This window comes from Hydrogenophaga taeniospiralis (genome assembly GCF_020510445.1).
Classification (GTDB): Bacteria; Pseudomonadota; Gammaproteobacteria; order Burkholderiales; family Burkholderiaceae_C; genus Hydrogenophaga.
On the sequence record NZ_JAHBAG010000001.1, the window covers coordinates 57,672 to 113,370 of the forward strand.

Below are 55,699 nucleotides of genomic sequence, written 5' to 3' on the forward strand. Positions count from 1 at the left end.
CTTCAGCGTCGTCTACGAAAGCCTCGAGGCCGACGGCGAAAGCCTGCGCGCGGGCCGGATTCTCAGCGCGGTGTTCGTCAACAAGGATCGCGCGCACGAAGCGGTGTGGTTTGAAGCCCCTGGTCAGAAGGGGGCCTACTACGGCTTCGATGGCCAGAGCTCACGCAAGGCCTTCCTGGGCTCGCCACTGGAGTTCACCCGGGTCAGCAGCGGCTACGGCATGCGCTTTCACCCCCTCTCCGGCAAACAGAAAGCCCACCTTGGTGTGGACTACGCCGCGCCCACCGGCACACCGGTTCGCACCGTCAGCGACGGCGTGGTCAGTTTCGCGGGATGGCAGCGCGGCTATGGCAACGTGATCGAAATCAACCACCGGGACAACAAGTCCACCCTGTACGCGCACCTGAGCCGCATCGACGTCCGGCGCGGCCAGCCCGTCGAACAGGGCGAGCGCGTGGGCGCTGTGGGCACCACCGGCGCCTCTACCGGGCCGCACCTGCATTTTGAATTCCGCGACCGCGGCGTGCACCAGGACCCGCTGGAGATCGCGCGCCGCAGCGAGAACATCCCACTGAACCCCGCATTGCGTTCGCGCTTCGATGCGGTGGCGCAGGTTCAGCGCATGCATCTGGATGCGGCCACCACCATTGAGCAGGCCAGCGCCGAATAGGGTTCGGTTCGATCAGAACAACAAAAAGGGGAGCCGATGGCTCCCCTTTTTTCATGACGTGAAGCCCCGCGTCAGACGCTGAAGCTCGATCCACACCCGCAGGTGCTGTTGGCGTTGGGGTTCTTGATCACGAACTGGGCACCCTCCAAGTCTTCCTTGTAGTCGATCTCGGCGCCGACCAGGTACTGGTAGCTCATCGCGTCGATCAGCAGCGACACGCCATTCTTCGTCATGGTGGTGTCGTCATCGTTGACCACTTCGTCAAACGTGAAGCCGTACTGGAAGCCCGAGCACCCGCCGCCTTGCACGAACACGCGCAGCTTCAGGTCGGGATTGCCTTCTTCGGCAACCAACTCGGCCACCTTGGCCGCGGCGCTGTCCGTGAAGACCAGCGGTGCGGGCATTTCGGTCTGGATGTTGTCGGCCACTGCGCTCATGGTTCACCTCGTATCGTGGTTGTGGCGGGGTGGGCCCGCACGCGGAAAATGCTGGTGTGAATGTCGCCCATTCACCGGAAACTGAATGCTATAGCAAATCGCTCGGGAATGTGCTCAGCCGTTGTTTGCCGCCAGCTTCAGTGGGGGTTTCTCTTCGAGCCCGCCGGCCATGGGTTTGAGCTGGCCGGAGATGGTGGCGCCTTGGTGCATCTCCAGCGACTTGTACGACACGTCCCCTTCGATGCGCGCCTTGGGCTGGAGCTCCAGCAGATCGTAGGCAAACACGGGGCCCTTGACGGCACCGTTGATGATGACGTGGTCCGCATGGATCTGCCCGGTGGCACTGGCCGTTTCGCTGACCACCAGGATGCTGGGCTGCGCGTCGCTGGCTCGGATGTCCCCCACCACCTCACCATCGACCCGCAGGCCATCGTGGAACAGGACGTTGCCTTCGATGCGGGTGCCATGCGCGATCAGGCTTTTGATGGGTGGCTGCTTCTTTTTGCCAAACATGGGGAAATGCTCCAGACGACTAATGGTTATTCAAAGTTCAAAGCTTGAGGGTTTGCACCGACTTGACCGCGCCACCCTGCAGGATTTTGGCGGTCACGGTTTTTACCACGGCCTGAACGGGTACATCCACCAGTCCCTCCTGCCGCAGATAGCTCTGGATCAGCACCGGCTGGGGCTCCGGCGCCTGGGTCGTGGCCCAGGGCTTGCCATCGAGCGTGCCGGCGAAGGTGATTTCCAGCGTGCCCCGGAAGTCCGGGGCGTTTTTCATGGCCTGGATCATGAGCGCCTGCCATTTGAGTTGTCCTTGGGTCACGCGCTCCACCTGCAGGCCACGGATGCTCAGGGCATTCGTGCCCGAACCCGGAATGAGGCGCTCAAAAAACCCCAGGTCGCTGCGCAACACCTGGTTGTCGGTTTCGAGCTGGCGTATCTGTAACATGAGCTGCGCCTGGGCGGCCTTTTCGGCCGTGAGCAGGCTCTCGGACGTGTTGGACACGGACTGCGCCTTGCCCAGTTCGGCGCGAAGCACCTGCACTTCGGCGCGCAGCTGCTGCAACTCCTGCTTGGCGTTGCGGTCCAGGCCGGCAATGTCCTTGCCGAACTCGAAGGCCCACAGCGCCAACGCACCGGAAAAGCCCAGAACCACGGCCCCCAGGAGCCAGCGAAACGGCCACGGCAGGGCACTGCGCACCGAAACCCGGGGTGCGCTCACCGTCAACCTTCGGCGCAACAGGCGAAACCGCATTCACTCACCCTCCAACGATTCAGACGCCCACATGGGACCCTCAGAAGCAAAAAACCGCCCCAAGACGAACTTGCGGGCGGCTTTCGCGGCAGGAGCCAGGCGCGTTAGCGCTTGCTGAACTGCTTGGCGCGGCGTGCGGAACGCAGACCGACCTTCTTGCGCTCGACTTCACGGGCATCGCGCGTGACGAAACCGGCTTGGGACAGTTCCGGCTTGAGCGTTGCGTCGTAATCGATCAGGGCGCGGGTGATGCCGTGACGCACCGCACCGGCCTGGCCGGATTCACCACCACCGTGCACGTTGACCATCACGTCGAAGGTTTCGGCGTGGTTGGTCAGCAGCAGCGGCTGCTTGGCGATCATGATGGAGGTCTCGCGGCCGAAGTAGGACTGGATGTCCTTGCCGTTGACCACGATCTGGCCGGAGCCTTTTTTCAGAAACACACGGGCGACGCTGGATTTGCGACGGCCGGTGCCATTGTTCCATTCACCAATCATCTCAAGGCTCCTTTAGAGTTCCAGCACTTGCGGCTGTTGGGCGGTGTGCGGGTGCTCAGCACCGCCGTACACCTTGAGCTTCTTGATCATGGCGTAGCCGAGCGGGCCCTTGGGCAGCATGCCCTTGACGGCCTTCTCGAGCGCGCGGCCGGGGTGCTTGGCCTGCATGTCGCGGAAGTTGGTGGCGTAGATACCGCCCGGGTAACCGGAGTGGCGGTAGTAAATCTTGTCGAGGGACTTGGTGCCCGTGACGCGGATCTTGGACGCGTTGATGATGACGATGAAGTCACCGGTATCGACGTGAGGCGTGTAAATGGCCTTGTGTTTGCCGCGCAAACGGAGAGCCACTTCACTGGCAACTCGTCCGAGGACCTTGTCGGTCGCGTCAATCACAAACCACTCGTGCGTCACGTCAGCGGGTTTGGCGCTGAACGTTTTGGTCATGAGTTTCTCTTCAAAGAAGTGGTTTGGCGGCTCTTTTCCACGGTCGGTTGTTCTCTGTCGGAACACTCTTAGGTGGGGTTTTGCGCCCCGGTTGCCCGGTGCGCGGTCTTCGTCGCGGAGCCATGCATTTCGCTGCGAAGCCCTCGATTGTACGAAACAACGGCTGTCGCTGGCAAGCGGGGCGGCAAGTTTTGTCTCTCACCAGGGTCGGGGGCGCTACCATCGGTGCATGTTCAGTTACCGACACGCCTTCCACGCCGGCAACCACGCCGACGTGCTCAAGCACACCACCCTGATCGCCACGCTGCGCCATCTGATGCAGAAAGAGGCCGGCATCACGCTGATCGACACCCACGCGGGCGCCGGGCTGTACCGGCTGGACGGCGACTACACCGAAACCGGGGGCGAGGCCAAGGACGGCGTGGTCAAGCTGATGGCGGCGCTGCGCCCGGCCGGCGCCGAGCCTGTGGCCGCCGCACCGGCGCTGGACGACTACCTGGACCTGATCGCCAGCTTCAACCCTTCGGGCCTGTTGCGTGTCTACCCGGGTTCGCCCTTCGTCATGCATTCCCTGCTGCGCACCGAGTCGCGCGACCGGCTCAAGTTGTTCGAGCTGCACCCCACCGATAGCCGGACCCTGTCGGCCAACATCGGCCAGCTCGAAGCCGGCCGCCAGATCGCGGTGGCCTTGCAGGACGGATTCGAGGGCGTCAAACCGCTGCTGCCACCGCCCCCGTCGGCCACCGGCTCCAAGCGGGCCCTGGTGCTGATCGACCCCAGCTACGAGATCAAGAGCGACTACGGCAAAGTGAGCGCCTGCATACAGGAGCTCATCCGCCGCTTCCCGACCGGCACCTACCTGGTTTGGTACCCGATCATTCCGCGCCCGGAGGCGCACGACCTGCCACGCCGCCTCAAGACCCTGGCCAACCAGGCGCAACGGCCCTGGCTGCACGCCACGCTGGCGATCGGGCAGGACCCGACGCACGGCCCGGACGACCGCCCCGGCCTGACCGCCAGCGGCATGTTCGTCATCAACCCACCGCACACGCTCAAGGCCGCGCTGCAGGCGGCCCTGCCGCAACTGCTGGCCATTCTGGGGCGCGGTCGGGGCAAGTCCCAGTCGCTGGACACCGGCGGCTGAGCCGTGCCGGCGCTTCAAGGACGCGCCAGCACCATCGTCCAGTAGCGGCCATAGGTGCTGCCGCTGCGCTGCACGCAGGCCACGCCCACGTGCACGTACCCCGTACGCATGAGGTTGCTGCAATGGCCGGGGCTGTCCAGCCAGCCCGACATCACGGCCGAAACGGATGACGGACCAGCGGCGATGTTCTCCCCCACCGAGGTCCAGGCGTATCCCTCGGCCAGCACGCGCTGGTCGACGTTGCGGCCATCACGCCCGGTGTGCGAGAAATAGTTGTGCCCCGCCATATCGGTCGAGTGGCGGGCCGCCGCTGAGAACAGGCGCGCGTCCCAGGCCAGCGGCGACACCGCCGGCATGGCCGTCGGGCCACAGCTGCGCGCACGGGCCCTGGCCGCGTTGATCTGCTGGAGCAGGGTCGCCTGGAAGTCGGGCAGGCCGCAGCTGGTGCTGGCGTCCAGGGGCACCCAACCGCTGGCGGCCTGATCGGGCGCAGGGGCGTCGGACCCATCGCCGCCGCCACAGGCGATCAACAGCGCCACCCCCAAGGCCCCCGCACCCAGCCAGGCCGGCACACGCCACGCCACCGGGCCGGGAAACACAAGGGAAGAGGTCATGAGGCGCGACTCTAGGGGCAAATGCCGCCCGTCGGGTAAGTGAATGTGTCGCCTCGCGGCACCCTCGGTAAAACCCTGATGCCGCTCCCCATAATTAACCAACCGATCGGTCGGTTAATTATCTATACTGCCGTCCTACCCGTGTCGCACCCACCGACCGGAGCAGGAGAAGCCCATGTACACCCAGTCTTTTTCGGTCGCGGACAGCGAGGCCAAGCCGGGCCCGAAGTCGGTGGCGCCACCGCCAGGCGCCGAAGAGGCGGCGCTGCAAACCCACTTCGATGCCGTGATCGACGCCGACGGCAAGATCGAGCCGCGCGACTGGATGCCCGAGGCCTACCGCAAGACCCTGGTGCGCCAGATCAGCCAGCACGCGCACAGCGAAATCGTGGGCATGCTGCCCGAGGGCAACTGGATCAGCCGCGCGCCCAGCCTCAAGCGCAAAGCCATCCTGATCGCCAAGGTGCAGGACGAGGGTGGCCACGGCCTGTACCTGTACAGCGCCGCCGAGACGCTCGGCACCAGCCGCGACCAGATGCTGGACGCGCTGCACGCTGGCCGGGCCAAGTACAGCTCGATCTTCAACTACCCCACGCTGAACTGGGCCGACGTGGGCGTGATCGGCTGGCTGGTGGACGGCGCGGCGATCATGAACCAGATCCCGCTGTGCCGCTGCAGCTACGGCCCCTACGCCCGCGCCATGATCCGCGTCTGCAAGGAAGAGAGCTTCCACCAGCGCCAGGGCTACGAGGCCCTGCTGGTGATGATGCAGGGCACGGCCGAGCAGAAGGCCATGGTGCAGGACGCGGTGAACCGCTATTGGTGGAAATGCCTGGCCATGTTCGGCCCGCCCGACGCCGACAGCCCCAACAGCGTGCAGGGCATGCGCTGGGGCATCAAGCGCATCAGCAACGACGACCTGCGTCAGAAGTTCATCGACGCGACCGTGCCGCAGGCCGAGGTGCTGGGCGTGACCCTGCCCGACCCCGACCTGAAATGGAACGAAGCGCGTGGCCATTGGGACCACGGCCCCATCGACTGGGACGAATTCTGGGCGGTGGTCAACGGCCACGGCCCCTGCAACAAGGAACGCCTGGCAACCCGCGTGAAGGCCCACGAACAAGGCCAGTGGGTGCGCGACGCCGCGATGGCGCACGCCGCCAGACAACAAGCCCGCAACCTGAAGGAGGCCGCATGAACAAAAGCCCTCACCCCAACCCTCTCCCCAAGGGAGAGGGAGCGCCCACATCGACACCCGCGCTCAAGGAATGGCCGCTCTGGGAAGTGTTCGTCCGCAGCAAGCAGGGCCTGGAGCACAAGCACTGCGGCAGCCTGCACGCCAGCGACGCACAACACGCGCTGCAGATGGCGCGCGATGTGTACACGCGTCGGCAGGAAGGCGTGAGCATCTGGGTGCTGCCGTCCAACGCCATCACCGCCAGCGAGCCCGACAGCAAGGACAGCTTCTTCGACCCGGCGGCCGACAAGATCTACCGCCATCCGACCTTTTACGAGATCCCTGAAAAAGTGGGGCACATGTGATGGCCGCGACCGACCCGAGCGCCGCGCAGGACCGCTCCAAGCCAGCGAGCGCCCCCTTGGGGGGCAGCGCACCACACAAAGTGGGAAGCGTGGGGGCTCCCATTGAGTATTTGCTGCACCTGGCCGACAACGCCCTGGTGCTTGGCCAGCGCAACGCCGAGTGGTGCGGCCACGGCCCCGTCCTCGAAGAAGACCTGGCGCTGGCCAACAACAGCCTGGACCTGATCGGCCAGGCGCGGCTGCTCTACCAGCACGCGGCCAGCCTCATCAACGCCGACCCGGCCGAGGCCCAGCGTTTCGCGCACCTTCAGGGCGCGCGCCAGAACGGCCAGATCACTGAAGACACGCTGGCCTACTTCCGCGACACCGCCGAGTTCCGTTGCCACACGCTGATGGAGCTGCCGCACCACGGCCCGCTGGTGGGCTATGCGGTGAGCGAACGCGACTACGCCGTGACCATCGCACGCAACTTCCTCGTCAGCGCGCTCATGGTGCTGGTGTGGGACCGCCTGCAGGCGTCGAAGGACGCGCAACTGGCTGCCATCGCCGCCAAGTCCTTGAAGGAAGTGCGTTACCACCTGCGCCATGCGTCGGACTGGCTGGTGCGCTTCGGCGACGGCACCGAAGAGTCCCACCGCCGCGCGCAGGCGGCCATCGACCACCTGCTGCCCTACTGCGAGACCTTCTGGCAGCCGTCGCCCGCCGAGCAGGCGGCTTCGGCCGATGGCAGCGGCGTGGACACCGCCGCCCTGCGCGATCACTGGAACGCCCTCGTCAACGACACCCTGACCGAGGCCACCCTCACGCGCCATGACCAGCCACACGCGGGCTACGTGGCCCAGGGCCATGTGGGCGTGCACTCGGAGCACCTGGGCTTCCTGCTGGCCGAGATGCAGAGCCTGGCGCGTGCGCACCCGACCGCCATCTGGTGAACCCCATGAATGTGGCCACCCACGCTTCGCTGCAGGCCATCACCGAGGCACTGGCGCACCTGGCCGATCCGGAGATTCCGGTCATCAGCCTGCGCGAGCTGGGCATCCTGCGCGACGTGCGCGAGGGCGCCGACGGCGTGCCGGAAGTGGTCATCACGCCCACCTACAGCGGCTGCCCGGCCATGGGCCAGATCGAGGACGACATCCGCGCGGCCCTGAACGCCGCCGGACTGCCCGGTCGTGTCATCACGCAACTCTCGCCCGCCTGGACCACCGACTGGATGAGCGGGGCCGCGCGCGAGAAGCTGCGCGCCTATGGCATCGCGCCGCCGCAATGTGGCAGCCAGTCCGACACGCCCGCCGGGGTGTTGAAGTTCAGCCGCTACGCGGTCCGGCACACCGCGGTGCCCTGCCCGCAATGCGGCTCGCCCAACACCACACAAACCTCACCTTTCGGCTCCACCGCGTGCAAAGCCTTGTACCGCTGCCTCGACTGCCTGGAACCCTTCGATTACTTCAAGCCGTACTGACACCATGAGCCACGCCGCCCCCCGCTTCCACGAGCTCACCGTCTCGCGCATCCACCCCGAGGCCGCCGGATCGGTGGCGGTGTCGTTGCGCATTCCGCCCGAGCTGCGCGAGACCTTCGCCTTCGAGCCGGGCCAGTTCCTCACACTGCGCACCACCATCGCCGGGCAGGACGTGCGGCGCAGCTACTCCATCAGCAGCCCGCGCAGCCTGCTCACGCAGCAGGGTGAGCTCACGCTGGGCATCCGCCCGGTCGAAGGGGGCGTGTTTTCCAACTGGGCGGCGGCCGACCTCCAGGCCGGGGACACCCTCCGCGTGATGCCGCCCGACGGCCGCTTCACCGTGCACAAGCCGCGCGCCATCCACCGCGTGGGCTTCGCGGCCGGCTCGGGCATCACGCCCATCCTGTCCATCATGGCCAGCACGCTCGAAGAGTCGCCCGAAGCGAAATTCACGCTCGTCTACGGCAACCGCCGCATGGCCAGTGTGATGTTCAACGAAGCGCTGCAGGACCTGAAGGACCGCTACCCCGGCCGCCTCACGCTGATCCACGTGCTCTCGCGCCAGGCGCAGGAGGTGCCGCTGCTCGAAGGCCGCATCGACGGCGACAAGGTGCGCGCCATCATCGCCGCGCTGCTGCCGGTGGGCAGCATGGACGAGGTGTTCATCTGCGGGCCGGAGGCCATGATCGAGGCCACGCAACAGGCGCTGCTGGAAGCCGGCGTGCGGCCCGACCGTGTGCACACCGAGCGCTTCACCTCGCCCACGCTCGAAGCCCTGCCCGCCGATCAGCGCCGGGCCGCGGTGCTGGGCCATCCGGCCGTGCCGACCAAAGGTGAAGTGGCGCTGACCGTGGTGCTCGACGGCAAACCCCACCAGCTGCGCATGGGCAAGGACGAACACGTGCTGGACGTGGCGCTCAACGCCGGCCTGGACCTGCCCTGGTCGTGCCGCGGTGGCGTGTGCTGCACCTGCCGCGCCAAAGTGGTGGAAGGCGCCGTCACCATGGACAAGAATTTCACGCTCGAACCCTGGGAGACCGACAAAGGCTTCGTGCTGAGCTGCCAGGCGCGACCGACCACGGACAAACTGGTGGTCAGCTACGACGAGCGCTGAACAAGACGGTCAGCGCTGCCGGCGCCCACCGGTCGAGCCGGAGCGCGTGCCCCACCCCCACACACACCGAATATCCGGCTTCGCCGGTCCAAGGGTGTGGTCCCCCTGGGGGGAAGCCGCAACGCAGCGCAGGGGGGTCACACCGTGCCCAACGCCTGCTCCAGATCGGCGATCAGGTCGTCGATGTGCTCGATGCCAATGGACAGGCGAACCATGTCCGTGCTCACACCGGCCTTCTTCATCTCGTCCGGGTTGAGCTGGCGGTGCGTGGTCGTCGCCGGATGGCAGGCCAGCGACTTGGCGTCACCGATGTTCACGAGCCGGGTGAAGAGCTGCAGCGCGTCCTGGAAACGCGCGCCGGCGGCAATCGCGTCTTCTGACTTGAGTCCGAAACTGATGATGCCGGACGCGCGGCCACCCATGTATTGCTGCACCAGACGGTGGTCTTTGTGGTCGGGCAAACCGGCGTAGTGGACCCAGGCCACTTTGGGGTGGTTCTGCAGGTGGGTCGCCACCTTGACGGCGTTCTCACAGATCCGGTCCATGCGCAGCGCCAGCGTCTCGATGCCCTGCAGGATCTGGAACGCGTTCATGGGCGAGAGCGCCGCGCCCATGTTGCGCAGCGGCACCACGCGGGCGCGGCCGATGTAGGCGGCGGCGCCCAGCGCTTCGGTGTAGACCACGCCGTGGTAGCTCACATCGGGCTCGTTCAGGCGCTTGAAGCGGGCCTTGTGCTGGGCCCAGGGGAATTTGCCGCTGTCGACGATGGCGCCGCCGATGGTGGTGCCGTGGCCGCCCAGGTACTTGGTGAGCGAGTGCACCACGATGTCGGCGCCGTGCTCGAACGGACGGCACAGGTAGGGGCTGGTCACGGTGTTGTCCACGATCAGCGGCACGCCCGCGGCGTGGGCCACGGCGGCGAGTGCGCCGATGTCGGTCACGTTGCCCAGTGGGTTGCCGATGGACTCGCAATAGATCGCCTTGGTCTTTTCGTCGATCAGCGCGGCGAACGCAGCCGGGTCGCGCGGGTCGGCGAAACGCACCGTGATGCCCTGCTGCGGGAAGGTGTGGGCGAACAGGTTGTAGGTGCCGCCGTAGAGCGTGGAGGCCGAGACGATGTTGTCGCCCGCTTCGGCGATGGTCTGGATCGCCGCCGTGATGGCCGCCATGCCCGAGGCCATGGCGAGCGCGCCCACGCCGCCTTCGAGCGCGGCCAGGCGCGCTTCGAGCACGCCATTGGTCGGGTTCATGATGCGGCTGTAGATGTTGCCGGCGACCTTGAGGTCGAACAGGTCGGCGCCGTGCTGCGTGTCGTCGAAGGCGTAGGCCACGGTCTGGTAGATCGGCACGGCCACGGCCTTGGTGGTGGGGTCGGGCGTGTAGCCGCCGTGCACGGCGATGGTTTCGATCCTCATGCTGTCGCTCTCCTGGGTGTGTTGTTGCGAATCCGCGCGCTCATTCTCTCAGCAGCTCCACCGCGGTCACCCCGCGCTGGCGCAGGCCCAGGGCGTTGATCGCCGCCTGGCTGAGATCGATGACGCGCCCGCGCCGGAAAGGCCCGCGGTCGTTGATGCGCACCACCACTTCCTGGCCGGTGCGCACGCTGCGCACCCGCACCCGGGTGCCGAAGGGCAGGGTCTTGTGGGCCGCCGTGAAGGCGTGCATGTCGTAGCGCTCACCACTGGCGGTGCGCCGGCCGTGGAAACGCTTTCCGTACCAGGACGCGAGCCCTTGGTCGATCAACTCGTCGGAGGCAGATGGCGTCGCTGGCGCAGCGTGCGCCGCGGGAGCCTCCACGTTGGCAGGCCCGGGGGCTTCGGACGCGGACGCGGGCGCAGGCGTCGGTGCGGCTGCCGGCTCGTCCGCCGGCGATGCGTGGGAACGGACCGCCGGGCCCGGCCGCGGCTCATCGGGTGCCTGCTCGGACACGGGCGACGGCCCGGCGCAGGCAGCGACCAGGGTGGCCAGCAGGGCGATCGCGAGGCGCGGGCGACCGGCGGTGGGGTTCGGTGCGGAGGGCATGGCATTTCCTGTCTGCTGATTGGAGCCAGCCCCGCGACCTTACCCGAGCAGCGGGCACATCACGCGCTCCCGAGCGCCCAGCCCTCAGCGCAGGCTCACGCTCTGCTGCTTCCACTGCGGCATCTGCCAGCGCTGGAAAGCGCCCAGCACGCTCGGGTCGCTGGCCTGGCGCTGGGGGGCGAGCGTGGCCAGATCGAGCACTTCGTAGCGGCGCTGGTACGCGCCCTCGCCCCGGGCTTCGCGCGCCACCAGCACCTGGCGCCCGCCCGGCACCCAGCCCGCGAGTTCGGCGTAGCCGATGCCCGGCAGGGTGGGCGCTGGCGGCAGCACGCTCAGCGTCCAGCCCCCGGCCTGCTTGCGCAGCAGCCAGAGTTCGCGCCAGCCCGCCATCGGCTGCACCGCCAGGGCCGCGGCGTTGCCTTCGCGGTTCACGCTGAACGAAGCCGTCCACACCACGCCGTGGCTGCACTGCGTCAACAGCGGCGCGCTGCCCGCCGCCCCGCCGTGCAGACTCACGCAAGTCTGCCCCGCCTGCGCGCCGGGGCTGGTGCGCAGCTGCAGGCCCTTGCCCGGGGCGCTGGCGGGAACCGCCGCCCAGCGCGAGGCGTTCACGTGCATCACCGCGTCGTTCATCAGGCCCGCATCGGTGTCGGGCAGGCCCTGGGGGTCCACCCGCGCCAGCGCCTCGAGCGCGCGCTCGGCGGCGGTGGCGGCGTCCGCACCGCCCGGCGCCCGGCGCGAGCGCTCGAAAGCCACCGCCGACCAGACGCTGGCGCGCCGCATCTGCAAGCGGTTTTTCAACACCGGCGGCAGGCCCGGCGCGTCGGCCTGGTCCAGCAGGCGGGCGCTGTCTTCCTGGCGCTGGATGCGCTGCAGCACACCGAGCGCGGGGTCTTCGCACGCCGGGTCGGTCAGGGCCAGCGCGGCACGGGCGCGTTGCTCGGCACTGGCCGCGGGCATGGCCAGCACGCGGGTGAACAGTTCGCCGTCGTAACAGATCTGCATGCGGTCCCCGATCTCGTGGCTGTTGAAGCGGATGCCGTAGCGCCCCGCCGCGTCCAGCTGGCCGAGCAGCGCTTCCTGGGCGCCGCGGGACAGGCCCGCGGCCGAGGCCCGTTGCGCCAGCCGCTGCGCCGCACCGGCCACGGCGTCGAGCACCTCGGCCCCCACCGGGCCCGACAGCTGCGCCGGGCTGGCCGCCCGCAGCCAGGCCGCACCGTAGCCAAACCCCAGGCCTTCGCTGCCCGCGCTGTCCTTGACGAAACGCAGCACCGCCAGCAGCTCGTCGGCGTGGGCCGCGTCCAGCGACAGGCGGCGCAACTGGCTGGCCCGCACGTAGCCACCGCGCTCGCGCTGGTGGTCCCAGACCTGCACGTACTCCAGGCGCTCGCCGCGGATCTCCACCAGCTCGCCCTGCCACAGCCGGGCCTGCTGGACCGCGGCGTCGCGTGGCGCGGCGCGCAGCGCCACGGCGTCCTGCACGATCAGCGCCTGCGGCGGCAGCGCCGGTGTTTGTGCCTCGGCGGCGTGGGCCTGGGGCGCCACGAACACCAGCAGCCAGGCCGCCGCCGCGGCCAGCGCGGCCGTGGCCACATAACGCAGACAGGTTTTCACGGCCGTCTCGGGTGGGTGTGCGAGGGCGTTCATTCTTCTTCCCCCTCATCGGCCGGCTCACCCCGGGCCAGCGCGACGGACTTGCCCGACTGGCCCAGCAGCCCCGAACCGATGAAGCCGCCGTCGGCCGGCGGCGCGGCGATGATGACCTGCACCTTGTCCGACAGCTTGTCGGCCATGACCTTCTGGATCAGCAGCGGATGGCGGCTCAGCAGGCTGCCTTCGCGCGCCATCTGTTCGGCGTTGGCCTTGCCCACGGCGTCCAGCCGGAACGCCTCGGCCTGTGCCAGGCGCTGGCGCGCCAGCGCCTCACCGTCGGCTTCGATGCGCCGCGCCTCGGCGTTGCCTTCGGCGGTGCGGATGCGCGACTGTTTGTCGGCCTCGGCTTCGAGCTTGCGCTGCTCCACCTGGCGCTGCTTGAAGGGCAGCACGTGTTTCATGGCCTCTTCCTGCGCCTTGGCGGCGATCACCTGCACCTTGCCGGCGGCCTCGGCCTGCAGCTCCTGCTGCACCATCTCGGCCCGGGCTTCGAGCTCGCTTTCCTTCACGCGTTTTTCTTTCAGCTCCAGCGTGTAGCGCATCTTTTCGCTGGCCATCTCTTCGGCCAGCAGGGTTTCCATGCGCTCGCTGTACTGCGGCGGCAGGTCGATCTTGCCCACCTGCACGTTGCGCAGGATCAGGCCCTCGGCGGCCAGCTTCGGTTTGAGTTCGGCTTCCATGGCCTGCTGGATCTCCGTGCGCCGGGTCGAGAAAATTTCACGCGCCGTGTAGCGCGCGAAGGTCTTGTAGACCACGCCCTGCAGGGCCGGGTCCACCAGCTCGGCGCCCGGGTCCACCTGCAGCCGGCTGGCCACCAGCGCGAGCTGGGCCGGGTTGACCGCGAAGCGCACCGTCACGTCCACCCCCAGCGACAGCCCTTCCACCGACTGCACCGGCGCCGGCCCGTCGTGGCGCGCCATCTCGGCCGACTTCCAGTTCTGGTCGCGCAGCGACAGCACCCGCAGGCGGTGCAGGCCGGGCAGCACCCAGACATTGCCCGCGCCCAGTTCCTGCTGGTGGCCGGTGAGCTGGTTGGTGCGCAGCGCCGCCTGGCCCGGGTTGATCGTGAGCGCGGGCGGGTGGCGCACCAGGGTGTAGCCGCCCGCCACCAGCAGCAGGGCCACCACCACCACCGGGGCGGTGTGCCGGGGCAGGCGCGGCAGTCGCAGCGGCGGGCGGGGCTGTGCCGGCGGCGCGCCGTCCTCGAACAGCGGCGCCGTGCTGGCGTCGGGCGCCGGCCGGGCGAAGGCCTGGCGCAGGCGGGCAGAGAGTTGCTTGAGCGAAAACGACATGGTGAAGACTCCTGGGGATCGGGGGGCAGACGCCGCTCAACCGATGAACCCGATTCTTCGCAAGGGCCCGGGAAGCTACAACGCGGGCGCCGGGCGAGAGGCTTCAGGCGGGCGGCGCATTTGCTTCGCCCACGGAAGATTCCTTCCGCGCCGCGCGCTGGGGGCCATTTCATAATGGCGCACCATGTCCAGCCCCACCCCGACCCTTTGCGTGGCCCTGATCGAGGACGATCAACCCACCAGCCGACAGCTGGCCACCTGGATCCGGTCGGCGCGGCCCGACATCCGGATCGACCAGTGGTTCAACCGCGACGACGCGGAAAACGCCATCAACCGCGTGCCCTACGACCTGGTGGTGCTTGACATCGAACTCGGCCACGAGCGCCACGCCGGCGTGGCCTTGATCAACGCGATCAACAAGAACCGCCAGGGCACGCCGGTGCTGGTGGTCTCGGCCATGCCCGCGGCCATCTACCGCAGCATCATGAAGGCGCTGGACGCCTGGGACTACCTGCAGAAGACCACCTTCGAAGAGCGCGATTTCATCGAGACCTTTCTGGACATCCTGCGCGTCTCACGCAAGCAGGCCGCGGTGGCCGCACCGGCGGCGCCCGCCGACGAACTGAGCCTGGACCCGCTGTGGCAGCGCACGCCGATCTGGCGCGGCCAGCGCATCAACCTGCCGCTGACCGCGCAGCGCATCCTGGCCACGCTGCACCAGCGCGCGGGCGAGGTGGTGTCGTACGAGGAGCTGTTCGACGTGGTCAAGAGCGGGCGCAACCGCGACAACGTGCGCAAGCACGTGAGCACCATCCGCGACGCGTTCCGCGAGGTGGACCCGCAGTTCGAGGGCATCGAGAACGTGCCGATGCGGGGCTTTCGCTGGGTCCGTGCGGCCTTGGTTTCCGCACCCGGCCGGAAGCCCGCATGAAGGTGCCGGGCCTCGACCTGCCCCGCTTTCGCATGGGCAAGCTCGGCGTGCCGCGCCTGGGGCTGGCCGGCTTTCGGCGGCGCATCTTCTTTCGCGCCGTCTTTGCGCTGCTGGTGCTGGCCACGCTGGGCCTGGCGCTGACCGTGCTGCGGCACGAAAAGGAGCGCAGCTACCTCAACTACCAGAACAGCTTTCGCAAGACCCAGTCGGAGATCCTCGCGCGCCTGCGCCACCCGGCCGGTCAGCTCGCCCTGCTCAATCCGCAGCACGAACCGGCCGCGCCCGGCCAGGGCGCCGAGCTCTCGCCGCTGCTGCTGCCCTTTGGCGCGCTCGACTTCGACGACCCGTTCAAGGCCCAGCAGGCGCTGGAGAGTTCGGGTTGCGCCGTGTTGTTCCAGGACGGCGCCAGCGCCTGCGCGGCCATCGGCAGCAACCCCTATGCGGGCGGCTTCGTCTACCTCGCGGGCAGCTTCGTCAGCCCGCCGCTGGTGGGCCGCCAGCGGGGCCAGCTTGAGCTGCAGGACGTGCACCGCGCCCGCGTGCACCTGACGCTGCGCGGCCAGACCACCCGCTGGATCGCGCCGCTGGAGCTGGTGGCCAGCGCCCCCGGCCAGCCGCAGGCGCCGCTGGTGGGGCGCTGGGCCGGTTTTCGGGCGCCCGCCGCCGGGGCGGAGCCGGACACGCTGCAACGCAAGACCCGCCCGGTGCGGGACTTCCGCGGCTGGGTCTGGCAAAGCCCGGACTGTGCCGACGAAGGCCAGGACCAGCCCGACTGCCCGCGCCGCGCCTTCTATTCCATCCGCCTGCCCTCGGACGCCCTGCGCGTGGCGAATCTGCCACCGGCCCGGGTGGTCTGGCCGCCCGCCGATCTCGCCGACATCCGCGTCGGGCTGCAGATCGTGGGGCCCGCGTCGGCGCAACTGCTCGACACCGCCGCGCCACGCCAGGCCGAACCGTCCGCGCTGGCCGAGCTGGCGCAGTCCCTGCTGCCGGGCGAGAGCCTTCAAATTCAGCGCGTGGCCAGCTCCCTCGCGCCCGGCCTCACGCGCGCCCCCGCCACGCAGACCCTGCACGGCAGCGCCGAGCCGGGCGAGCGCGAATCGCCCTGGGTGCGCCACATCGTGGGCCTGCTGCCGGTGGACACCCGGGTGCCCCCGCTCCAGGCGGTGGACACCGTGGCCACGCCGGTGGGCCGCTTCGAGATCACGCTCACGGGCGACGTGCGCACGGTGGAGCGCCGCATCAGCATCGTCGCCACGCGCCTGCTCTGGCTGGTCGGCGCCATGCTGGGCGCGATCGTGCTGGCCTGGCTGCTGATCGAGATCGGGCTCATCCGCCGCGTGACCCAGCTCACCCGGCGCGCGGCGGCGGTGTCGTACAACGTGCACGCGCCCTTGCCGGAAAACCGGCTCGCCGACCTGGACGTGAGCGATCTGCGTGGCAGCGACGAACTCGGCATCCTGGCCGGGGGCCTGTCCGACCTGCTGCAGCGGGTGAAGAACGACATCTCGCGCGAACACCAGCGCGCCCAGCAGGAACTGGACATGTGGCACGCCGTGGGTCACGAAATCATGTCGCCACTGCAGTCGCTGATGGTGCTGCACGGCCGGCCCGAGGACCCGAGCCACCGCTATGTGCAGCGCATGCAGCAGGCCGTCAAGGTGCTGTACGGCCACGCCTCCCCGAGCGAGGCGATCGTCGCTGCCGACATGGCCAGCGAGCGGTTGGACATCCACGCCTTCCTGCGGCAGATCGCCGACAACGCGCACTTCTCCGGCATCGACGGCGTGCGCTATCTGGACGCGGACAACACCGGGCTGGCGGGCCTGCAGGTGCGGGCCGATGGCTTCGCGCTGGAAGACGTGGTCACGCACCTCCTGAGCAACGCCCAGCGCTGCCGCACACCGGGCACGGCCATCACGCTGTCGCTGACGGCCGATCCGCAGCACGCCTGGATCGCGGTGCACAACCAGGGGCCGGCGATCGACGCGGCGCTGCTGCCGCGGATTTTTGACTACGGCGTGTCCGACCTGCCGCCCACCGACGGCCACCGCGGCCAGGGCCTGTTCGTGGTCAAGACCTACATGGGCAAGATGGGCGGTACGGTGCAGGCGCGCAACGTGGCCGATGGCGTGCTGTTCACGCTGGGATTGACCCGGATGGTCTGAGCGCACAACGGCGCCATCGGGCCGGGACGCGCGAAAAAAAGACCCGGAGCACCTTGGCGCCCCGGGCCACAACCCCTCACAAAACCCAAAAACGCTTTTTCTTAGAAGCGCCAGCCCAGGCCCATGCCGACCAGCAGCGGGTCCACCTTGAAGGTGCCGGCCTTGACGCCGCCCGCGAGCACATCGGTCTTGATGAAGACCTTCTTCACGTCAAAGTTCAGGTACATGTTGCCCGTCAGCGGCACGTCCACACCGACCTGCAGGGCCGGGCCGAAGCTGTTGCGTTTGACGTCGGCGGCGCCGCCCAGCAGATTCACCGAGCTGAAACGGGTGTAGTTCAGGCCGGCGCCCACATAGGGTTTCACCCCGCCCAGGTCAAAGTGGTACTGCACCGTCAGCGTGGGCGGCAGGTGGCGCAGCGAGCCGATGTTGGCCCCGCCGGCGGTCATGGTGTGTTTCTGGGGCACGGTCAGGATCAGCTCGGCCGCGAGGTTCGGGCTGAGGAAATAGGTGAAGTCCACCTCGGGCAGCCACTTGTTGTTGATTTCCAGGCCCAGACCGGTGGTGTCCTTGTTGGCGCTGTCCAGGTGCACGGCGCGGGCACGCACCAGCAGCGAGCCCTCTTTGAAGTTCTGCGCCATGGCGGCGCCCGATGCCAACAACGTTACAGCGGCAATCGCGATGATGTGTTTTTTCATGCTCATCTCTCAGTCCTCGACACGGGAACATTCCCGGTTGGGATTACAGAAGAGCGGGGCATGCGGGCGTTTGAGGATCGTCAAACCACGCCCCTGCACCCCCCTTGTGCGGCGTTGAATTGCCCGTAGATTGATCTGGATCAAACCGGGACATGCCCGGCTTCAAGGCCTGAGCAACACCGTCGAGACGGCGCCTTCAGCGGCTCAAAGGGCGTGCGAAGCGCTATGGGGGTGTCGCACCCTAGGGCGCTTTCATGTTGCTGATCCTGACCACTTCGGCCCAGCGCGGTATTTCCCGCACGATCAGTTCTCCAAACGCTTTCGGGGTGGTGGGCGTGGGCGTGGCGCCTTCGGTGGCGAGTTGTTGCGCCACATCGGGCAGCGCCAACGCCTTGTTGATCTCGGTATTGAGCAGGGAGACCAATGCCGGTGACATGCCCGCAGGCGCCACGATGCCGTACCACTGGTCGGCCTCAAATCCGGTATATCCGCTCTCGGCAACGGTGGGAACGTCGGGCAGAGAGGGCAGACGCTGCGGACTGGACACGGCCAGCGCGCGCAGCCTCCCGTCCTTGATGTGCGGGATGACGGCGGGCGAGCCGGTGAAGGTGGCATCCACCCGCCCTCCGATCACGTCCACCACCGACGGCCCGGTCCCCCGGTAGGGAATGTGCAACATGAAGGTTTTCGTCTTTTGCTTGAGGTATTCGAACGTGATGTGCGCAGCACTTCCGTTCCCGCCGGACGAGTGCGTCAGTCCACCCGGTCGTGCCCGTGCGGCATCGATCAACTGCTTGAAGTTCTGGATCGGGGAGTCGGCACCCACCACCAATACGTTGGGCACACGGGCTACCCAGGCCACGGGCGTGAAGCTCTTGACGGGGTCATAGCTCAACCGGGGATAAATGGACGGGTTGACCGCCAAGGTGCCGATGTGCCCCATGAGAAGCACGCTGCCATCGGGTGCAGCTTTGGCCGCCTCGCCCGCTCCGATGGATCCCCCGGCACCGCCCCGGTTGTCGACCACCACGGTGGCACCCAGTGCGAGAGCGAGCTTGGGAGCGATGGCACGGGCCAGGATGTCGGTGGAGCCCCCCGGAGGGAAGGGAACGATCAGCCGGATGGTCTTGGGCATCTGCGCCTGGGCCCAGGGCCACGCGGCTGAAGCCAGGGCAACGGTGATGAACGTGCGGCGGTGCGTGCCGAAAACCGGGTCTGACATGAAAACTCCGTTGGCGAGAATGGGATGCGGATGAGGTTGCCAGAAGTGTCTCCACCACGGCCCCTCCGGACCAACGCTCAATGGGCTCGAACCTTCGCGTTTGACTTATACGGCCATGGGACAAACCCTAGCGATCCGGCACACCCGTGGTTTCAATACCCGTCCAGGAGCGACCCACCGCCTGCAACGCCGCCTGCAGCCCCTGGCATGCGAGGGACGGCAGGCCGTCGCGGCGCAGCGTGATGCCGATCCGGCGTTCGGTGCCCCTCAACACCAGGGGGAGCACTTCGAGCAAACCGGAGTCCACGTCCGTCTTGATCTGCTGGGGAGACAACAGGGCCACGACGTCCCCCATCAGCAGCATCGCCCGCACGACCGAAGGGCTGTTGGCCTGCAGGCAGACACGGGGCAACCAGCCCACCGCTGCGAACACGCCATCGAAGGCCCGTCGCGCCGGCGTCCCAGGCAGGGGAGCCACCCAGGTCGCCGTCCGCAGGGCCCCCAGCTGCAAGCGCCGATCCGCGAGCGCACAGGGATGACCCCGCCGGACCACCGCGACCAGAGAGTCCACGAAAAGCTCGTGCTCGACCATGTCGCCGGGCGACTGCTCACCGCGCAGCGGGCCGACCATCAGATCCACATCGCCTTGTCGCAACAGCCGCAACAGCGTCTCGTAGGTGCCATCCACCACGGTGGCCAGCACCCCCGGCTGGGTCCGCAGCAGACGGGACAAGGCCTGCGGAACCAAGGCCGTGCTGGCCATGGGCAAGGCCCCCACGACCAGTTCACCCCGCGGCTGACCAAGGAAGGTGGCCACCTCCTCGTGGGCGATGCGCAGCTCGCCCAGTGCGAGCTTCACGTGGCGCACCAGGCAGTCGCCGGCCTCCGTCAGTCGCGTGCCCTGTGCCGATCGCCTGAACAACGGCGTCGCGACCATGCGCTGCAACGCCTGGAGGTTTTGGTGTATGGCCGACTGCGAAAGACCCAGCTGCGCCGCCGCCGCAGACTCACCCGAAGCGCCCGACACCGCCACCAGCGACAGCATCATGGCGTCGGTCACCGTCCGCTCGAGAGCGGATGGCCGCGACCCGGAGCCAGCGGCACCCCAGCGCTTCTCGATCTCGGCATGTGCCGCGATCAGGTGGGCCAGGGCACGGTGGGTCCTGAGGGCAAGCACCCGACCGGCCGGCGTGCAGGCCATGCCCCTTGCCCCACGCTCGAACAACGGCAAGCCCAGACGCTGTTCGGCCTGTCGCAGCGAACGGGATACCGCCGAAACCGACCGGAAAAGCGGCTCAGCCGCGCGGGTGGCACTGCCGGTCTGGGCCACGGCAGACACGGCCCGCAGCCAGCGCAAGGGCAATCGTTCCGTGAGATGGGCAGCCCGATTCATGACAAGGGATTCGTCAGAGCGCCGTCGGGTGGACTCGTACCGGCAGGTTCGTCTTCAAGGCCTGAGCAACACCACCTGGGCCGTGCCGGACTGGACCAGCCCGATGGCCGCTGCGGCGGCGCGGCTGAGGTCGATGACACGGCCCTTGGCGAAGGGACCGCGGTCGTTGATGCGCACCACCACCTCCTGGCCGCTGCCCAGGTGGCGCACCCGCACCCGTGTGCCGAACGGCAGGGTCTTGTGGGCGGCCGTCAGCGCATGCATGTCGAACGGCTCGCCGCTGGCGGTGCGCCGGCCCTGGAACTGCTGGCCATACCAGGAGGCCATGCCGCGCTCGATCTCACCGCCGCCCGGCCCGTCCCATGGCCCACCGGGCAACCCCAGGTCGGGCAGCGACGGCTCGCGCGTGGTGGAGCAACCACCCAGCCACAGCGCCGTGGCCAGGGTCAGCAGCAGCGCGGCCCGCGAGTTCATGACAACCGCAGGCGCTGCACGATCTCCACCGTCGCGGCGCTCTGGTTCATGGTGTAGAAGTGCAGCCCGGGCACGCCGGCGCGGTGCAGGCGATCGCACAGGTCGCTCACCACGTCCAGCCCGAAGGCCTTGATGGACGCGGTGTCGTCGCCATAGGCCTGCAGGCGCATGCGGATCCAGCGCGGAATCTCGGCGCCGCAGGCGTCGGAGAAGCGCATCAGCTGGGTGGAGCTGGTGATGGGCATGATGCCCGGCACCACCGGCACGTCCACGCCCTGCTGGCGCAGGTCGTCCATGTAGCGGAAGTAGGCGTCGCTGTTGAAGAAGTACTGGGTGATGCCCGAGTTCGCGCCGGCCCGGACCTTGGCCACGAACGCGTCCAGGTCGGCCTGCGGCGACTTGGCCTGCGGGTGGGTTTCCGGGTAGGCCGCCACCTCGATGTGGAACTGGTCGCCGGTTTCGGCGCGCACGAAGGCCACCAGATCGCTGGCGTAGCGGAACTCGCCGCCCAGGCCGTAGCCGCTGGGCAGATCGCCGCGCAGGGCCACCAGGCGGTGAATGCCGGCACCCGCATAGGCCGCGAGCCGCTCGCGGATGGACTCGCGCGACTGGCCGATGCAGCTCAGGTGCGGCGCCGCCGAGCAGCCCTCGGCCATGATCTCGGTCACGGCCTGCAGCGTGCCGTCCTGCGTGGAGCCGCCGGCGCCAAAGGTGACCGAGCAGAACTCGGGCTTGAGCGCGTAGAGCCGCTGGCGCACGGCGCGCAGCTTCTCGGCGCCGTCGGGTGTCTTGGGCGGAAAAAACTCGAAACTCAGTGGCAGAGCCATGGTGTTGCCTCAGTGGGGTGGCACGGGGCGCCGGCCTCAGACCGTGCGCCGCGCCCAGACAAAAAATTCGCGGTTGCCGTCACCGCCGGTGATGGCGCTTTCAAAATAGTCCTGCATCGCCAGCCCGTTGTCCAGGCAGGCCTGTTCGATTCGCTCGCGCACCCGTGCGTAGCTCGTGGCGCTCTTCACCAGGCCGCCCTTGCCGATGTGTTCGGGCTGCAGCTCGAACTGCGGCTTGACCAACATCAGCAAGTCGCCACCGCCTTTCAACAGCGGCACGATGGCCGGCCACACCAGGGTCTGCGAGATGAACGACAGGTCGCCCACGATCAGGTCGAACGGTGCCGCGGCGGCCTCGCCACCGGCTTGCGCCAGGTGCTCCGCCGTGAGTTCGCGGGCGTTGCATTTTTCGATGCAGACCACGCGCGCATCGCCGTGCAACTTGGGGTGCAGCTGACCCTGCCCGACATCGACGCCCACCACCTGCGCGGCGCCGCGCTGCAGCAGGCAGTCGGTGAAGCCACCGCTGCTCTGGCCCACGTCCAGACAACGCAGACCGGTCACATCGATGCCGCCGTGCAGGAGCGCGCCTTCCAGCTTCAGGCCGCCACGCGACACGAAACGCGACTCCGCCGTGTCCAGCAGCTCCAGCTCCACCGTCTCACGCAGTTCGTCGCCGTTTTTGGTGACGGCCTTCCAGTCGCCACCGGCCAGGCGCCAGCGCACGCCAGCGGCGATCAGCCGCTGGGCCTGCGAGCGCGAAGCGGCGAGGCCGCGTTCGACGAGAAGTTGATCAGCACGCATGAGCTGTAGATTTCCAGAGGAACCGCCACGTCAACGACACGCGGCCAGCGGCCGAAAGGCCACGCGCCGCCCCAGGGCGCCGCGGAACCGGCTTCGCCGGGCCGCCAGCGCCGCCCCCTGGGGAGTGACGCCGAAGGCGGCGCGGGGGGATCAATACCTATACGTGTCGGGCTTGTACGGGCCTTGCTTGGGCACGCCGATGTACGCCGCCTGCTCGTCGCTCAGCTCGCTCAGCATCGCGCCCACCTTCTTCAGGTGCAGGCGCGCGACCTTCTCGTCCAGGTGCTTGGGCAGCACGTAGACCTTGCCCACGTCGTAGCCTTCGGGGTGGGTGAACAGCTCGATCTGGGCGATGGTCTGGTTGGCGAAGCTCGACGACATCACGAAGCTGGGGTGGCCGGTGCCGCAGCCCAGGTTCACCAGCCGGCCCTTGGCCAGCAGGATGATCTTCTTGCCGTCCGGGAAGATCACGTGGTCCACCTGGGGCTTGATCTCTTCCCACTGGCACTTTTCTTCCAGCTTGGCGACCTGGATCTCGTTGTCGAAGTGGCCGATGTTGCAGACGATGGCCTGGTCCTTCATGGCGGCCATGTGCTCGAAGGTGATCACGTCGCGGTTGCCGGTGGTGGTCACGAAGATGTCGGCCTTGTCGGCGGCGTACTCCATGGTCACGACCTTGTAGCCTTCCATCGCGGCCTGCAGGGCGTTGATGGGGTCGATCTCGGTCACCCAGACCTGGGCGGAGAGGGCGCGCAGGGCCTGGGCCGAGCCCTTGCCCACGTCGCCGTAGCCGGCCACGCAAGCCACCTTGCCGGCGATCATCACGTCGGTGGCGCGCTTGATGCCGTCCACCAGGCTCTCGCGGCAGCCGTAGAGGTTGTCGAACTTGCTCTTGGTCACCGAGTCGTTCACGTTGATGGCGCGGAACAGCAGCGTGCCCTTGGCCGACATCTCCTTCAGGCGGTGCACGCCCGTGGTGGTCTCTTCGGTCACGCCGATGATCTGGGCGCTCTTGCGGCTGTACCAGGTGCTGTCCTCGGCCAGCTTGGCCTTGATGGCGGCGAACAGGATGCGCTCTTCTTCGCTGCCCGGGTGGGCCAGCACGGACAGGTCTTTTTCGGCGCGCTTGCCCAGATGCATCAGCAGCGTGGCGTCACCGCCGTCGTCCAGGATCATGTTCGGGCCTTCGCCTTCACTGCCCTTGGGGCCAAAGTCGAAGATGCGGTGGGTGTAGTCCCAGTAGTCGACCAGGGTCTCGCCCTTGACGGCGAACACCGGCGTGCCGGCGGCGGCGATGGCGGCAGCGGCGTGGTCCTGCGTGGAGAAGATGTTGCACGAGGCCCAGCGCACTTCGGCGCCCAGGGCCTGCAGGGTCTCGATCAGCACGGCCGTCTGGATGGTCATGTGCAGCGAGCCGGTGATGCGCGCGCCCTTGAGCGATTGCTTGGGCGCGAATTCTTCGCGGATGGCCATCAGACCGGGCATTTCGGTCTCGGCGATGCGGATTTCCTTGCGGCCCCAGTCGGCCAGGCCGATGTCGGTGATGGCGCAGTCGGTCAGATTGGCCGATGCAGCGGCGGCGGGAATGCGTGCGTTCATGGTTCGCTCCTGAGAAGGTTGAATGAACCACCCCACGCGCGAAACGGGAATAAAAAAGCCCATCGCACGGAAGTGGATGAGCGTCGTTGCATGGATTTCCGAGCCTCACGCCCCGCGCTGACCGGTGGTCAGGGGTGCGCTGCAACGCTCCTCGGATGGCAACGATTCTAACGCAGGCGCCCGTTTTGGCTATCTGCGAAACTGGCGGGCCTTTATGACCCATCCCCCGCTATCCGACTGGCCGCTGGCCGAGCGCGCGCGCATCCACGGCGTGCTCACCGACATCGACGACACGCTCACCACCGAGGGCGTGATCACGCCCGACGCCCTGGCCGCCCTGCACGCGCTGCGCGCCGCCGGCCTGCCGGTGTTCGCCATCACCGGGCGCCCGGCGGGCTGGAGCGAGGCCTTTGCCCTGGCCTGGCCGGTGAACGCCATCGTGGCGGAGAACGGTGCCGTGGCGCTGTGGCGCGGCGCCGATGGCGCGCTGTGCAAGGCCTGGCTGCAGGACGAGGCCACCCGCCGCGCGAACTTCGCGCAACTGCAGGCGGTGGCGCAAAACATCCTGACCACACTGCCACACACCCGCTTGTCGCAGGACAGCCCGGGGCGCGAGACCGACATCGCCATCGACCACAGCGAGTTCGCCCACCTGGACGACGCGTCGATCCACGCGGTGGTGCGCCTCATGCGGGCCGGTGGCCTGAACGCCACGGTCAGCTCCATCCACATCAACGGCTGGATCGGCGGACACGACAAGCTCGCCGGCGCGCGATGGATCGTGCGCAGCCACCTGGCGGTCGAGCTCGACGCCGAGCTCGACCGCTGGGTCTACGTGGGCGACTCCACCAACGACGCGCGCATGTTCGGCCACTTTGCGCACAGCGTGGGCGTGGCCAACGTGGCGCGCTTCTGGGACCAGCTGACGCACCGCCCGCGCTACGTGACGCCAGGCGAACGCGGCGCGGGCTTCGCCGAGCTGGCACACGCTGTGCTCACCGCGAAGGCGATCGCATGATCGAACACCCGCTGCCGCCCGGCCACGGCGGCTCGCCCCTGCCCGCCGCCGCCCCGGCCCGTGCCCGGCTCGGCCTGGTGGCCATCTTCGGCGCCACCTTCTTCGAGCTGGTGGGCTATTTCATGCTGCTGCCGCTGCTGCTGTTGCGGCTCAAGGGCGACGGCGTGTCCACCACGCTGGCCGGGCTGTTCGCGGCCAGCGGCTGGGTGGGCGTGTTTCTCATCACGCCGTTCGCCTCGGCCATCACCCAGCGGCTCGGGCGCCGGCCCACGCTGTGGCTGTCGGCGCTGATCCCGGTGATCTCCACCACCGGCTTTCTGCTCACCGACTGGCTGCCCGCGTGGTTCGTGCTGGACTTCATCGCCGGCGCGGCCTCGGGCCTGCGCTGGGTGCTGGCCGAGGCGGTGGTGGCCGAGTTCGCGCCGCCCCTGAAGCGCGGCCGCATGGTGGGCCTGTTCGAGACCATGGTGGGCACCACCTTCGTGATCGGCCCTGCCCTGCTCGCCGTGCTGGGGCCGCAGAACCCGGCGGCGCTGTGGCTGGTGCTGGCCAGCCTGTTCATCGGCCTGCTGTGGAGCCTGGCGATCCCTCCGCTGCCGCGCGCGGTCGACGCCCACAGCGCGCGCGTGGGCCTGCACGGCGTGTGGCATGCGCTGCGCGCGCACCCGCTGATCATGGCGGTGGGCTTCGTCGGTGGTTTCTTCGAAAGCGGGCTCACCTCCATCCTGCCGCTGTACGGCCTGAGCCTGGGTCTGGGCGTCGCGGCGGCGGCCTTGCTGGTCTCGGCCAGCGGCCTGGGCAGCGCACTCATGATGCTGCCCGCCGGCCTGCTGGCCGATCGGCTGGGCGGCCTCCCGCGCTGGGGCGGCGCCCACCGCGCGCGGCTGGCGATCATGCGCGCCTGCGCGCTGGTCACGCTGGCGGCCACGGCGCTCATTCCCTTCGTGGCCGGCACGCCCTGGCTGGCGGCGGCGGTGGCCTTCTTCTGGGGCGGCGCGGGTGGCAGCCTTTACACGCTGGCGATGATCGACATCGGCTCGCGCGAAGAGGGCATCACCCTGGTCAACAGCACCGCCGTGCTGGTGCTGTCGTACACCCTGGGCGGCGTGCTCGCCCCGGCCCTGGGCGCGGCCATGCTGGATTGGGCGCCGGTGCTCGGCTTCCCCGCGCTGCTACTGGCCGTGGCCGGGCCGGGCTGGTGGCTGTTGCGCAGGGAAAGCCGCTCTTCAAGGCCTCTGAGAAGCGCCTGAAGCAACACCAGACCAGGCCAGCGCGGAACTGGCTCCGCCAGGCCGCAGCTGATGGCCGCCGTGCAACGAAAGCCCCCTCAAAGCCTCAGAGCACCGCCCGAAGCAACGCCAACCCAGGCCAGCGCGGAACTGGCTCCGCCAGGCCGCAGCTGGCGCCCCCCGGGGGGGGGGTGACGCCGAAGGCGGCGCAGGGGGGGACCGTTCAAGGCGCAGCGGTCGGAGCGCTCGCCGCCCGCGGTGCCGGATCGTCCGAAGGCGCCGGTGCGGGCGCGGGTTTGTTCGCGCCGTCGAACACGCGGTCGGCCACACCGCCACCGATCCACATGCCCGCCAGCGTGACCCAGGCCGTGAGCGCGAAGATCGCGCCGCCCGTCATGCCCGCGCCCACGGCGCAGCCCCCCGCCAGCATGGAGCCAAAGCCCATCAGGATGGCGCCGACGATGTAGCGCGGCATGGTGTAGCCGCCGCCGAAGCCTTCGAGCTTCCAGTCGCCCCCCACCAGGGCGCCCACCAGCGAGCCGAGAAACACCCCCGGCATCAGGCCCAGGCCAAAAGTCCAGGGTTCGCCGGGCGCGCTGAGCACCCGCATCAGCCACTCGGCCGAGGGGCCGCTGAAGGTCAGGCCCTGGATCTGCACCGGTTCGAAGGAATGCGCCATCACCTGGTAGGTGCCGGCCCAGGCCAGCGCCACCATCAGCCCGGTGCCGATGCCGCCGGCCCACTTCCAGAAGCCCCAGCCACTGCGGTAGGCGAAAAACAGCGCGGTCACCAGCCAGACCATGCCGAACGCCAGGCCGTCCCAGGGCCCGGCCCCGACCAGCGCGAGCAGGCTGCGCGAGGGGCCACCGTCCACCACCCACCAGGTCGACACGGTTTCGCGCCAGGGCGCGAGCACGCCGTTGAGCGAGGCCTGTGCCGTGACCGCGAAGATCAGCCCCGAGAGCAGCGCGCGCAGGTTGCCGTTGGCCGACAACACCAGCAGCCGGCTCGCGCAGCCGCGCGTCATGACCATGCCCACGCCGAAGATCAAACCGCCCAGCAGCGCGCCTGAGAGGCTGCCGCGCGCCGAGAGCTGGCGCGCCGTGCTCACGTCCAGCAGCCCGGACAGCACCAGCAGCTGCGCGGCCACCACGGCGGTTGCGAACGCCAGCAGCCACACGGTGAGCTTGTCGCCGAAGCGGCCGTGCCAGAACTCGATCACCGCCGCGCGCAGGCAGAAACGCGAGCGCTGGGCAAAAAAGCCGAAGCCCAGCCCGGCCAACAGGCCGCACAGGGCCAGCACGCCCGGTTCCCCCACCCGCTCGATCCAGCTTGTCCAGTCCATGACGTCTCCGTTTATGAAGATATGCGCAATCGATCATGTTACGCCGGCCAATCACCCCAAAGCTTGACGCGGCGCAACTTCTGGCGAACCCGGCGCGCCGGGTAAGCTCCAACGCCCCACCCGTACCCGCACCGAAAGGACTCCCCATGGCCATTCCCTGGCTGGTTGCGCTCAAAGTCATTCCCTGGGGCGATGTGATCGAACACGCGCCCAAGGTGCTCAGCGCCGCGCGCAAGCTGCTGGAGCGCCAGCGCGCGCAGACCCCGGCGATGCCCACCGCCGACGTCATCGAGATGCCGGCGGGCGAAACACCGAGCCTGGGAGAGCTGACAAACCGCCTGATCGCGGCGCAGCAGCAGATCCACCAACAGGCCCAGGCGCAGGAGCAACTGACCCAGACCGTGGCCGAACTGGCCGAACAGAACGCGCGCCTGGTCACCGCCGTGGAGGCGCTGCGCGTGCGCACGCGCCTGCTGCTCTGGGGTTTTGTGGCGCTGGCATTGGCGCTGGCCTGGATGGCCTGGGCCTGAACCGGCCGGCTCGGTTGTATTGGGGCGGGCGGCCTCAGCGGCGGCGAAACGGCGCCTGGTAGAGCCACACCGGTTTGCCATCCACGTTCTGCAGCCGGCCCTGCGGCGCCCAGCCGCCGGCCTCGAACTCCAGGCTCACCAGCCAGCTCCCGGGCCGCAATTCGCCCGCCGCCTTGTCCATCGCGCGCGGCATGCTCTCGGGCCGCTGAAACAGATAGACCAGGTCGTAGCCCGACCAGTCGGCGGCCCAGATGTCGGCCCGGCGCACCTGGGCAAAACGGCAGCGCAAGGCGCACAAAGCGGTGAGCGGCCAGCTCCATTCCAGGCCGTGGATGCGGGCCTGGGGGTATTCACCGTGCAGCGCCTTCAGGCCCGCGCCGAGCCCGCACCCGGCGTCCACCACCCGCGCGCCGTCCGGCAAGGGCGCCTTGTCCGCCAGGCCCCGCAGCGCCGTGGCCGGGGTGGGAAACAGCGGCGCATCGCGCCAGGTGTTGAGCGGGTAGAGCGCGAGCAGCAGCGCCAGCGGCAGCAGCCAGGCCCAGGCCGGCAGACCGGCCGCCGCACCGCTGGCCAGCAGCGAGAGCGGGAACCCGGCCAGCATGAACACCCGGCGCCAGGGCGTGCGCCCGGTCCAGGCCGGCAGGCCCGAGACCAGCAACGCCAGCACAAAGGCCGCCACCGCGCCCAGCCCGGCCACGCGCAGCCCCAGGAAAACACCCCAGGCGAGCGCCCAGGTCAGCAGTGCGGGGAGCGGCCAGATCAGCATGGTGAGCGGCATTGTCGCCGCTGCCACCGGCCTGCCGGGCCACAGTCGTCGCTCCTGGAGAAAGGCGCTCAGCGGCGCGAGGGGACTACACCCGCGCCAGCACCGGCCCGAGCACACGCCCGGTGTGCGTGTCCAGCCGCACCACCTCGTCGGGGGGGGCCTCGGCCACCACGCGGCCACCACCACCGCCACCTTCGGGCCCCAGGTCGATGATCCAGTCGGCCTCGGCCATCACGTCCAGGTCGTGCTCGATCACGATCACGCTGTGGCCGCCGTCCACCAGGCGGTGCAGCACGCGGATGAGCTTTTCCACGTCGGCCATGTGCAGGCCCACCGTCGGTTCGTCGAGCACATAGAGCGTATGCGGTGCCTTCTGGCCGCGGCGTGTGACGTCGTCGCGCACCTTGCTGAGTTCGGTCACGAGCTTGATGCGCTGCGCCTCGCCGCCACTCAACGTCGGACTGGGCTGGCCCAGCGTGAGGTAGCCCAGGCCCACGTCTTTCAGCAGTTGCAGCGGGTGGGCGATGTTGGGCATGCTGGCGAAGAATTCGACCGCCTCGTCCACCTCCATCTGCAGCACGTCGCCGATGCTCTTGCCCTTCCAGCTGACGGCCAGGGTTTCGGGGTTGAAGCGCGCGCCGTGGCAGACCTCGCAGGGCACTTTCACGTCGGGCAGGAAGCTCATCTCGATGGTGCGCATGCCCTGGCCCTCGCAGCCCGGGCAGCGGCCTTCACCGGTGTTGAAGCTGAAGCGGCCCGGCCCGTAGCCACGCGCCTTGGCTTCGAGCGTGTCGGCGAAGAGTTTGCGCACCGTGTCCCAGAAGCCGATGTAGGTGGCCGGGCAGCTGCGCGGCGTTTTGCCGATGGGGGTCTGGTCCACTTCGAGCACACGGTCCACCACCTCGGAACCCAGCAGCTTGTCGCAACCGGTCCAAGTGGGGCGCTCGCCCGCGTCCCAGGCCGTGCGGCCGGCGAAGGTGCTGCGCTGGGACACGGCCGCCGCCGCGTTGGTGAGCAGCACGTCGCGCGCGAAGGTGGACTTGCCCGAACCGCTGACGCCGGTGACGACGACCAGGCGCTGCAGGGGGACGGCGACGTTGAGGTTCTGCAGGTTGTGCAGGCGGGCGCCACGGACTTCGAGCCAGGGGAGACCCTCACCCCCACCCTCTCCCGCCAGCGGGAGAGGGGGTTTGCTGCTCCCTCGCCCCTCTGGGGAGAGGGCTGGGGTGAGGGGCAACACGCCGCGCCGCGGCTGCAGCGGGTGTTTCATCGCGTGCAGCAGGTAGCGCCCGGTGACGGATTCTTCGTTCGCCGAGAGGTCGGCCACCGTGCCCTGCGCCACCACGCGGCCACCGCGTTTGCCGGCGCTGGGGCCGATGTCGATGATGTGGTCGGCGCGGCGGATGGTGTCTTCGTCGTGCTCCACCACCACCAGGGTGTTGCCCTGGTCGCCGAGCTTGTGCAGGGCGTTGAGCAGGACGGCGTTGTCGCGCGCGTGCAGGCCGATGGTGGGCTCGTCCAGCACGTAGCACACGCCCTGCAGGTTGCTGCCGAGCTGTGCGGCCAGCCGGATGCGCTGCGCTTCGCCGCCGGACAGCGTGGGCGCGCCGCGGTCGAGCGTGAGGTAGTTCAGGCCCACTTCTTCCAGGAAGGCCAGGCGGCTTTCGATTTCGGGCAGCAGGTCGCGTGCGATGTCGGCTTCGCGTGCCGAGAGCGTGAAAATCCGTTCGCCCTGAGTCTGTCGAAGGGCGTCGACCGAGCCTGTCCTGAGCTTGTCGAAGGGCTCAGCCCGAACGGAGGTGTTGGGTGTCATCCCCATCAGGGTCCGGACCCATTTCCGGACCTCGTTCACCGACAACCGCGCCACGTCGGTGATGCCCACGCCGCCAAACTTCACCGCGCGGGCCTGGGCGTTCAGGCGGGTGCCTTCGCAGCTCGGGCAAGGCCGGTCCGCCAGGTCTTCCACGTCGGGTTCGGCAAAGCTCTGCTCGCGTCCGCGCTCCCCGTCGTCGCGCACCGAGTCGTCGAGCGCCTTGCGCTGTTCGCGCGACAGCGCCAGACCCGTGCCCACGCAGTCCGGGCACCAGCCGTGTTTGCTGTTGTACGAAAACAGGCGCGGGTCCAGTTCGGGGTAGCTGGTGGCGCAGACCGGGCAGGCGCGGGTGGTGGAAAACACCTCCAGCCGGCCCAGGCCCACGGTGGACGTGCCCTCGGCCAGCGCCTGGCTCAAGCCGTCGAGCGGGTGCAGCACATGCACCTGGCCTTTGCCGATCTCCAGCGCCTTCGCGAGCTGGCGGCGCCACCATGTCTCTTCGTCGGGGCTGACCACGCCATCGGCCACCGGCAGTTCGATGGTGTGTTCCTTGAAGCGGTCAATGCGCGGGAAGCCGGTGGTGGGCAGAAACTCGCCGTCCACCCGCAGGTGCGTGTGGCCGCGCGGGCGCGCCCAGTCGGCCAGCTCGGTGTAGACGCCCTTGCGGTTGACCACCAGCGGCGCGAGCAGGCCGATGTGCCGGCCCGCGTAGCGCGTGAGGATGGCGGCGGCGATGCTCTCGGGGCTTTGCGGCATCACGGCCGCGCCGTCGTGCACGCAGTGCTGCGTGCCCAGCTTCACGTAGAGCAGGCGCAGGAAGTGCCAGACCTCGGTGGTCGTGCCCACCGTCGATTTGCGTCCACCACGCGAGAGCCGCTGCTCGATGGCCACCGTGGGCGGGATGCCGTAGACCGCGTCCACCTCGGGCCGGCCCGCGGGCTGCACGATGCTGCGCGCGTAGGCGTTGAGCGATTCGAGGTAGCGCCGCTGGCCCTCGTTGAACAGGATGTCGAAGGCCAGCGTGGACTTGCCCGAGCCGCTCACGCCCGAGATCACGTTGAACCGCCCGCGCGGAATGTCCACGCTGAGGTTCTTGAGGTTGTGCTCCTTGGCGTTGACGATGCGGATGGTGTTGGGCTGCGGCGCGGCCACGTGCGCGGTCTTCGCCGCACCCGGTCCGCGGGCGGGCGCCAGGTAATCCGCCACCCGGCCCTCGTGCGCTTCGTGCACCTCGCCCATGGACAACGCGTACTCGCGCAGCGACAGCGCGGTGTGGCTCGTGGGGTGCTTGCGCACATCCTCGGGCGTGCCTTCGGCCACCACCAGGCCACCGCCCTCCCCGCCTTCGGGGCCGAGGTCGATCAGCCAGTCGGCGGCGCGGATCACGTCCAGGTTGTGCTCGATGATCACCAGCGAGTGCCCGGCCTCCAGCAGCTTGCGCAGGGAGCGCATGAGCTTGGCGATGTCGTCGAAATGCAGGCCGGTGGTGGGTTCGTCGAACAGGAACAGCGTGCCCTTGCGCGAAATCGGCTGGCGGCTGGCGCTCGCCGTCTTGGCGGCTTCGGCCAGGAAGCCCGCGAGCTTCAGGCGCTGCGCCTCGCCACCCGAGAGCGTGGGCACCGGCTGGCCGAGCTTCACGTATTCGAGGCCCACGTCCACGATGGGTTGCAGGGCGCGGATGACTTCGCGGTCGCCCGCGAACAGCGCCGCGGCCTCGCTCACGGTGAGGTCGAGCACGTCGGCCACGTTGAACGTGCGGCCGCCCCGTTCGATGCGCACCTCCAGAATCTCGGGCCGGTAGCGCTTGCCGTCGCAGTCCGGGCAGCGCAGGTACACGTCGCTCAGGAACTGCATTTCGACGTGCTCGAAACCCGAGCCGCCGCAGGTGGGGCAGCGGCCGTCGCCGCCGTTGAAACTGAACTTGCTCGCGGTGTAGCTGCGCTGGCGCGACAGCGGCGCGTCGGCGAACAGGGCGCGGATGGCGTCCCAGGCCCCGACGTAGCTCACCGGGTTGGAGCGCGCGGTCTTGCCGATGGGCGACTGGTCGACGAACACCACCTCGGACAGGAAGTCCGCGCCGAGCAGGCGGTCGTGCGCGCCGGGGGTGTCGGTGGTCTTGCCGAAATGGCGCAGCAGCGCGGGCGCGAGCACGTCCTGGATCAGGCTGGACTTGCCCGAACCCGAGACGCCGGTGACCACCACCAGGCGCTGCAGCGGGAAGTCCACGGTGACGTTTTTCAGATTGTGTTCGCGCGCGCCTTCCAGGATGAGGCGCGGCGTGTTGTCGGTCACCATGCGCTTGAAGCCCATGCCGACCTGCTTGCGCGCGCCCAGGTAGGCGCCGGTGAGCGTGTCGGCATCGCGGATGGCTTCGGGCGTGCCGTCGAACACGATCTGCCCGCCGCGCTCGCCCGGGCCCGGGCCCATGTCGATCAGCCGGTCGGCCGCGAGCATCACCGCCGGGTCGTGCTCCACCACCACCAGGGTGTTGCCCGCGTCGCGCAGGCGCAGCATGGCCTTGTTGATGCGCGCCATGTCGCGCGGGTGCAGGCCGATGCTGGGCTCGTCGAGCACGAACAGCGTGTTCACCAGCGAGGTACCGAGCGCCGTGGTGAGGTTGATGCGCTGCACCTCGCCACCGCTGAGGGTGCGGCTCTGGCGGTCCAGCGTGAGGTAGCCGATGCCGACCTCGCAAAGGTAGCGCAGGCGGGTGTTGATTTCGTCGAGCAGGAGCTTGAGGGCCTGCGCCTGGCCGGTGTGCGACTCCTTCCCCCCCTGGGGGAAGGCGGGGATGGGGGCCTGCAGGCCAACAGGCCCCCACCCCTGCCCTCCCCCAGCGGGGGAGGGAGAAAGCGATGCAAAGAACACCCTCAACTTGTCCAGCGGCAGCAGCATCAAATCGTGCAGGCACAGGCCGGGCAAGGCTTCGAGCTGCGCGCGCGACCACTTCACGCCCTGCAGCAAATAGCGCTTCTCGGGCGGCAGCACCGCGTCGGCCTGCTGTTTCGTGCCGATGCGCCAGAGCAGGCTGTCGGTCTTCAGGCGGGCGCCGCCACAGCTCGGGCATTCGGTGTAGCTGCGGTACTTGGACAGCAGCACCCGGATGTGCATCTTGTAGGCCTTGCTCTCCAGGTACTCGAAGAAGCGCGCCACGCCGTACCACTGCTTGCTCCACTGGCCCTCCTTGTAGGTGGGCGTGCCGCCGATCACCCACTGCCGCTGCTCGGGCGTGAGCTTGCTCCAGGGCGTGTCGCGCGGGATGCCGGCGGTCTCGGCGTGGCGCATCAGGTCGTCCTGGCACTCCTTCCAGGCCGGCGTCTGGAACACCTTGATCGCGCCGTTGCGCAGCGTGAGCTTCTCGTTGGGAATGACCAGGCCGTAGTCCACCCCGATCACCCGGCCAAAGCCCCGGCAGGCCTCGCAGGCGCCCACGGCCGAGTTGAACGAGAACATGGACGGCGTGGGGTCGGTGTAGCGGATGTCGCTCTCGGGGCAGTGCAGGCCCGTCGAGAACCGCCAGATCTGTTCAGCACCGTCTTCGGGCAACACATAAACCATCAGCTTGCCACTGCCACGCTTGAGACCGGCTTCGATGGCCTCCATCACGCGCGCCTGCTCGGCCGTGCCGATGCGGAAGCGGTCGGCCACCACGTCGAGCACCTTCACCGACGCGCTGGCCGGGGCGGTCCTGGACACTTTGGCCTTCGTGGTCTTGGCGGCCTTGGCATCGGGCACGGGCGTGGCGCGCTGCACCACGCGCTCGGCCTGCACGCGCGTGTAGCCGCTGGCCGAGAGCCATTGTTCGATTTCTTCGGGCGTGGTGCTGGCGGGCAGCTCCACGGGAAAGGTCACCACCAGACGGGGATCAAAACCGTGTGCCCCCACGCTCCCCAAGGGGGCTGATTCACCTTGGGGCGGCCCGGCGGTGAATCCCGCCGCGCGCTTCTGCAGCTCGGCGTAGATCGACTCCGGCGAGTCGTGCCGCACCGGCAGCGCGGTCTCGCGGTCGAACAGCTCGGCGCCGCGTGCGAACAGGAGCTTCAGGTGGTCGTTCAGCTCGGTCATCGTGCCCACGGTCGAACGCGAGGACCGCACCGGGTTGGTCTGGTCGATCGCGATCGCGGGTGGCACACCTTCCACCCGGTCCACCGCCGGCTTGTCCATGCGGTCGAGGAACTGGCGCGCGTAGGCGCTGAAGGTTTCGACGTAGCGGCGCTGGCCCTCGGCGAACAGGGTGTCGAACACCAGGCTGGACTTGCCCGAGCCGCTGGGCCCGGTGACCACCGTGAGTTCGCCGGTGCGGATGTCGAGGTCGATGTTCTTCAGGTTGTGCTGGCGCGCGCCGCGGATGCGGATCAGCCCGGTGCCGCCCTCGGCCGTGCGACCCGCCTCCCCGGCGACGGCTGGAGAAACGGGCGTATCGGCCGACAAGAGTTCGGCGGGCAGGAAGGCGTCGGACATGCGGGGGGCTCCAGTGGGGGAGGCAAACATTCTACGGAGGGGTGACGGGGGTCACGGTCGCGTAGGTAATATCCACAATGCGGCACCCGGGCGAACTCACCAGACTCCCCCATGCGACAGATACAACCGGAGACAAACCCATGCAAACGACCACCTCGGGCACGCGCCGCGCGCTGACCCTCTGGGGCCTCGCCGCCCTGCTCGCCCTGAGCGCACCCGCCTGGGCCCAGTTGCGCATCGGCCAGCCTTCGGGCTTCACCGGCTCGGTGGCCGCTGGCGTGAAAGAGAACACCGAGGGCGCCAAGCTGTACCTGGACGCGGTGAACGCGCGCGGTGGTGTCAACGGACAGAAGATCGAGCTGATTTCGGTGGACGACAAGTTCGACCCGAAAGTCACGGTGGAGGCCGCGCGCGAGCTGGTCACCCGGCAAAACGTGCTGGCCCTGTTCCTGAACCGCGGCACACCACACGCGCAGGCCCTGCTGCCGCTGCTGAGCGAGCTCAAGGTGCCGCTGGTAGGCCCGAGCACCGGCGCCATGGCGCTGCACGATCCGGTCCACCCCTGGTTGTTCAACGTGCGCGCCACCTACCAGCGCGAGGCGGCCAAGGCCATCGAGCACCTGGCCAGCATCGGCATCGCACGCATCGCCGTGCTGGAAACCGACGACTCCTTCGGCGCCGATTCGGCCAAGGGCGCACTCGCCGGTTTCGCCAAAGCGGGCATCAAGCCGGTGCTGCAGGACAAGTTTCCGCGCGACAAACCCGACTTCGCCGAACTGGCCCCCAAGGTGCACCAGAGCAACGCCCAGGCGGTCATGATCATCGGCTCGGCCGGCAACACGGCGAACGCGGTGAAAGCGATCCGCGCCGCGGGTTCGCGCGCGCAGATCGTCACGCTCTCCAACAACGCCTCGGAAGGTTTCATCAAGCTGCTGGGCGAACACGCGCGCGGCGTGATCGTGACCCAGGTGTTTCCCAACGAGCGCTCGGTGGCGTTTCCGCTGATCAAGGAAGCCCTGGATCTGGCCAAGGCCAAGGGGCTGGACGGGGTGTCGCCCGCCATGATGGAAGGCTTTGCCGCGGCCAAGGTGCTGGTGGAAGGCCTGCGGCGCGCGGGCCCCAACCCGACGCCGGCGTCGCTGCGCGACGCGCTCGAAGGCATCCGCAACTTCAACCTGGGAGGTCTGTCGGTCAGCTACAGCCCCACCAACCACACTGGGCTGGACTTCGCCGATCTGTCCATCGTGGACGCCACCGGCAAGTTCAGACGGTGACGCCCTCAGGTCGCCAGGACGTTCTCAGGACTTGGCGATCAGCACCGGCACCTTGGCGTGCGTGAGCACCTTCTGCGCCACGCTGCCCAGGATCAGCGCCTTGATGCCCTGGCGGCCGTGCGAGCCCATCACCACGAGGTCGCAGCCTTCCGCCTCAGCGGTTTCCAGGATGCCCTCGTACACCACATTGCGCTCGATGGTGTCGCCCACGAAAGGCACGCCTTCGTCGGCGCAGACCTTGCCCAGCGCGTCCAGCGCCTGGCCGGCGGCCGACTTGGCCTCGGTCAGGTAGGCCTGCAGGCCGACCGCGGACGCGTCGCCAATGCCAATGTAGGGAAACGGGTCGAGCACATACACACCGACCACCTGGGCGCCCTGGCTCTTGGCGAGCCGCGCGGCGATGGTCGAGGCGTGGGCCGCCTGCTGGGAACCGTCGGTGGGAACGAGGATTTTCTTGAACATGGCATGCCTCCTGATGGGGGAAGTTGTTGCAGAAAGAACGCCACGGGTTTGCCGCAACGTCCGCGAAACCCATCTTAGCGGTCTGGCACGGTGCTGCGCTTGAGACGCGTCAAGCTGAACGCCGCGTTCATGCCGTATCAGTTTGTCTTCATCGGCCGTACGTCCACCGCGCAGTACTTGAGTTCGGCGATCTTGCCCACCGGATCGAGCGCGGGGTTGGTCAGCAGGTTGGCCGCGGCTTCGGCGTAGGCGAACGGGATGAAAGCGGTGTCGCGCGGCATGCCGGCGTCGAACCGCACCGCCAGCGCCACGCCGCCGCGCCGCGAACGCACCTGCGCCGCCTCGCCCGCCACCAGGCCGAGCCGCGCCGCGGTCTCGGGGTGCAGGCTGACCACCGGGCCGGGCTCCACCGCGTCCAGCACCTGGCTGCGCCGCGTCATGCTGCCGGTGTGCCAGTGTTCGAGCTGGCGCCCGGTGATGAGCACCAGCGGGTAGTCGGCGTCGGGCGTCTCGGCCGGTGGCGTGAGCGCGGCGGGCACCAGGGTGGCGCGGCCGGTGGGCGTGGGAAAGCGGTCGGTGAACACCACCGGGCGGCCGGGGTCGCTCTCGTTGTCCACCGGGTAGGTGACGGCGCCTTCGCGCTGCAGCCGCGCCCACGACAGGCCGGCGATGCTGGGCATGAGCGCGCGCATTTCCTCGAACACGGCGCCGATGCCGTGGCCCGCATCCGCGCCGGCCGTGCCATCGGGCGCCACGTCGTAGGCCCAGCCCAGGCCGAGGCGGCGCGCGAGCTGCTCGGTGATCCAGGCGTCGGCCCGCGCCTCGCCCGGGGCCGGCACCGCCTTGCGGCCGAGCTGCACGCAGCGGTCGGTGTTGGTCACGCTGCCGGTCTTCTCAGGCCAGGCGGTGGCGGGCAGCACCACGTCGGCCAGGCTGGCGGTCTCGGTCAGGAAGATGTCCTGCACCACCAGGTGGTCCAGCCGCGCCAGGGCCTCGCGGGCGTGGTGGGCGTCGGGGTCGCTCATGGCGGGGTTTTCGCCCTGGATCAGCATGGCGCGGATCTGGCCGTCATAAGCCGCGTTGACGATCTCCACCACGGTCAGGCCGGGCTCGCTGCCCAGCGTGCCGGCGGGCACGCCCCAGAGCCGCTCGGCTTTCTCGCGCGCGGCGGGTTCGGAGACGCGGTGGTAGTCGGGCAGCACCATGGGGATCAGGCCGGCGTCGCTCGCGCCCTGCACGTTGTTCTGCCCGCGCAGGGGGTGCAGGCCGGTGCCGGGGCGGCCGATCTGGCCGGTGATGAGCGAGAGCGCGATCAGGCAGCGCGCGTTGTCGGTGCCGTGGGTGTGCTGGCTGATGCCCATGCCCCAGAGGATCATGGCGCTCTGGGCCGTGGCGTAGGCGCGCGCCACCTCGCGCAGCGTGGCCGCATCGATGCCGCACACCGGGGCCATGGCTTCGGGGCTGAAGTCGGCCACATGGGCCTTGAGCAGCGCGAAGTCCAGCGTGTGCTGCTCAACATAGGCGGTGTTGGCCAGACCCTCGAAGATGATGGTGTGCAGCAGCGCGTTGAGCAGGGCCACGTCGGTGCCCGCCTTGAAGCCCAGGTGTTTCCAGGCCTGGCGCGCCAGCTCGGTGCGGCGCGGGTCGATCAGCACCAGCTTCATGCCGCGTTGCCTGATCGCGTTCTTGATCCAGGTCGCGCCCACCGGGTGGTTCTGCGCCGGGTTGGCGCCGATGATGAGCACCAGGTCGGCGTGCACCACGTCGCGCAGCGGGTTGGTGACCACCGCCGAGCCCAGGCCTTCCATCAGCGCGGCCACGCTGGAGGCGTGGCACAGGCGGGTGCAGTGGTCCACGTTGTGCGTGCCAAACGCGCTGCGGATCAGCTTCTGGAACAGGTAGGCCTCTTCGTTCGTGCCCTTGGCCGAACCGAAACCCGCTACCGGCCCCAGACGGCCACGCGCGGGAGTGCTGGCCATGGCCCGGCGCAGGCCGGTGGCGGCGGCGTCCAGCGCCTCGTCCCAGGTGGCTTCGCGGAACAGTTCGCGCCAGTCGCGCTGCATCACGCTGGCCGGGTCCTTGGGCACGTCGGCGCGGCGGATCAGCGGGCGCGTGAGGCGCTCGGGGCTGTGCGCGTAGTCAAAGCCGAAGCGCCCTTTCACGCAGAGCCGCCCTTCGTTGGCCGGACCCGCCTTGCCCTCCACGTGTTCGATCTTGCCGTTGCTCACGTGGTAGGTCATCTGGCAGCCGACGCCGCAGAACGGGCAGACCGAATCCACCCGCTGTTGCGAGGCTTTGGCGTAGGCGCCGTTGGCGGGGGCGATGGCGCCCGTGGGGCAGGCCTGCACACATTCACCGCAGGCCACGCAGGTGCTCGCACCCATGGGGTCGTTCTGGTCGAACACGATCTGCGCGTGGCCGCCCCGGAAAGCCAACCCCAGCACGTCATTGCCCTGTGTCTCGCGGCAGGCGCGGATGCAGCGCGTGCACTGGATGCAGGCGTCGAGGTTCACCGTCATGGCCGGGTGAGAAGTGTCCCTGCCCCCACGCTCCACCGCTGGAAGCGGGTCGCTGCCCCCCGAGGGGGCTGCCCCGCCTTGGGGCGGCCCGGCGGCGGGGCCGTTGTACCCGACAAAGGGCTGGGACCGGGCCGGGAAGCGCTCCGGCCGCGCGCTGGCCACGCCGGCCCAGTGCGCCAGCTCGCTGTCGTGCTTGAGCGCCGTGGTGTCGGGCGCGTCGGCCAGCAGCAGTTCCAGCACCGTTTTCTGCGCCGCGGCGGCGCGCGGGCTGTCGGTGTTGACCGCCATGCCGGGCTGCGGCGCGCGGCAGCACGAGGGCGCGAGCACGCGTTCGCCCGCCACCTCGACCACGCAGGCGCGGCAGTTGCCGGGGCTGCGCAGGCCGTCCTTGTGGCACAGGTGCGGGATCGCGATGCCCACGCGCTGCGCCACTTTCAGAATGCTCTCGCCCGGCGCGGCCTCCACCGGCCGGCCGTTGAGCGTGAAGGCGACGGGCGCCATGCCCTGTGGCAGATCGCGGGCGTTCATGCGTTCACCCCGTCGCGCTGGGCGCCATTCACCTCGTGCGCGAAAAACCGCAGCACCGAGTCCATCGGGTTGGGCGCCGCCTGCCCGAGGCCGCAGATGGACGCGTCGCGCATCACCTGCGACAGCTCGCCGAGCAGCGGCGCGTCCCACACCGGCGCCCGCATCAGCGCCACCGCCTGGGTGGTGCCGGCGCGGCAGGGCGTGCACTGGCCGCAGGACTCGTGTTCGAAGAATTGCATGAGGTTGAGCGCGGCGTCGCGCGCGCTGTCGTACTGGCTCAGCACCACCACCGCCATGGAGCCGATGAAGGCGCCGTGGTCGGCCAGGGTGTCGAAGTCCAGCGGGACGTCGGCCAGCGCCGCGGGCAGGATGCCGCCCGACGCGCCGCCGGGCAGGTAGGCGTAGAGCGTGTGGCCCTCGGCCATGCCGCCGGCGTGTTCGTCGATCAGTTCGCGCAGCGTGATGCCGGCGGGCGCGAGGTAGACGCCGGGCCGGCGCACGCGGCCCGACACCGAGAAGCGGCGCAGCCCGCTGCGCCCGCGCCGGCCCTGCGCGGCCAGCCAGGCCCCGCCCCGGGCCAGGATCTCGGGCAGCCACCAGAGCGTCTCCAGGTTGTGCGCGAGCGTGGGCCGGCCGAACACGCCGTGCGTGGCCACGATGGGCGGGCGCAGGCGCGGCATGCCGCGTTTGCCTTCCAGCGATTCGATCAGCGCCGACTCTTCGCCGCAGATGTAGGCCCCCGCGCCGCGCCGCAGCTCGATCTGCGGCGGCGTGTAGCCGGGGTATTGCGCGGCCAGGCCCTGCAGCCGGGTGCGCAGGGCGTCGAGCTCGCGCGCCAGCAAGCCGCGCGCGTCGTGGTATTCGTCGCGCAGGTAGAGCCAGATGCGCTCGGCGCCCACCACCTGCGCAGCGATCAGCATGCCTTCGAGCACCTGGGGCGCGCCGCCGTGCAGGCTGGTGAGCAGGTGGCCGTCCTTGAAGGTGCCGACCTCGCCCTCGTCGATGTTCACCACCATGTGGCGCGGCCCGGGCTGCGCGCGCACGGTTTCCCATTTGCGCCAGGCCGGGAAACCCGCGCCGCCCAGACCGCGCAGGTTCGAGGTCTTGAGCTCGGCCAGCACCTGCTCGGGCGTGAGCGCGCCCGACAACAGGCGCTGCAGCTGCGGCAGGGCCGACGCGGTGGGCGCCGGCAGCTCGCGCGGCCCGGTCTCGCCCCGCGCCAGCAGGGTCTGCACCGCGTCCACGCTGGCGCGCGGCAACTGGCGCTGGCCCACGCAGGCGGCGGGCGCCTGGTGGCACTGGCCGATGCACGGCGCCGCCTGCACCCGCACTGAGGCGTCACCGGCCAGCCGCGTCTGCAGATCGCTCAGCAGCGAGGCACTGCCCGCCAGCGAGCACGACAGGCTGGTGCAGACCCGCACCACGGTGGCCGGCACGGGCGCGTCGTCGGCCACGATCTCGAAGTGGTGGTAGAAGCTCGCGACCTCGAACACCTCCACCTGGCTCAGGCGCAGCCGCTCGGCCAGCGCCGCCAGGTGGCCGTGGCGCAGCGCGCCCTCGGCGTCCTGCAGGCGGTGCAGGTGCTCGATCAGCAGATCGGCGCGCGGCGCCAGCCCCTCGCACAGCGCGGCCACGCGCGCGCTGGCCGCTGATTGGACCTGCCGGCCCTTCGGCGTGAAGCGCGGCCGGGCACGGCCGGGCGCCCCGACGGGGCGGATGGGGATCACCGGCGTGGCCAGCGTGGCGCGCGATTCGTGGGGGCTGTTCGTCATGGATTCAGCGTAGCACCGGAGGTGGGATTTAATATGTTTGAAATTTCATAAAGTCGGTCATTCCCCGCCCCACGAAACCCCTGCCCGCATGCTGCGCATCACCCTCCAGCCCCAGTGGCGCATCGGCCACGAAGACGCCGCGGCGCTCGACGCCAACACCCTGCTGCGCCTGCTCGCCGCCGTGCAGGACTCGGGCAGCATCTCGCAGGCCGGGCGCGACCTGGGGCTGTCGTACCGGCACGCCTGGGGCCTGGTGCGGCAGGCCGAGCAGCTGTTCGGCCAGGCGCTGCTCACCCGCGGGCGGGGCCGCGGCTCGCTGCTCACCGCGCTGGGCCAGCAGCTCATCTGGGCCGACGCCCGCATCGGCGCGCGGCTGCAACCGCTGCTGGAATCGCTGGCCTCGGAGCTGGAGGGCGAGCTCGGGCGCGTGCAGCGCCGCGAGCGCGCGGTCCCGCGCTTGCACGCGAGCCACGGTTTTGCGGTGGCGGCGCTGCGCGAGCAACTGGCGGCGCGCCAGGTGGCGGTGGAGCTGCGCTACCGCAACAGCCTGGAAGCCGTGGCGGCGCTGGCCCAGGGCGACTGCGATCTGGCCGGTTTCCACGTGCCACTGGGCACATTCCAGGCCGCGGCGGCGCAGCGCTACCTGCACTGGCTCCGGCCCGAGACCCACCGGCTGGTGCAACTGGCCGTGCGCACCCAGGGCCTGTTCGTGGCGCCCGGCAACCCGCTGGGCCTGCGCGGTCTGGACGACCTCACCCGCCCGGGCCTGCGTTTCGTGAACCGGCCCGAAGGCTCGGGCACGCGGGTGCTGACCGAGCTGCTGCTGCAGCGCCAGGGCATCGCGCCGCGACAGATCGCCGGCTACGACAACACCGAACTCACGCACGCCGCCGTCGCCGCCTTCGTGGCCAGCGGCATGGCCGACGTGGGCATCGGCGTGCAGACCGCCGCGCACCGCTTCGGCCTGCATTTCATCCCTTTGCTCAAGGAACGCTACTTTTTCGCGCTCACGGCCGGCGCGCTGGAGCGCGACGAACTCCGACCGGTGCTGGCGGTGTTGCAGTCGCCCGCGTTCCGCGCGCGGGTCGCGGCACTCAAGGGCTACGAAGCCGCCGACACCGGCCGGGTGCTGACGCTGGAAGACGCCTTCCCTGCCTGAGAGACCGAACCGACAACCCGCTCAGGTGGGGTTTCGCTGCACACCCGCCGGCAGGCGGGCCGCCGCCTCCCAGGCGCCGGAGCGGAACCAGGCGTCGCCGTCGAGGTAGGCCCGCAGCATGGGCAGGGCGTCGTGGCCCCAGAACACGCGGCCGTCCACCACCAGCGCGGGCACGCCGAACAGGCCGAGCGCGAGCGCTGCGTCGGTGTTGTCGCGCAGGCGCTGCTTCATGGGCACGCTGTCCGGCGCGGCCCAGGGCTTCTGGCGCTGGGCCATGTGGTCCTGCAGCAGGGTCTGCAGCGCGGCCAGACGCACCGGGTCGGTGGCGTTCTGCCCGCCGCGCCAGACGTGGTGGAACAGCAAACCGGTCACGTAGCGGTTGGTCTCGCCCGGGGCGTCGTCGGTGGCGGTGCACAGGCCCAGGCGCAGCAGCGCCAGCGGGTTGAACGGGTGCGCGGCCGGCAGGTCCAGCGGCACGCCGTGCTGCTGCGCGAGCCAGCCCACCTGGCGGTAGGTCCAGTCGCGCTTGGCCGGAATTTCGGCCGGCCCGAGCTGGCCGTGGGCCTGCAGCAGCGCGGCAAACAGCACCGGCCTGTAGCGCACCCGCACGCTCAGGCCCATGAGCGCTTCGGGCAGGCGCTCGAAAGCGAGGTAAGCATAGGGCGAGATCGGGTCGTACCAGAAGCCGATGTCGTGCAGGGTGTCGGTGCTCATGGTTTGGTCTCCACGATCAGTGTGTCACGGTGGCGGAGCGCCACCCGCCGCGCGGCGGGGGTGCTTCATCGTGGGGTCTGGCGCGCCTCGATGCGCTCCCAGACCACCAGGCGCTGCGGGTCGTCCAGTGTGCTCCAGTCCGCGATTTCTTCCAGCGTGCGGTAGCAGCCGCTGCACAGCTGGGTGGCCGGGTCCATCTGGCAGACCGAGATGCACGGCGAGGGCACCTCGGGGTCCACGTGGCGGGCGCGCGCGTCGTCGAGGTTGATCAGCGGCCTCGGCTTGGGCGCGGGCGCGGGCGCCGCGCGGCGCGAAAACAGTTTCTTGAGCAGCATGGCGGTCAGGGCGTGGGCGGCGGCGCGGTCACGTCGTGCACCGGCGCGCCGGTGAGCCGTTGGAGATCGTCCGGCGTGAGGCGGAACACGCCATGCGGATGGCCCGCCGCGGCCCAGATCACGTCGAAGCGGAACAGCTGGTCGTCGATCAGGGTGACGGGCGTGGTGGCGTGTGCCAGCGGGGACACGCCACCGATGGAAAACCCGGTGCGGGCCTTGACGAAATCGGCGTCGGCGCGGCCGAGCTTGCCGCCTTCGGCGCAGACGATGGCCTGCACCTTCTTTTCGTCCACGCGCAGGTCGCCCGAGGTGATGACCAGCACGGCGGCGTCATCGCTCTTGCGGCGGAAGATGATGCTCTTGGCGATCTGGCCCAGCGCCACGCCCAGCGCGTCGGCGGCCTGTTGGGCGGTGCGCGCGGCGTCGTTGAGCATCACCGGGGCATGGGCATGGCCCAGCGCGGCCAGCGCTTCGGTGACGCGCAGCACGCCGGCGGGCAGATCGAGGGTGTTCGGGGATTCTTCACTCATGGTCGGCAATGGTAGCGGCCCGGGCGGGCTCAGTTGGCCGCGCGCTTGACCACCAGCAGGCTCGCCCCCATGGCCATGAGCACGCCGCCAAACACCCGGTTCTGCGCGCGGCGGGCCCGGGCCGTGGCCAGCCAGGCCTTGGCGCGCGAGGCCAGGAAGGCGTAGCCGTGCATCACCAGCACGTCCACCCCCACCGAGGTCAGCAGCAGGATCAGCAATTGCAGCCACAGGGCGCGGGTCGGGTCGATGAACTGCGGCAGCACGGCCACCATGAAGACGATGCCCTTGGGGTTGGTGACGTTGGTCATGAAGCCGATCAGCAGCCGCTCGCGGACCGAGGGCAGGCCGTTCGCATCACCCGCCGGTGCGCCGTCGGCCGCATCGGGGCCGGGCAGCTTCGCGGCACCGCTGGGCGCGCGCCACTGCTTCCAGCCCAGCCAGATCAGGTAGGCCGCGCCCAACACCTTGACGACCAGGAACGCGGTGCTGGAGGCCAGCAGCAGCGCGCCCACACCGACGCCCGCGATCAGCAGGATCACCGCCAGGCCCAACTCCAGCCCCACGATGGTCGCGCCCGCGCGGCGCACGCCGTAGGCCAGGCCGTGGCTCATGGACAGCACCGCGCCCGAACCGGGCGACACCGCGATCACCCAGGACGCGGCAAAAAAAGCCAGCCAGACATTCAAATCCATGGTGCTCACCCCGCCCGCTTCGCCAGCAAGGCGCGCGCCACGCGCGAGCCGCTCGGCCGGCCCAGCTGTTCGCTGATGTACTGGCCGGCGTCCACCAGGGCGTCGAGGTCGATGCCGGTTTCGATGCCCATGCCGTGCAGCAGGTAGACCACGTCTTCCGTGGCCACGTTGCCGGTAGCGCCTTTGGCGTAGGGGCAGCCGCCCAGGCCGGCCACCGAGGCATCGAACTGCCAGATCCCCATTTCCAGCGCCGCCAGGGTGTTGGCCAGCGCCTGGCCGTAGGTGTCGTGGAAATGGCCGGAGATCTCGTCCACCGAATACACCGACAGGGCCGCGTCCAGCGCGCGCTGCACCTTCAGCGGCGTGCCCACGCCGATGGTGTCGGCCACCCCGATGTGCTGCACGCCGATGCCGCTCATCAGCGTGGCCACGTATTTCACGCTCTCCGGCGGCACGAAGCCCTGGTAGGGGCAGCCCACCGAACAGGAGATGGCGCCGCGCACGAAGATGCCGGCGGCGCGGGCCGCGTCCACCACCGGGGCGAAGCGTTCGATGCTCTCGGCGATGGAGCAGTTGATGTTCTTCTGGCTGAAGGCTTCACTGGCCGCGCCGAACACCACGATCTCGTCGGGCTGGTCGCGCAGCGCCGCCTCGAAGCCCTTGAGGTTGGGCGTGAGCACCGAGTAGCGCACCCCGGGCAGGCGCTGGATGCCGGACATGACCTCGTGGTTGTCGGCCATCTGCGGCACCCACTTCGGGCTCACGTAGCTGGTAACCTCGATCTCTTTGAGGCCCGCAGCCTGCAGGCGGTGCACCAGCTCGATCTTGACCGCCGCCGGCACCGGCTGCTTTTCGTTCTGCAGACCGTCGCGCGGCCCCACGTCCACGAGCTTGACCCGCGAGGGCATGATGGAAGGGGAGTGGATCGGGGTCTGCATGGTGGTCTGAATCCGGGTGGTGTGTTGGTGGGTGGCCGGCGCCGGTCAGCCCGGCGCCACACTGGCGCGCAGGTCGGCCGTGTCGGGTGGGAGTGTTCTGAGGTCAAAAAATCCGATCAGTTCCGGATGCCCCTCGCCCCGGCACCGGAGCAGCAGGGCTTTTCTGTCCCTCGCCCTGGCGGCAGCGACGCCATCGCCGGCGGCGTTGGCCGCCAGCAGCTCGGTCTGGGCGCGGGCCACGAAGGTTTCCAGCCGGCCCTCCAGAGACAGGGTGGCCCGCTCGAACAGATCAAAGCGCTGTCGCTTGTTCATGGTCGGCGCGAGTTCGATCGCGTTCAGGGCCTGCTGCAACTCCGCGATGAGCGAAGGATGGTCCTTCAGTGCGTCCCGCAGCACCTGGGGCACGGGCGGGCGGCGCACGGCGGGCGGGCACACCCCGCCCAAGGGTTCTTTGAACATGTTGTCCTCCTGAGACTTCTTGTACGAACACGAATGCAAAGCCTTGCTATTGTGCAGTCTCGGTCTCAGGGCGGACTCAATATCCCCGCGCCGTGTCCACCACCCCGGCCACCGGCTCACCGCGCTCCAGCGCCGCGATCTTGCGGGCGATCTGCGCGATGCTCTCGTCGCGCAGGGTGCGCGCCGAGGTGTGTGGCGTGACGGTGATCTTCGGGTGGGTCCAGAACGGATGCGCCGCCGGCAGGGGCTCGGTGCGGAACACGTCGAGCGTGGCGCCGGCCATGTGGCCGCTCTCCAGCAGGGCGAGCAGGTCGGCCTCGACCAGGTGCGCGCCGCGCGCCACGTTGATCAGGTAGGCATCGGGTTGAAGGCGTCCGAGCGTGTCGCGGTTCAGGATGTCCTGCGTCTCGTGCGTGAGCGGCAGCAGGTTCACCAGCACGCGGCAGGACGACAGGAAGGTCTGGAACCCAACCTCGCCGCTGTGCGTGAGCACACCCTCGACGGCCTTGGGCGTGCGGCTCCAGCCGTGCACCGGGAACTCGAACACCCGCAGCGCCTTGGCCACGCGCTCACCGAGCACACCCAGGCCCATCACGCCGACCGGGAAGTCCTGGCGATGGCGCGGCTTGCGGTACGACCACTGGCCCGCTTTCACGTCGGCCTCGTAGGCGTCGAACTCGCGGAAGTGGCGGATCACCGCGTGGCACACGTATTCGGCCATCTGCACCGACATGCCGGCGTCGTCCAGCCGAACCACCTTCACGCCCGGTGGCAACCGCAGCTTGAGCAGCGCGTCCACGCCGGCGCCGATGTTGAACAGGCCCTTGAGCGCCTGCTGTTCGTCCAGGAATTGCTGCGGCGGCGCCCAGACCACGGCGTGGTCGGCCTGCGGTGCGCCGGGTTGCCAGACCTCGACGGTGGCGCCCGGCAGCGCCGCGCGCAGGCCGTCGAGCCAGGGTTCGGCCTTGGTGTCGGTGCAGCAGAAAGTGATGTTCATGCGGCGAGCTTATGGCAAGACGAATAGCCCGTGGACGGAGAGGCCCGTTGGCGCCGAGGGCTTCGACAGGCTCAGCCCCAACGGAGGTTGGAGATCCCCGCGGACGGGACATCCCGGCCAGAGGAGCCGTCAGGCCGTGGCGATCTTCAGCAGCTCCGCGCCTTCGGCCACCTGGTCGCCCGGCGCGTACAGCAGCTCGGCCACGGTGCCGTCGGCCGGCGCGGCGATGGTGTGCTCCATCTTCATGGCCTCCATCACCGCCAGCGGCTGGCCCTTCTTGACCACGTCGCCGGCCTTCACGGCGAACGACACCACCTTGCCCGGCATGGGCGCGGTCAGGCGTCCGCCGTCGTGCGCGGCTTCGCCGGCGTGGGCCAGTGCATCGAGTTCGATGATCTGCGTGGCGCCCAGGGCGCAGAAGACGTGCACGACCTCTTCGCGCTGCCAGGTCTGCACCGTCTGGCGCTGGCCCAGGAAGCGCAGGTCCATCAGCGTGCCGTTGGGCGCTGGCAAGGCGTCGAACGTCAGCAAGCCGCTGACCTCAGCAAAAGCCAACTGAAGCGCGCCATCGTGCAGGTAGGTCAGGTTGGCCTGCATCGCCTCGCCCTGGTATTCAAAGTCGAAGCGGCGAACGGTCAGGCCGTGCGGGCGCCAGCCGTCGCGGCGCGAGAACGGGTCTTTGCCTTCGCTCGCGCGCTCGGCCAGCAGGGTCTGCGCCACGGCGGCGGCCACGGCCAGATTCAGACCCACCTTGTCCTGGTTGAACAGCACACCCGCTTCGCGCGGGATCAGCGCCGTGTCCAGATTCGCCTGCGCGAACGAGGGGCTGGCGACCACGTGGCGCAGGAACTGCACGTTGGTGGACAGGCCGACGATGCGCGTCTCGGCCAGCGCGGCGTCGAGCCGGGCCAGTGCTTCGGCGCGGGTGCGGCCGTGCACGATCAGCTTGGCGACCATGGAGTCGTAGAAGGGGCTGATGGCGTCACCCTCGCGCACGCCGTCGTCGATGCGCACCGAGCCCCGGGTGAAGCTGGTGCAGGCGGGTTTGCGGTAGACGTCGAGCCGGCCAGTGGCGGGCAGGAACTGGTTGTCCGGCGTTTCGGCGCAGATGCGGGCTTCGATGGCGTGGCCCTGGATGTGCAGGTCTTCCTGCTTCAGCGGCAAGGGCTCGCCGCTGGCCACGCGCAATTGCCATTCGACCAGATCAAGCCCCGTGATCGCTTCGGTCACCGGGTGCTCGACCTGCAGGCGCGTGTTCATCTCCATGAAATAGAAGCGCATGCCGCCTTCGGGCGGCTGCTCCACGATGAACTCCACCGTGCCGGCGCCCACGTAGTTCACGGCGCGCGCCGCAGCCACGGCGGCCAGACCCATCTGCTGGCGCAGCTCGGGCGTCATGCCCGGCGCGGGCGCTTCTTCCAGCACCTTCTGGTGGCGGCGCTGCACCGAGCAGTCGCGCTCGAACAGGTAGACGCAGTTGCCGTGCGTGTCGCCGAACACCTGGATCTCGATGTGGCGCGGGCGCTGGGCGTATTTCTCCACCAGCACGGCGTCGCTGCCGAAGCTGTTGATGGCCTCACGCTTGCACGAAGCGAGCGCAGCGGCGAAGTCTTCAGATTTCTCCACCGCACGCATGCCCTTGCCGCCGCCGCCCGCGCTGGCCTTGATCAGCACCGGGTAACCGATCCGGTCGGCCTCGTGCTGCAGCATGTGCGGGTCCTGGTCGGCGCCGTGGTAACCCGGCACCAGCGGCACGCCGGCGCTCTCCATCAGGCGCTTGGACTCGGCCTTCAGCCCCATGGCCTGGATCGCGCTCGCGGGCGGGCCGATGAACACCAGGCCGGCTTCGGCGCAGGCGTTGGCGAAAGCTTCGTTCTCGCTCAGGAAGCCATAGCCGGGGTGGATGGCCTGTGCGCCGGTGGCCTTGGCCGCGTCCAGGATGCGCTGCCACTGCAGGTAGCTGTCTTTCGGTGCGCTGCCGCCGATGTGCACCGCCTCGTCGCAGGCGGCCACGTGTTTGGCGCTGGCGTCGGCGTCGGAATACACGGCCACGGTGCGCACGCCCATGCGGCGGGCGGTGGCGGCGACGCGGCAGGCGATCTCGCCTCTATTCGCAATCAGGATTTTGGTGAACATTCGGGGCCTCAGGCGTTGGCAGAAGAAAACAGGGATTGCGCCCGGCGGAACACCGCGCGCAGGAACTTGAACAGCATCCAGGTGACGATCCACATCAGCACCACGGTGATGACGAGCAGCACGCCAAACACCAGCGGGTGGTTGGTGGCCAGCCAGACCGCGCCGACCACCAGGCCGTCTTCGACCAGGCTCATGGCGATGTTGGAGAACGGCTCGGGCGAGCTGTTGATGGCCGCGCGCGTGGTGGTCTTGGCGGCCTGGCTGCTGGCCGCGAGCGTGCCGCCGAGCAGCGCGCCCACCAGGGCCATGGTGCTGCCGTCGGCGCCCAGCGCGCCCGCCGCCAGCGCAGCACCGGCGGGGATGCGGATCACGCTGTTGACCATGTCCCACAGCGAGTCGAGGCCGGGGATCTTGTCGGCGAAAAACTCCACGAACAGCAGCGCACCGCTGGTGACCAGCAGCGCCGGGTGCTGCAGCACCTGAAGGCCCTCAGGCAGCGGAATCCAGCCCAGTGCCCCGGACGCGCCGACCACAAACACCACCGCGTAGAGCCGGAAGCCACTGACCCAGCCGAGCGCAGCGGCCAGCGCCAGCAGGCCGGGCATGTCGAGCTGGCTGGCGGCGGCGCTCACGCCGTCGATCACCTGGCCCCCCATCTGCACGCCCACGTCGGCCGCGCCGTCGCCCACCTGGGCGCCCCAGGACCGGAGCCACGCCACGAACGAAGTCCAGATCGATGCCATGCCGGGTGCTGTGGGTGTGGAAGGGGCCGCTCAGCCCGCCAGCCAGGCCGGCTTGCGTTTCTGCAGAAAGGACTGCACGCCTTCGCGACCTTGTTCGCTCGCGCGGATGTCGGCAATGCCCTGCACCGTGGCGGCGATCAAGCCGGCGTCGATGGCGCGTTCGGCCACGTCCTGCACCAGCTTCTTGCAGGCGCGCACGGCGGCCGGGCTGGCGCTCACCAGGGCCTGGGCCAGTTCGTTGACCTTGGCGTCCAGCGCGTCCGCGCCCACCAGCTCGTGCACGAAGCCGATGCGGTGTGCCTCCTGCGCGCTGAAGCGCTCGGCCGTGAGGAAGTAGCGGTGCGACGCGCGCGCGCCCATGGCGCGGATCACGTAGGGGCTGATGGTGGCCGGGATCAGGCCCAGCTTCACTTCGCTCAGGCAGTAGGTGGCGCTGTCCACGCTCACCGCCATGTCACACGCCGCCACCAGGCCCATGCCACCGGCGAACACGTCGCCCTGCACGGCCGCGATGGTGGGCTTGGGGCATGCATAGATGGCCTGCAGCATCGCGGCGAGCTGGCCCGCATCGGCCACGTTCTCTTCGCGCGTGTAGTCGGCCATGCGGCGCATCCAGTTCAGATCGGCCCCGGCGCAGAAGGCCGGGCCCACGGCCGCCAGCACCACGGCGCGCACGTCGTCGCGCGTGCCCACGTCTTCAAACGCGGCCTTGAGTTCCTGGATCACGGCGTCGTTGAAGGCGTTGCGCACATCGGGGCGGGTCAGCGTGATGCGGGCAATGCGGTCCTGGACCGCCAGGGTCAGAGCTGGGCTCATGCGGCTTTCTCCCGAGCGGCTTCTTCGTGCAGGCAGTAAGCGAAATCCAGCTCCGGGCAGGGCTGGCCGAGCGCGGTAAGCGCGGCCGTGATCTGGCCGCGGTGGTGCGTGCCGTGGTTGAACACGTGCGCCAGCGTGGCGGCGAACGGTAGCGAGACGGGCACGCCCTTGGTGGTGGTGTAGTCCAGGGTGGCGTCGAAGCGCTCCGCTGGCCAACTGGCGATCAGCGGCGCCCAGCGAGCCGCGCCGTCGCGCAGGGCCTGGGTCAGGCGTGCGCGGTCGGGCTCCACCTCGGCGTCCAGTTGGACCACGGGGGAGGCGCCGTGGGCAAAACGCTGGAACCACAGCGCGTGTTCACCCACCAGCAGGTGGTTGAGCGTGCCGTGGATGCTTTTGAAGAACAGGCCCACGTCCTTGCGGTAGTCGGCGTCGGACAGCGGCGCCACCGCGTCGAGCAGGCGCGCGGTGGCCCAGACGTTGTAACGGGCCAGTCGGGCAAAGTGGGTGTGCCACGGATTCAGTTCGGCCATGTCTCAAGTCCTCCCAGCGTTTTGAGCGATTCAAAATCGGCGTCGCGGTGCAGCAGCATGTGACCGTGGGTGATGCAGTAGCTGGCGAGCAGCACGTCGATGGGGCTGCGCACGGTGCGGCCTGATTTGCGCAGTCGCTGGTACAGCGTGGCGGCCTGCAGGGCGTTGTCCAATCCGCCGATCTCCACCACCTCCAGCGCCAGCAACAGATCGCGCGCCCGGGCCTGCGCGGCGGCGGTGGAGAAACCGCGCACCACCTCAAACACCACCAGATCGGCCACGCCAATGTCTGGCGGGCCGTCCTTGCCCGACAGCCATCGCCTGAGCTGTTCGGTCTGTGGGTTGTTGGTGCCTCGAAAGTGATCGATGAGCACGCTGGAGTCCACCAGGATCATGCTGCCTTGCTCCGTTTGCCGGGCTTGGCGCGCGTCTCGGTGGCTCGGGCTTGTCTGGCCTTGGCTGCGGGCTTGACCACGTAGCTCGCAGCAGGCTCCTGCACGGTGGCCTCAAGCAGTTCCTCTTCTTCACGCGCTTTCGCCCAGGCTTCGTCGGAATCGTCCCAGAACAGGGTGCCGCGTGCTGCCAGCAAAGCCGCGTAAGCCTTTTTCCGTTTGAGCAGACGCAAGCCCTCTTCGACCGCTTCTTTCTTGGTCTTGAAATCACCGCTGGCCATGACATCCGCCATGAGTTTGTCGTCAATCACGATGTTGGTCCGCACGGGAAACCTCCTTCAATGTGTATGAAATACAAAAATCATACACATCACATGCGGAAAAGTCCAAACTTCGTCTCGGGGATCGGCGCGTTCAGCGAAGCGCTCAGGCCCAGGGCCAGCACGCGGCGCGTGTCGGCCGGGTCGATCACACCGTCGTCCCACAGGCGCGCGGTGGCGTAGTAGGGGTGGCCCTGCACCTCGTACTGCTCCTTGATCGGCGCCTTGAACGCGGCTTCTTCTTCCGCGCTCCAGCTGCCGCCCTTCGCCTCGATGCCGTCGCGCTTGACGGTGGCCAGCACGCTCGCGGCCTGCTCGCCGCCCATCACGCTGATGCGCGCGTTCGGCCACATCCAGAGGAAGCGCGGGCTGTAGGCGCGGCCGCACATGCCGTAGTTGCCGGCGCCAAAGCTGCCGCCGATGATGACGGTGAACTTGGGCACCGCAGCCGTGGCCACGGCGGTCACCATCTTGGCGCCGTTGCGCGCGATGCCTTCGTTCTCGTACTTGCGGCCGACCATGAAGCCGGTGATGTTCTGCAGGAAGACCAGCGGCGTCTTGCGCTGGCAGCAGAGTTCGATGAAGTGCGCACCCTTGAGCGCCGACTCGCTGAACAGGATGCCGTTGTTGGCGATGATGCCGACCGGCATGCCTTCGATGCGCGCGAAGCCGCAGACCAGCGTCGTGCCGAAGCGCGACTTGAATTCGTCGAAGTCCGAGCCGTCCACGATGCGGGCGATGATCTCGCGCACGTCGAACGGCTTGCGCGTGTCGGTGGGGATCACGCCGTACAGCTCTTCGGCCGGGTACAGCGGCGCCACCGGGTCGATGGTGGTGATAGGCGGCACCTTGCGGGCGTTGAGGTTCTTCACCGCCTGGCGCGCCAGCGCGAGCGCGTGCAGGTCGTTCTGCGCCAGGTGGTCGGCCACGCCCGAGAGGCGCGTGTGCACGTCGCCACCGCCCAGGTCCTCGGCGCTCACCACCTCGCCCGTGGCGGCCTTCACCAGCGGCGGGCCACCCAGAAAAATCGTGCCCTGGTTCTTGACGATGATGGTTTCGTCGCTCATGGCCGGCACGTAGGCGCCGCCCGCCGTGCACGAGCCCATGACCACCGCGATCTGCGCGATGCCCTGCGCGCTCATGTTGGCCTGGTTGAAGAAGATGCGGCCGAAATGGTCGCGGTCGGGGAACACCTCGTCCTGGTTCGGCAGGTTGGCGCCGCCCGAATCCACCAGGTAGATGCAGGGCAGCTGGTTCTGCTGCGCCACTTCCTGCGCGCGCAGGTGCTTCTTCACCGTGAGCGGGTAGTAGGTGCCGCCCTTCACGGTGGCGTCGTTGCAGACGATCATGCAGTCCACGCCGCTCACACGGCCGATGCCCGCGATCACGCCGGCACAGGGCGCGCTGTCGCTGCCGTCGCGGTCCGGGTACATGCCCATCGCGGCCAGCGGGCTCAGCTCCAGGAAGGGTGTGCCCGGGTCCAGCAGCATCTGCACCCGGTCGCGCGGCAGCAGCTTGCCGCGTGCGGTGTGTTTGGCGCGGGCCGCGTCGCCGCCGCCGAGCGTGGCTTTTTCCACCTGCGCCTTGAGGTCGTCCACCACCGCGCGCATGGCGGCGGCGTTGGCCTGGAAGTCGGCGGAACGGGCGTTGAGTTTCGTGTCGAGTGCGGGCATGGGGTTCTCTCGGTCAAGCGGTCTTCTGTTCGGCCAGCCCCAGCTGGTCCTTCATGGCATCGCGTATCTTGAACTTCTGGATCTTGCCGGTGACGGTCATGGGGAAGGCGTCCACGAAGCGGATGTAACGCGGCACCTTGTAGTGGGCGATCTGGCCCTTGCAAAAGGCGCGCACCGTGTCTTCATCCAGCGCCTGGCCGGGCTTCACGATCACCCAGGCACACAGCTCTTCGCCGTATTTGGCGTCGGGCACGCCGACCACCTGCACGTCCTGCACGGCGGGGTGGCGGTAGAGGAATTCTTCGATCTCGCGCGGGTAGATGTTTTCGCCGCCGCGGATCACCATGTCCTTGATGCGGCCGACGATATTGACGTAACCCTGATCGTCCATGGTGGCGAGGTCGCCGGTGTGCATCCAGCCCTCGGCGTCGATGGCCTCGGCGGTCTTGGCCGGGTCGTCCCAGTAGCCGTGCATGACCGAGTAGCCGCGCGTGCACAGCTCGCCCGACTGGCCGGGCGCCACCACCTCGCCGTTGTCGGGGTGGACGATCTTCACTTCCAGGTGCGGCTGCACCTGGCCCACGGTGGAGACGCGCCGGTCCAGCGGTGTGTCGGTGCTGCTCTGGCAGCTCACCGGGCTGGTCTCGGTCATGCCGTAGGCAATGGTGATTTCAGAGAGGTGCATGTCGCTCACCACGCGCTGCATCACGGCGGTCGGGCACGGCGAGCCGGCCATGATGCCGGTTCGGAGGGTGGACAGGTCGAAGTCTTTGAAACGCGGGTGATCCAGCTCGGCGATGAACATGGTGGGCACGCCGTGCAGGCCGGTGCAGCGTTCGTCCTGCACCGTCTGCAGCACGGTCAGCGGGTCGAAGCCGTCGTTCGGGTAGACCACGGTGGCGCCGTGCGTGAAGCAGGCCAGGTTGCCCAGCACCATGCCGAAGCAGTGGTACAGCGGCACGGGGATGCACAGGCGGTCGGCCTTTGTCAACTTCATGCACTCGCCGATGAAGAAGCCGTTGTTCAGGATGTTGCGGTGCGTCAGCGTGGCGCCCTTGGGAAAGCCCGTGGTGCCGCTGGTGAACTGGATGTTGATCGGGTCGCTCGCCTTGAGCGTGGCCGCCACCTGCGCCACGCGCGGGTCGGCCGCGTCGCCGCGCGCCAGCAGGTCGGAGAAACGCATCAGCCCCGGCTCTTCAGCGCCCTGCCCGGCTTCGTCGATCCAGACCACGGTCTTGAGGTGGGGCAGCTGCTGCGCTTCGAGCGCACCCGGCTGGCCGTGT

General features: G+C 69.0%; 52 protein-coding genes and 1 riboswitch (2 of these 53 only partly in view). Of the genes, 14 read left to right on the plus strand and 38 right to left on the minus strand.

Going from position 1 to position 55,699, the window contains the following annotated elements; genetic code table 11:
* Positions 1 to 670, plus strand: the final stretch of a protein-coding gene (locus tag KIH07_RS00220) for a M23 family metallopeptidase (RefSeq protein WP_226490053.1). It extends 692 nt beyond the left edge of the window; only the last 670 of its 1,362 coding nucleotides appear in the window; its start codon lies beyond the left edge, outside the window; its stop codon occupies positions 668 to 670.
* A 71-nt stretch (positions 671 to 741) separates the two neighbouring features.
* Here the strand turns inward: KIH07_RS00220 and erpA are convergent, their stop codons facing one another.
* The 5 genes from erpA to rplM form a co-directional block, all read right to left on the minus strand.
* On the minus strand, positions 742 to 1,107 hold the full coding sequence (erpA, locus tag KIH07_RS00225) for an iron-sulfur cluster insertion protein ErpA (protein WP_226490054.1): 366 nt from the start codon (positions 1,105 to 1,107) through the stop codon (positions 742 to 744).
* Between the two features lie 114 nt (positions 1,108 to 1,221).
* Entirely contained in the window at positions 1,222 to 1,620 is a 399-nt protein-coding gene (locus KIH07_RS00230) for a bactofilin family protein (protein WP_226490055.1), read from the minus strand.
* Between the two features lie 37 nt (positions 1,621 to 1,657).
* On the minus strand, positions 1,658 to 2,365 hold the full coding sequence (locus tag KIH07_RS00235) for a DUF6776 family protein (protein ID WP_226490056.1): 708 nt from the start codon (positions 2,363 to 2,365) through the stop codon (positions 1,658 to 1,660).
* 104 nt (positions 2,366 to 2,469) lie between these two features.
* Positions 2,470 to 2,862, minus strand: coding sequence for a 30S ribosomal protein S9 (gene rpsI / locus KIH07_RS00240; protein ID WP_226490057.1), 393 nt, complete (start codon positions 2,860 to 2,862; stop codon positions 2,470 to 2,472).
* A 12-nt stretch (positions 2,863 to 2,874) separates the two neighbouring features.
* Positions 2,875 to 3,306: a 50S ribosomal protein L13 gene (gene rplM / locus KIH07_RS00245; RefSeq protein ID WP_068171060.1), complete on the minus strand. Its 432-nt coding sequence runs from the start codon at positions 3,304 to 3,306 to the stop codon at positions 2,875 to 2,877.
* Between the two features lie 229 nt (positions 3,307 to 3,535).
* On the opposite strand from rplM, the gene KIH07_RS00250 reads away from it, so the two are divergent.
* Positions 3,536 to 4,450 carry a 23S rRNA (adenine(2030)-N(6))-methyltransferase RlmJ gene (locus KIH07_RS00250; protein WP_068171056.1) on the plus strand — a complete coding sequence of 305 codons (915 nt, stop codon included), beginning with the start codon at positions 3,536 to 3,538 and terminating at the stop codon, positions 4,448 to 4,450.
* 14 nt (positions 4,451 to 4,464) lie between these two features.
* On the opposite strand, the gene KIH07_RS00255 is transcribed toward KIH07_RS00250, so the two are convergent.
* Positions 4,465 to 5,064, minus strand: coding sequence for a CAP domain-containing protein (locus tag KIH07_RS00255; protein WP_226490058.1), 600 nt, complete (start codon positions 5,062 to 5,064; stop codon positions 4,465 to 4,467).
* 175 nt (positions 5,065 to 5,239) lie between these two features.
* Between KIH07_RS00255 and paaA the strand changes: the two genes are divergently transcribed.
* The 5 genes from paaA (at position 5,240) to KIH07_RS00280 (ending at position 9,182) form a co-directional block, all read left to right on the plus strand.
* Positions 5,240 to 6,262, plus strand: coding sequence for a 1,2-phenylacetyl-CoA epoxidase subunit PaaA (paaA, locus tag KIH07_RS00260; RefSeq protein ID WP_226490059.1), 1,023 nt, complete (start codon positions 5,240 to 5,242; stop codon positions 6,260 to 6,262).
* Entirely contained in the window at positions 6,259 to 6,606 is a 348-nt protein-coding gene (gene paaB, locus KIH07_RS00265; protein WP_226490060.1) for a 1,2-phenylacetyl-CoA epoxidase subunit PaaB, read from the plus strand. The genes paaA and paaB overlap by 4 nt, the downstream gene beginning before the upstream one ends.
* Positions 6,607 to 6,695: 89 nt before the next feature.
* On the plus strand, positions 6,696 to 7,538 hold the full coding sequence (gene paaC / locus KIH07_RS00270; protein ID WP_226490061.1) for a 1,2-phenylacetyl-CoA epoxidase subunit PaaC: 843 nt from the start codon (positions 6,696 to 6,698) through the stop codon (positions 7,536 to 7,538).
* 5 nt (positions 7,539 to 7,543) lie between these two features.
* Positions 7,544 to 8,068, plus strand: a complete 525-nt coding sequence (gene paaD, locus KIH07_RS00275) for a 1,2-phenylacetyl-CoA epoxidase subunit PaaD (RefSeq protein WP_226490062.1) — start codon at positions 7,544 to 7,546, stop codon at positions 8,066 to 8,068.
* Between the two features lie 4 nt (positions 8,069 to 8,072).
* On the plus strand, positions 8,073 to 9,182 hold the full coding sequence (locus KIH07_RS00280; protein WP_226490063.1) for a 2Fe-2S iron-sulfur cluster-binding protein: 1,110 nt from the start codon (positions 8,073 to 8,075) through the stop codon (positions 9,180 to 9,182).
* Positions 9,183 to 9,319: 137 nt separating this feature from the next.
* Here KIH07_RS00280 and KIH07_RS00285 read toward each other — a convergent pair whose 3' ends face one another.
* From KIH07_RS00285 to KIH07_RS00300, 4 genes are all read right to left on the minus strand, one after another.
* The gene (locus KIH07_RS00285) at positions 9,320 to 10,597 is read right to left on the minus strand and encodes an O-acetylhomoserine aminocarboxypropyltransferase/cysteine synthase family protein (protein WP_226490064.1); all 1,278 of its coding nucleotides are present in this window, start codon (positions 10,595 to 10,597) and stop codon (positions 9,320 to 9,322) included.
* 40 nt (positions 10,598 to 10,637) lie between these two features.
* Positions 10,638 to 11,204 (minus strand): septal ring lytic transglycosylase RlpA family protein, encoded by a 567-nt coding sequence (locus KIH07_RS00290; protein ID WP_226490065.1) that lies wholly within the window; start codon positions 11,202 to 11,204, stop codon positions 10,638 to 10,640.
* A gap of 84 nt (positions 11,205 to 11,288) precedes the next feature.
* Positions 11,289 to 12,851 (minus strand): hypothetical protein, encoded by a 1,563-nt coding sequence (locus KIH07_RS00295; protein ID WP_226490066.1) that lies wholly within the window; start codon positions 12,849 to 12,851, stop codon positions 11,289 to 11,291.
* Positions 12,848 to 14,149, minus strand: a complete 1,302-nt coding sequence (locus tag KIH07_RS00300) for an SPFH domain-containing protein (protein WP_226490067.1) — start codon at positions 14,147 to 14,149, stop codon at positions 12,848 to 12,850. Before KIH07_RS00300 ends, KIH07_RS00295 begins: the two co-directional genes overlap by 4 nt.
* A 184-nt stretch (positions 14,150 to 14,333) precedes the next feature.
* Between KIH07_RS00300 and KIH07_RS00305 the strand changes: the two genes are divergently transcribed.
* Positions 14,334 to 15,080, plus strand: a complete 747-nt coding sequence (locus KIH07_RS00305; RefSeq protein WP_226490068.1) for a response regulator transcription factor — start codon at positions 14,334 to 14,336, stop codon at positions 15,078 to 15,080.
* Positions 15,077 to 17,248, plus strand: coding sequence for a sensor histidine kinase (locus KIH07_RS00310; RefSeq protein WP_226490069.1), 2,172 nt, complete (start codon positions 15,077 to 15,079; stop codon positions 17,246 to 17,248). The genes KIH07_RS00305 and KIH07_RS00310 overlap by 4 nt, the downstream gene beginning before the upstream one ends.
* A 101-nt stretch (positions 17,249 to 17,349) precedes the next feature.
* On the opposite strand, the gene KIH07_RS00315 is transcribed toward KIH07_RS00310, so the two are convergent.
* The 7 genes from KIH07_RS00315 to ahcY all read right to left on the minus strand — a co-directional run bounded on the left by KIH07_RS00315 (position 17,350) and on the right by ahcY (position 24,265).
* Positions 17,350 to 17,946 (minus strand): OmpW/AlkL family protein, encoded by a 597-nt coding sequence (locus KIH07_RS00315; protein ID WP_226490070.1) that lies wholly within the window; start codon positions 17,944 to 17,946, stop codon positions 17,350 to 17,352.
* A 241-nt stretch (positions 17,947 to 18,187) separates the two neighbouring features.
* Positions 18,188 to 19,168: a Bug family tripartite tricarboxylate transporter substrate binding protein gene (locus KIH07_RS00320; RefSeq protein WP_226490071.1), complete on the minus strand. Its 981-nt coding sequence runs from the start codon at positions 19,166 to 19,168 to the stop codon at positions 18,188 to 18,190.
* 127 nt (positions 19,169 to 19,295) lie between these two features.
* Positions 19,296 to 20,561: a LysR family transcriptional regulator gene (locus tag KIH07_RS00325; protein ID WP_226490072.1), complete on the minus strand. Its 1,266-nt coding sequence runs from the start codon at positions 20,559 to 20,561 to the stop codon at positions 19,296 to 19,298.
* 54 nt (positions 20,562 to 20,615) lie between these two features.
* Complete coding sequence (locus tag KIH07_RS00330) at positions 20,616 to 21,035, minus strand: septal ring lytic transglycosylase RlpA family protein (RefSeq protein WP_413465683.1); 420 nt, start codon at positions 21,033 to 21,035, stop codon at positions 20,616 to 20,618.
* The gene (metF, locus tag KIH07_RS00335; protein ID WP_226490073.1) at positions 21,032 to 21,862 is read right to left on the minus strand and encodes a methylenetetrahydrofolate reductase [NAD(P)H]; all 831 of its coding nucleotides are present in this window, start codon (positions 21,860 to 21,862) and stop codon (positions 21,032 to 21,034) included. The genes KIH07_RS00330 and metF overlap by 4 nt, the downstream gene beginning before the upstream one ends.
* Positions 21,863 to 21,898: 36 nt before the next feature.
* Positions 21,899 to 22,666: a TlyA family RNA methyltransferase gene (locus tag KIH07_RS00340; protein ID WP_226490074.1), complete on the minus strand. Its 768-nt coding sequence runs from the start codon at positions 22,664 to 22,666 to the stop codon at positions 21,899 to 21,901.
* A gap of 150 nt (positions 22,667 to 22,816) precedes the next feature.
* Entirely contained in the window at positions 22,817 to 24,265 is a 1,449-nt protein-coding gene (gene ahcY, locus KIH07_RS00345) for an adenosylhomocysteinase (RefSeq protein ID WP_226490075.1), read from the minus strand.
* A gap of 71 nt (positions 24,266 to 24,336) precedes the next feature.
* Positions 24,337 to 24,424: riboswitch (S-adenosyl-L-homocysteine riboswitch) on the minus strand.
* Positions 24,425 to 24,479: 55 nt separating this feature from the next.
* Here ahcY and KIH07_RS00350 point away from each other — a divergent pair.
* Both KIH07_RS00350 and KIH07_RS00355 read left to right on the plus strand, forming a co-directional pair.
* A complete protein-coding gene (locus KIH07_RS00350; RefSeq protein ID WP_226490076.1) occupies positions 24,480 to 25,283 on the plus strand; it encodes an HAD-IIB family hydrolase in 804 nt (267 codons plus the stop codon).
* Positions 25,280 to 26,533, plus strand: a complete 1,254-nt coding sequence (locus tag KIH07_RS00355) for an MFS transporter (protein WP_226490077.1) — start codon at positions 25,280 to 25,282, stop codon at positions 26,531 to 26,533. Before KIH07_RS00350 ends, KIH07_RS00355 begins: the two co-directional genes overlap by 4 nt.
* Positions 26,534 to 26,735: 202 nt before the next feature.
* On the opposite strand, the gene KIH07_RS00360 is transcribed toward KIH07_RS00355, so the two are convergent.
* Positions 26,736 to 27,857, minus strand: coding sequence for a YeeE/YedE family protein (locus KIH07_RS00360; protein WP_226490078.1), 1,122 nt, complete (start codon positions 27,855 to 27,857; stop codon positions 26,736 to 26,738).
* Positions 27,858 to 28,003: 146 nt separating this feature from the next.
* Here KIH07_RS00360 and KIH07_RS00365 point away from each other — a divergent pair, with 146 nt between their 5' ends.
* The gene (locus KIH07_RS00365; protein WP_226490079.1) at positions 28,004 to 28,387 is read left to right on the plus strand and encodes a hypothetical protein; all 384 of its coding nucleotides are present in this window, start codon (positions 28,004 to 28,006) and stop codon (positions 28,385 to 28,387) included.
* A gap of 34 nt (positions 28,388 to 28,421) precedes the next feature.
* Here KIH07_RS00365 and KIH07_RS00370 read toward each other — a convergent pair whose 3' ends face one another.
* Positions 28,422 to 29,153, minus strand: a complete 732-nt coding sequence (locus tag KIH07_RS00370) for a class I SAM-dependent methyltransferase (RefSeq protein WP_226490080.1) — start codon at positions 29,151 to 29,153, stop codon at positions 28,422 to 28,424.
* Between the two features lie 85 nt (positions 29,154 to 29,238).
* Positions 29,239 to 35,031 (minus strand): excinuclease ABC subunit UvrA, encoded by a 5,793-nt coding sequence (locus KIH07_RS00375; protein WP_413465795.1) that lies wholly within the window; start codon positions 35,029 to 35,031, stop codon positions 29,239 to 29,241.
* Between the two features lie 536 nt (positions 35,032 to 35,567).
* On the opposite strand from KIH07_RS00375, the gene KIH07_RS00380 reads away from it, so the two are divergent.
* Positions 35,568 to 36,701, plus strand: a complete 1,134-nt coding sequence (locus tag KIH07_RS00380) for an ABC transporter substrate-binding protein (RefSeq protein WP_226490082.1) — start codon at positions 35,568 to 35,570, stop codon at positions 36,699 to 36,701.
* Between the two features lie 24 nt (positions 36,702 to 36,725).
* Here the strand turns inward: KIH07_RS00380 and KIH07_RS00385 are convergent, their stop codons facing one another.
* The 3 genes from KIH07_RS00385 to KIH07_RS00395 all read right to left on the minus strand — a co-directional run bounded on the left by KIH07_RS00385 (position 36,726) and on the right by KIH07_RS00395 (position 41,982).
* Positions 36,726 to 37,163: a universal stress protein gene (locus KIH07_RS00385; protein ID WP_226490083.1), complete on the minus strand. Its 438-nt coding sequence runs from the start codon at positions 37,161 to 37,163 to the stop codon at positions 36,726 to 36,728.
* A 137-nt stretch (positions 37,164 to 37,300) separates the two neighbouring features.
* Entirely contained in the window at positions 37,301 to 40,210 is a 2,910-nt protein-coding gene (gene fdhF / locus KIH07_RS00390; protein WP_226490084.1) for a formate dehydrogenase subunit alpha, read from the minus strand.
* Positions 40,207 to 41,982, minus strand: a complete 1,776-nt coding sequence (locus KIH07_RS00395) for an NAD(P)H-dependent oxidoreductase subunit E (RefSeq protein ID WP_226490085.1) — start codon at positions 41,980 to 41,982, stop codon at positions 40,207 to 40,209. Before KIH07_RS00395 ends, fdhF begins: the two co-directional genes overlap by 4 nt.
* Before the next feature lie 88 nt (positions 41,983 to 42,070).
* Between KIH07_RS00395 and KIH07_RS00400 the strand changes: the two genes are divergently transcribed.
* Positions 42,071 to 43,141 (plus strand): substrate-binding domain-containing protein, encoded by a 1,071-nt coding sequence (locus KIH07_RS00400; protein WP_226490086.1) that lies wholly within the window; start codon positions 42,071 to 42,073, stop codon positions 43,139 to 43,141.
* A gap of 21 nt (positions 43,142 to 43,162) precedes the next feature.
* Here KIH07_RS00400 and KIH07_RS00405 read toward each other — a convergent pair whose 3' ends face one another.
* The 15 genes from KIH07_RS00405 to KIH07_RS00475 form a co-directional block, all read right to left on the minus strand.
* On the minus strand, positions 43,163 to 43,855 hold the full coding sequence (locus KIH07_RS00405) for a 2-hydroxychromene-2-carboxylate isomerase (protein ID WP_413465684.1): 693 nt from the start codon (positions 43,853 to 43,855) through the stop codon (positions 43,163 to 43,165).
* Between the two features lie 65 nt (positions 43,856 to 43,920).
* Positions 43,921 to 44,190 (minus strand): DUF1289 domain-containing protein, encoded by a 270-nt coding sequence (locus KIH07_RS00410; protein WP_226490087.1) that lies wholly within the window; start codon positions 44,188 to 44,190, stop codon positions 43,921 to 43,923.
* A gap of 5 nt (positions 44,191 to 44,195) precedes the next feature.
* Positions 44,196 to 44,720, minus strand: coding sequence for a YbaK/EbsC family protein (locus KIH07_RS00415; RefSeq protein WP_226490088.1), 525 nt, complete (start codon positions 44,718 to 44,720; stop codon positions 44,196 to 44,198).
* A gap of 29 nt (positions 44,721 to 44,749) precedes the next feature.
* Positions 44,750 to 45,412: a LysE family transporter gene (locus tag KIH07_RS00420; RefSeq protein ID WP_226490089.1), complete on the minus strand. Its 663-nt coding sequence runs from the start codon at positions 45,410 to 45,412 to the stop codon at positions 44,750 to 44,752.
* A gap of 5 nt (positions 45,413 to 45,417) precedes the next feature.
* Positions 45,418 to 46,350 (minus strand): hydroxymethylglutaryl-CoA lyase, encoded by a 933-nt coding sequence (locus KIH07_RS00425; protein WP_226490090.1) that lies wholly within the window; start codon positions 46,348 to 46,350, stop codon positions 45,418 to 45,420.
* 45 nt (positions 46,351 to 46,395) lie between these two features.
* The gene (locus KIH07_RS00430; RefSeq protein WP_226490091.1) at positions 46,396 to 46,809 is read right to left on the minus strand and encodes a hypothetical protein; all 414 of its coding nucleotides are present in this window, start codon (positions 46,807 to 46,809) and stop codon (positions 46,396 to 46,398) included.
* Between the two features lie 76 nt (positions 46,810 to 46,885).
* Entirely contained in the window at positions 46,886 to 47,806 is a 921-nt protein-coding gene (locus tag KIH07_RS00435) for a 2-hydroxyacid dehydrogenase (RefSeq protein ID WP_226490092.1), read from the minus strand.
* 129 nt (positions 47,807 to 47,935) lie between these two features.
* Complete coding sequence (locus KIH07_RS00440) at positions 47,936 to 49,942, minus strand: acetyl/propionyl/methylcrotonyl-CoA carboxylase subunit alpha (RefSeq protein ID WP_226490093.1); 2,007 nt, start codon at positions 49,940 to 49,942, stop codon at positions 47,936 to 47,938.
* Positions 49,943 to 49,950: 8 nt separating this feature from the next.
* Positions 49,951 to 50,685: a DUF4126 domain-containing protein gene (locus KIH07_RS00445; protein ID WP_226490094.1), complete on the minus strand. Its 735-nt coding sequence runs from the start codon at positions 50,683 to 50,685 to the stop codon at positions 49,951 to 49,953.
* 30 nt (positions 50,686 to 50,715) lie between these two features.
* Positions 50,716 to 51,501, minus strand: coding sequence for an enoyl-CoA hydratase/isomerase family protein (locus KIH07_RS00450; RefSeq protein ID WP_226490095.1), 786 nt, complete (start codon positions 51,499 to 51,501; stop codon positions 50,716 to 50,718).
* Positions 51,498 to 52,031: a DinB family protein gene (locus KIH07_RS00455; protein ID WP_226490096.1), complete on the minus strand. Its 534-nt coding sequence runs from the start codon at positions 52,029 to 52,031 to the stop codon at positions 51,498 to 51,500. The genes KIH07_RS00450 and KIH07_RS00455 overlap by 4 nt, the downstream gene beginning before the upstream one ends.
* Positions 52,019 to 52,426, minus strand: a complete 408-nt coding sequence (locus tag KIH07_RS00460; protein WP_226490097.1) for a PIN domain-containing protein — start codon at positions 52,424 to 52,426, stop codon at positions 52,019 to 52,021. The genes KIH07_RS00455 and KIH07_RS00460 overlap by 13 nt, the downstream gene beginning before the upstream one ends.
* Positions 52,423 to 52,749: a type II toxin-antitoxin system VapB family antitoxin gene (locus tag KIH07_RS00465; protein ID WP_226490098.1), complete on the minus strand. Its 327-nt coding sequence runs from the start codon at positions 52,747 to 52,749 to the stop codon at positions 52,423 to 52,425. The genes KIH07_RS00460 and KIH07_RS00465 overlap by 4 nt, the downstream gene beginning before the upstream one ends.
* A gap of 44 nt (positions 52,750 to 52,793) precedes the next feature.
* Positions 52,794 to 54,416, minus strand: a complete 1,623-nt coding sequence (locus KIH07_RS00470) for a carboxyl transferase domain-containing protein (protein WP_226490099.1) — start codon at positions 54,414 to 54,416, stop codon at positions 52,794 to 52,796.
* 13 nt (positions 54,417 to 54,429) lie between these two features.
* Positions 54,430 to 55,699: the 3' portion of an AMP-binding protein gene (locus tag KIH07_RS00475; RefSeq protein ID WP_226490100.1), read on the minus strand. 458 nt of this gene lie beyond the right edge of the window; 1,270 of the gene's 1,728 nt are visible here — the last part of the coding sequence; its start codon lies off the right edge, out of view; the stop codon is at positions 54,430 to 54,432.

Coding starts and splice junctions, on each gene's coding strand:
- erpA (WP_226490054.1), bottom strand. CDS start 1,107: ATGAGCGCAGTGGCCGACAACATCCAGACCGAAATGCCCGCACCGCTG.
- KIH07_RS00230 (WP_226490055.1), bottom strand. CDS start 1,620: ATGTTTGGCAAAAAGAAGCAGCCACCCATCAAAAGCCTGATCGCGCAT.
- KIH07_RS00235 (WP_226490056.1), bottom strand. CDS start 2,365: ATGCGGTTTCGCCTGTTGCGCCGAAGGTTGACGGTGAGCGCACCCCGG.
- rpsI (WP_226490057.1), bottom strand. CDS start 2,862: ATGATTGGTGAATGGAACAATGGCACCGGCCGTCGCAAATCCAGCGTC.
- rplM (WP_068171060.1), bottom strand. CDS start 3,306: ATGACCAAAACGTTCAGCGCCAAACCCGCTGACGTGACGCACGAGTGG.
- KIH07_RS00250 (WP_068171056.1), top strand. CDS start 3,536: ATGTTCAGTTACCGACACGCCTTCCACGCCGGCAACCACGCCGACGTG.
- KIH07_RS00255 (WP_226490058.1), bottom strand. CDS start 5,064: ATGACCTCTTCCCTTGTGTTTCCCGGCCCGGTGGCGTGGCGTGTGCCG.
- paaA (WP_226490059.1), top strand. CDS start 5,240: ATGTACACCCAGTCTTTTTCGGTCGCGGACAGCGAGGCCAAGCCGGGC.
- paaB (WP_226490060.1), top strand. CDS start 6,259: ATGAACAAAAGCCCTCACCCCAACCCTCTCCCCAAGGGAGAGGGAGCG.
- paaD (WP_226490062.1), top strand. CDS start 7,544: ATGAATGTGGCCACCCACGCTTCGCTGCAGGCCATCACCGAGGCACTG.
- KIH07_RS00280 (WP_226490063.1), top strand. CDS start 8,073: ATGAGCCACGCCGCCCCCCGCTTCCACGAGCTCACCGTCTCGCGCATC.
- KIH07_RS00285 (WP_226490064.1), bottom strand. CDS start 10,597: ATGAGGATCGAAACCATCGCCGTGCACGGCGGCTACACGCCCGACCCC.
- KIH07_RS00290 (WP_226490065.1), bottom strand. CDS start 11,204: ATGCCCTCCGCACCGAACCCCACCGCCGGTCGCCCGCGCCTCGCGATC.
- KIH07_RS00295 (WP_226490066.1), bottom strand. CDS start 12,851: ATGAACGCCCTCGCACACCCACCCGAGACGGCCGTGAAAACCTGTCTG.
- KIH07_RS00300 (WP_226490067.1), bottom strand. CDS start 14,149: ATGTCGTTTTCGCTCAAGCAACTCTCTGCCCGCCTGCGCCAGGCCTTC.
- KIH07_RS00305 (WP_226490068.1), top strand. CDS start 14,334: ATGTCCAGCCCCACCCCGACCCTTTGCGTGGCCCTGATCGAGGACGAT.
- KIH07_RS00310 (WP_226490069.1), top strand. CDS start 15,077: ATGAAGGTGCCGGGCCTCGACCTGCCCCGCTTTCGCATGGGCAAGCTC.
- KIH07_RS00315 (WP_226490070.1), bottom strand. CDS start 17,946: ATGAAAAAACACATCATCGCGATTGCCGCTGTAACGTTGTTGGCATCG.
- KIH07_RS00320 (WP_226490071.1), bottom strand. CDS start 19,168: ATGTCAGACCCGGTTTTCGGCACGCACCGCCGCACGTTCATCACCGTT.
- KIH07_RS00325 (WP_226490072.1), bottom strand. CDS start 20,561: ATGAATCGGGCTGCCCATCTCACGGAACGATTGCCCTTGCGCTGGCTG.
- KIH07_RS00330 (WP_413465683.1), bottom strand. CDS start 21,035: ATGAACTCGCGGGCCGCGCTGCTGCTGACCCTGGCCACGGCGCTGTGG.
- metF (WP_226490073.1), bottom strand. CDS start 21,862: ATGGCTCTGCCACTGAGTTTCGAGTTTTTTCCGCCCAAGACACCCGAC.
- KIH07_RS00340 (WP_226490074.1), bottom strand. CDS start 22,666: ATGCGTGCTGATCAACTTCTCGTCGAACGCGGCCTCGCCGCTTCGCGC.
- ahcY (WP_226490075.1), bottom strand. CDS start 24,265: ATGAACGCACGCATTCCCGCCGCCGCTGCATCGGCCAATCTGACCGAC.
- KIH07_RS00350 (WP_226490076.1), top strand. CDS start 24,480: ATGACCCATCCCCCGCTATCCGACTGGCCGCTGGCCGAGCGCGCGCGC.
- KIH07_RS00355 (WP_226490077.1), top strand. CDS start 25,280: ATGATCGAACACCCGCTGCCGCCCGGCCACGGCGGCTCGCCCCTGCCC.
- KIH07_RS00360 (WP_226490078.1), bottom strand. CDS start 27,857: ATGGACTGGACAAGCTGGATCGAGCGGGTGGGGGAACCGGGCGTGCTG.
- KIH07_RS00365 (WP_226490079.1), top strand. CDS start 28,004: ATGGCCATTCCCTGGCTGGTTGCGCTCAAAGTCATTCCCTGGGGCGAT.
- KIH07_RS00370 (WP_226490080.1), bottom strand. CDS start 29,153: ATGCTGATCTGGCCGCTCCCCGCACTGCTGACCTGGGCGCTCGCCTGG.
- KIH07_RS00375 (WP_413465795.1), bottom strand. CDS start 35,031: ATGACCGAGCTGAACGACCACCTGAAGCTCCTGTTCGCACGCGGCGCC.
- KIH07_RS00380 (WP_226490082.1), top strand. CDS start 35,568: ATGCAAACGACCACCTCGGGCACGCGCCGCGCGCTGACCCTCTGGGGC.
- KIH07_RS00385 (WP_226490083.1), bottom strand. CDS start 37,163: ATGTTCAAGAAAATCCTCGTTCCCACCGACGGTTCCCAGCAGGCGGCC.
- fdhF (WP_226490084.1), bottom strand. CDS start 40,210: ATGAACGCCCGCGATCTGCCACAGGGCATGGCGCCCGTCGCCTTCACG.
- KIH07_RS00395 (WP_226490085.1), bottom strand. CDS start 41,982: ATGACGAACAGCCCCCACGAATCGCGCGCCACGCTGGCCACGCCGGTG.
- KIH07_RS00400 (WP_226490086.1), top strand. CDS start 42,071: ATGCTGCGCATCACCCTCCAGCCCCAGTGGCGCATCGGCCACGAAGAC.
- KIH07_RS00405 (WP_413465684.1), bottom strand. CDS start 43,855: ATGAGCACCGACACCCTGCACGACATCGGCTTCTGGTACGACCCGATC.
- KIH07_RS00410 (WP_226490087.1), bottom strand. CDS start 44,190: ATGCTGCTCAAGAAACTGTTTTCGCGCCGCGCGGCGCCCGCGCCCGCG.
- KIH07_RS00415 (WP_226490088.1), bottom strand. CDS start 44,720: ATGAGTGAAGAATCCCCGAACACCCTCGATCTGCCCGCCGGCGTGCTG.
- KIH07_RS00420 (WP_226490089.1), bottom strand. CDS start 45,412: ATGGATTTGAATGTCTGGCTGGCTTTTTTTGCCGCGTCCTGGGTGATC.
- KIH07_RS00425 (WP_226490090.1), bottom strand. CDS start 46,350: ATGCAGACCCCGATCCACTCCCCTTCCATCATGCCCTCGCGGGTCAAG.
- KIH07_RS00430 (WP_226490091.1), bottom strand. CDS start 46,809: ATGTTCAAAGAACCCTTGGGCGGGGTGTGCCCGCCCGCCGTGCGCCGC.
- KIH07_RS00435 (WP_226490092.1), bottom strand. CDS start 47,806: ATGAACATCACTTTCTGCTGCACCGACACCAAGGCCGAACCCTGGCTC.
- KIH07_RS00440 (WP_226490093.1), bottom strand. CDS start 49,942: ATGTTCACCAAAATCCTGATTGCGAATAGAGGCGAGATCGCCTGCCGC.
- KIH07_RS00445 (WP_226490094.1), bottom strand. CDS start 50,685: ATGGCATCGATCTGGACTTCGTTCGTGGCGTGGCTCCGGTCCTGGGGC.
- KIH07_RS00450 (WP_226490095.1), bottom strand. CDS start 51,501: ATGAGCCCAGCTCTGACCCTGGCGGTCCAGGACCGCATTGCCCGCATC.
- KIH07_RS00455 (WP_226490096.1), bottom strand. CDS start 52,031: ATGGCCGAACTGAATCCGTGGCACACCCACTTTGCCCGACTGGCCCGT.
- KIH07_RS00460 (WP_226490097.1), bottom strand. CDS start 52,426: ATGATCCTGGTGGACTCCAGCGTGCTCATCGATCACTTTCGAGGCACC.
- KIH07_RS00470 (WP_226490099.1), bottom strand. CDS start 54,416: ATGCCCGCACTCGACACGAAACTCAACGCCCGTTCCGCCGACTTCCAG.